Source organism: Pseudomonas sp. NCCP-436, from assembly GCF_019656335.1.
Classification (GTDB): domain Bacteria; phylum Pseudomonadota; class Gammaproteobacteria; order Pseudomonadales; family Pseudomonadaceae; genus Aquipseudomonas.
This window is the reverse complement of sequence record NZ_BPLZ01000009.1, coordinates 115,343-161,286: the sequence shown is the minus strand read 5'-3', so window position 1 is coordinate 161,286 and position 45,944 is coordinate 115,343. Positions and strand designations below refer to the sequence as shown.

The window sequence follows — 45,944 nt, the reverse complement described above, 5'->3', positions numbered from 1 at the left end:
GCGGCATCACCTGGATCGCAACCCTGACGCCGGACGCGGACGTCGATGACAGCAGCAACGTCATCACCCTGGACAACACCGGCTATACCGATGCTTTCGACAATGCCGGCTCCGGGACGACCGACTCCAACAGCTACGCCATCGATACCCAGCGTCCGACCGCTACCATCGTGGTCGCCGACACGGCACTGGCCATCGGCCAAGACACCACGGTGACCATCACCTTCAACGAAGCCGTTACCGGCCTGGATCTCTCCCACTTCACCGTGGCCAACGGTTCGCTCTCGAATCTCGTCACCACGGATGGCGGCATCACCTGGATCGCAACCCTGACGCCGGACGCGGACGTCGATGACAGCAGCAACGTCATCACCCTGGACAACACCGGCTATACCGATGCTTTCGACAATGCCGGCTCCGGGACGACCGACTCAAACGACTACAGCATCGACACCGTGCGCCCGAAAGTGATCGGCATCTCGGTAGCCGACACCTCGCTCAAGGCCGGCGACACCACCGCGGTGACCATCACCTTCAGCGAAGCCGTTACCGGCCTGGATCTCTCCGACTTCACCGTGGCCAACGGTTCGCTCTCGAATCTCGTCACCACGGATGGCGGCATCACCTGGATCGCAACCCTGACGCCGGACGCGGACGTCGATGACAGCAGCAACGTCATCACCCTGGACAACACCGGCTATACCGATGCCGCCGGCAATGCCGGCACCGGGACGACCGACTCCAACAGCTACGCCATCGATACCCAGGCACCGGGTGTTGCCGTTGTACTGGATCCGTCGTCAAGCAGTACCACTGGCCTGCATTACACCGTGACCTTCAGCGAAGACGTCAACGGTGTGGATCTGAGCGACTTCAGCCTGGTCAGTCGAGGTAACGCCAGCGGCACCATCTCCGGCCTAACGCAGATTGATGCACGCACCTACCAGGTTTCCATCACCGGTATCCGCGGCTACGGCAGCCTGGCACTGGCAATCAACGGCAGTACGGCCGGCATCAGCGACCCTGCAGGAAACACCTTCAACAACGAGGTAATTGGCCTACCCTATCTTCTCGACAATATTGAGGGGGACCCGGAGTTCCGCGCCTACCCACCGCACACACGGCCACTGTCGACGAACTCCGACTCCACCCCAGACCTCGGACTCCCGCCGATACCACCAGCACCGTCCCCTTCACCGCTGCTGCCTCCGTCCTTGTTCAATACAGAGACACTGGGCAGCGGCATCCCCCCTCTGGGCAGCATCTTCGTCCGCAATGACCCGCAGGCTCCCAGCTTTATTGCCCAGATTTTCCAGGGCGGAGGCAGTAGCTATGGGGACGGCAGCGGCAAGGGCTTCCTTGGCTTTGGCGGCGGCGACGCCAACGTATTCGGCAGAAGCAGCCTGTCCGCCCTATTTGACAGGAATGTGCCTGGCGAGCCCGATGAACTGGAAATTCACTGGGGTCACAAGGACGGCAATGGACAGGAAAGTGCCGGTATAGCCGGAGCACCGACTCTTGGCCAGCAACTGCAGCAGATCGGGGAAAGTGAACAGCGTCAGGTGAAAGACCTGGCCTGGGCACTGGGGCAGATAGCCCTGCAGGAACCACAAGCCTAATCGACAAAACAGACAAGAATCTGAACGTGCCGTGCTAGGGGGCGGCCCAAGGATGAGCAAAGCATCGAAGCTATTCAGTATCAGTATCCTGGCTATGACCATCGCTGGCTGTGCGGTGACCAGCCAGCCCATTGATCGCAATGCCAGTGAAGAACGAATCCGACAGGATCTGGCGAACATGTTCAAGGATCAGGAGCCGATCAGCGGCCCCCTGACCCTGCACGAAGCCATGGCCCGCGCCGTGAAATACAATCTTGAGGCCCGCCTGAAGGCCATGGAAGAAGCCCTTGCACAGCGTCAGATCGACATGGCGACCTTCGACATGCTGCCGCGCATGGCGCTTTCCGCCGGCTACTCCGGACGCAGCAACATCAGCGCCTCCAGCAGCCAGAGCATCCGCACTGGCACCGAGTCGCTGGAACCATCCACCTCGCAGGATCGTGACAGGGATGTGGCCGACCTCACCATGGTGTGGAACGTGCTGGACTTCGGGGTCAGCTACGTCAGCGCCAAGCAGCAGAGCGACCAGCGCCTGATCGTGCGCGAGCGCCAGCGCAAGGTTGTACACACCATTATCCAGGACGTGCGCTCCGCCTACTGGCGTGCCGTTGCCGCCGACCGACTGCTCACCCGAATCGACAGCCTGATGGCTCGTGTAGCCGAAGCCCGGGAAAGCAGCCAGCGCCTGAGCGAACAACGCATCGGCGATCCGGTTCAGGCACTCGGCTACCAGCGGGCACTGATCGAGGCCACCCGCCAATTGGAAGAACAACGTAGGGCCTTGTCGCTGGCGAAGACCGAACTCGCCACCCTGATCAACCTACCGCTGGGCACGCAGATCGAACTGGCACCGCCGGACGGCTACGAAGTACCTGAACTCAGGATCAATCTCGACGTGCTTGAGCAGGAAGCGCTGGTCAGCCGCCCCGAACTGCGCGAACAGGACTACCAGGCTCGTATCAGTGCGGCGGAAACCCGCAAGGCGATGCTGCGCCTACTGCCCGGTCTGGAGTTCTCTGCTGGCGGACACTATGACAGCAACTCCTTCCTGAAGAACCAAAGCTGGGCCGACTACGGCGTGAAGGTCACCTGGAACCTGTTCAACGTGCTCTCCGCCCCTGCGGCCATCGACGTGGCCAAGGCAGGTCAGGATGTGGCCGATGCGCGCCGGCAGGCAATGTCCATAGCCGTTCTCGCCCAGCTGCATGTGGCCAATGCCAACTTCCACGAAGCCCAACGTCAGTTCCAGACCAGCCAGCAATTGGCCGGTCTGGACGGGCAGATCCTCGAACAGCTGCGCAATCGTCGCCAGGTTCAGGGTATCGGCGAACTGGAGCTAATCCAGGGTGAGCTGAATACGCTGCAGACCCAGCTTCGTCGCGATCTGGCCTATGCCGAGCTGCGCAACAGCTATGGCCAGCTCTTCGCCACCGTGGGCCTCGACCCGCTGCCCGAGAGCATCGAGTCGGACAGCATCACAGATCTCGCCACTGCGCTCGCCACCCGAGAAGCACAATGGGAGGCCGGAGAGCTGTAATAGCGCCAACAGTTGCCAGGAGGGCGCATATGGCGCCTTTCCGACAACCGGCCTCAGACAGGATCAACCAGGCGCCCTGCCTGACCCTCCCAACTGGCTCAGGCCGGCGTTATAGGTCGCAAGCAGTCCCCGGCGCTCCCGCCACGAATCACCGTCGTCATGCTGCAGGCCAAACGGGACGCGGCTGATCGTTCCGTGTCCGTACCCAGCCACCTGAAAGAGGCTGACGACCGGCACCAGGCACACTTCAGCGGGGCGCCACCGGACGCGACTTCTTGCGCCCGCCTTGGCTCTTGCCGGCCTTCTTCTGCTCTTCCAGCCGGGCAAACGCCACAGCCTTGGCCTGTTCACGCTTGTCCCAGGGTTTGCCTCCGTCGCTGCCACGCGGCGGCAGGCCACTGTGCTGGGTCAGAATCTTGCCGACTTTCTTACTGCCGGCCGGCGTCGAGTTCTTGCGCCGGGCGGCCTGATACTCATCGGTCTTGGGCTGATAACTCGGGATCAGTTGGTGCTTACCGTTGCCAATCAAATCGGCACGCCCCATTGCAGTCAGCGCCTCGCGCAACAACGGCCAGTTCTTCGGATCGTGATAACGCAGAAAGGCCTTGTGCAGGCGGCGCTGCTGCTCACTCTTGACGATGGTCACGCCATCGCTCTTGTAGGTGACCTTGCGCAGCGGATTCTTGCCCGAGTGGTACATGGCGGTGGCGGTGGCCATCGGCGACGGGTAGAAGGCCTGCACCTGGTCGGCACGGAAGCCATTGCGCTTGAGCCACAGCGCCAAGTTCATCATATCCTCGTCCGTCGTTCCCGGATGCGCGGCAATGAAGTACGGGATCAGGTACTGCTCCTTACCCGCCTCCTTCGAATACTTCTCGAACATCTGCTTGAAGCGGTCATAACTGCCGATTCCCGGCTTCATCATCTTGTCCAAAGGGCCGCGCTCGGTATGCTCCGGAGCGATCTTCAGGTAGCCGCCAACGTGGTGGGTGACCAGCTCGCGCACATACTCCGGCGACTCCACCGCCAGGTCGTAGCGCAGGCCGGAGGCAATCAGAATCTTCTTCACCCCCGGCAGGGCCCGGGCCTTGCGATACAGCTCGATCAGCGAGCTGTGGTCAGTATTGAGATTTTCACAGATACCCGGGAACACGCAGGACGGCTTGCGACAGTGTTTCTCGATATCGCGGCTCTTGCAGGCAATGCGGTACATGTTGGCGGTCGGCCCGCCGAGATCCGACACCACGCCAGTGAATCCCGGCACCTTGTCGCGCATCTCCTCGATCTCGGCAAGGATCGACTCGTGGGAGCGGTTCTGGATGATCCGACCCTCGTGCTCGGTAATCGAGCAGAAGGTGCAGCCGCCAAAGCAGCCGCGCATGATATTCACCGAGAAACGGATCATCTCGTAGGCCGGAATCTTCTCCTTGCCATAGGCCGGGTGGGGCACACGAGCGAAAGGCATGCCGAACACGTAATCCATTTCTTCGGTAGACAGCGGGATGGGCGGCGGATTGAGCCAGATGTCCAGATTGTCATGTTTTTGAACCAGCGCGCGGGCATTACCCGGGTTGGTTTCCAGGTGCAACACGCGGTTGGCATGGGCATAAAGCACCGCATCATTGCGCACCTTCTCGAACGACGGCAGGCGGATCACGGTCTTTTCCCGCTCCAGACGCGGATGCTCGAGCAGATGGACGATCTGCGTGTCGTCACCGTCGGCGGACTCTCCCTTGCTCTGCTCGATGGCACAGGCAGCACTGTCCTGAGTGTTGACGTAAGGATTGATGATTTTGTCCACCTTTCCCGGTCGGTCAATGCGGGTCGAATCGATCTCGAACCAGCCCTCGGGTGTGTCGCGGCGGATGAAGGCAGTACCGCGCACGTCGGTGATGCTTTCGATCTGTTCACCGCTGGCCAGGCGATGAGCAACTTCGACTATGGCGCGCTCGGCGTTGCCGTACAGCAACAGGTCAGCGGTGGCGTCCATCAGGATCGAACGGCGCACCTTGTCCTGCCAGTAATCGTAGTGGGCAATGCGGCGCAGCGAGGCTTCAATGCCGCCGAGAATCACCGGCACGTGGCTGAAGGCTTCCTTGCAACGCTGGCTGTAGACCAGACTGGCGCGATCCGGGCGCTTGCCGGCGAGCCCTCCCGGAGTGTAGGCATCGTCGCTACGCATCCGCTTATCGGCGGTATAGCGGTTGATCATCGAGTCCATGTTGCCGGCAGCCACGCCGAAGAACAGGTTGGGCTCGCCGAGCCTCATGAAATCATCCTTGCTGCGCCAGTCCGGCTGACTGATGATGCCGACACGAAAGCCCTGGGCCTCAAGCAGACGACCGATGATGGCCATACCGAACGACGGATGATCCACATACGCATCACCGGTGACGATAATGATGTCGCAGCTGTCCCAGCCAAGCTGATCCATCTCCTCCCGGCTCATCGGCAGGAAGGGCGCAGGCCCGAAACACTCGGCCCAGTACTTGGGATAGTCGAACAGCGGCTTGGCGGCTTGCATGTTTTTTGATCAGTCAGTGCTCACAAGGGGCGCGGACTATAGCACAAATTTTGACCAGGCCGGACCTTCGCCACACATTCGCCGATACTACTGCCGCCCCGGTAGTTGCTTACTCAGCCAATGTAGCGACGCGGTACCCGCACACTCAGCCGGCTCAGCAACTCATACGCAAGAGTGCCGCAGGCAGCCGCCACTTCATCCACCGGCAGACTGGCTCCCCACAGCTCCACCGGCGAATCCACACCAGCCTCCGGCACATCGCTGATGTCCACCGACAGCATATCCATCGACACCCGGCCAACCAGCACGGTTCGTCGCCCCTCCACCAGCACCGGGGTACCGCTCGGTGCATGTCGCGGGTAACCATCGGCGTAGCCACAGCACACTGTAGCGATCCGTGTCGGACGCTCAGCCACCCAGCTCGCGCCGTAACCGACACTTTCGCCAGCGGCAACCTCACGCACCGCGATAACCCGCGCAGCCAGGGTCAGTGCCGGCTTCAGATCCAGCTCGCGAACCCCGAGGTCGGCCAGCGGAGTGGCACCGTAGAGCATGAGCCCCGGACGTATCCAATCCATATGGGCGGCAGGCAGCGTCAGTACGGCTGCCGAGTTGGCCAGAGATCGCTGGCTGAACGGCAGATCCGCCAGTTCGAGAAAACGCTCGATTTGCTGCTCGTTGAGCGGATGCCCGCGTTCGTCGGCACAGGCCAGATGACTGATCAGATTGATCTCGCCTACCTGCGGTGCGACACTCAGCTGCGCATGCCACTGCGTCAAGGTATCTGCCGCGAATCCCAGACGGTGCATGCCGGTATCAAGCTTGAGCCAGACATTCAGTGGTCGCGACAACTCCGCAGCGGCCAGAGCCCGCACTTGGGCGTCGCTCTGCAGCACTACATCCAGCTCCAGCTGGGCGGCAATAGCGAACTCGTCAGGCTCAAAGCAGCCCGCCAACAGCAGGATTCGCGCCTCACCGTGCATGGCCCGTACTTCCGCAGCCTCCTCCAGACTGGCCACGGCAAAGCCGTCGGCAATATCGTGCAGAACCGTGACCACCTCACGCACGCCGTGCCCGTATGCATTGGCCTTGACCACGGCAAACGCCTGACGCCCTGGGGCGCAGCGCTTGGCAACCTGATAGTTGTGGACGATGGCAGACAGATCGACGATGGCGGCAAGCGGACGCATGAGCATGGGCCTGAACAAGAAACGGGCCCCCATCTTAACCGCTGAGTGCCCGTTTTCATTGAGCCGGATCAGTGCCAGCATGCCCTCTGCCAGCCGCCTTACTCATCCTCGAACTGATAGCTTCCGGGTGCCAGATTCTCGAACCGCGAGTACTTGCCCAGGAAGGCTAAGCGCACCGTACCAATCGGACCGTTACGCTGCTTGCCGATAATGATTTCAGCCACACCCTTGTACTCGGTCTCCGGGTGATACACCTCATCGCGGTAGACGAACATGATGATGTCGGCGTCCTGCTCGATCGCCCCGGATTCGCGCAAATCCGAGTTGACCGGGCGCTTGTTGGGGCGCTGCTCCAGCGAGCGGTTGAGCTGTGACAGAGCGATGACCGGACAGTTGAATTCCTTGGCCAGCGCCTTGAGCGAGCGCGAGATCTCGGAAATCTCGTTGACGCGGCTGTCTCCGCTGGAGCCCGGAATCTGCATCAACTGCAGGTAGTCGACCATGATCAGGCCGATCTCGCCATGCTCGCGCGCCAGGCGACGGGTACGCGCACGCATTTCCGAGGGGGAAATCCCCGCGGTGTCATCGATAAACAGCTTGCGGTCATTGAGCAGATTCACCGCACTGGTCAGTCGCGGCCAGTCGTCATCATCCAGTTGGCCGGCGCGCACCTTGGTCTGATCGATGCGCCCGAGCGAAGCCAGCATACGGATGACGATGGACTCGGAAGGCATCTCCAGCGAATAGACGAGAATCGCCTTGTCGCTGCGCATCAGGGCGTTTTCCACCAGATTCATGGCGAAGGTGGTCTTACCCATGGAGGGACGGCCCGCAACGATGATCAGATCCGCTGGCTGCAAACCGCTGGTCTTCTCGTCAAGGTCATCAAAACCGGTGGACAGGCCGGTTATCGCATCGCCGGCATTGAACAACTGGTCAATGCGGTCAATGGCCTTGACCAGAATGTCGTTGATCGCCACCGGGCCACCTGTCTTCGGTCTGGCCTCGGCGATCTCGAAGATCTTGCGCTCGGCCTCGTCGAGGATTTCCTCACCGGTACGGCCTTCCGGCGAATAGGCGCTGTCAGCGATCTCATTACTGATGCCGATCAACTGACGCAGAGTTGCGCGCTCGCGAATGATCTGGGCATAGGCCTTGATGTTGGCCACCGAAGGAGTGTTCTTCGCCAGCTCAGCCAGATAGGCCAGGCCTCCGACCTGCGCCAACTGCCCCTCCTTGTCCAGTTGCTCGGACAGGGTCACCACATCAAACGGATGATTGCGTTCGGCCAGCTTGTAGATAGCACGGAAGATCAAACGGTGGTCGTGGCGATAGAAATCGCCATCGGATACAGCATCGAGCACCCGCTCCCAGGCGTTGTTGTCGAGCATCAGGCCACCCAGCACCGCCTGCTCAGCCTCGATGGAGTGCGGAGGCACTTTCAGGGCAGCCGTCTGCAGGTCGTATTGCTCGGGAATGGTGATGTCGTTCATAGGCTCGGGAAAACTACGGCATTAAAAAACAACGGGCACGTCACCACTTACGTGATGACGTGCCCGATTGTGGCAGACCCGCACCTGAGCGCAAGTCTGCCCGCCTACTGCTATCAGGCAGCGACGACGATCACCTTGACGGTGGCTTCGACGTCGGTGTGCAGGTGCAGAGCAACGTCGTACTCGCCGACCTGACGGATGGTACCGTTGGGCAGGCGAACCTCGGCCTTGGCCACGGTCACACCGGAAGCGGTCAGCGCGTCGGCGATGTCGTGGGTACCGATGGAACCGAACAGCTTGCCTTCATCACCGGCAACAGCAGTAATGGTGACTTCCAGCTCGTTCAGTTGAGCAGCGCGGGCTTCAGCAGCGGCCTTCTTCTCGGCAGCAGCCTTTTCCAGCTCGGCGCGACGAGCTTCGAACGCAGCCACATTCTCAGCAGTAGCAGCGGTGGCCTTGCCCTGCGGCAGCAGGTAGTTGCGACCGTAACCGGCCCGGACATTCACTTTGTCGCCCAGGTTGCCCAGGTTGGCGATCTTTTCCAGCAGGATGACTTCCATTTGAGTCTTACCTCTTAACTTTTAACCTTCACCGTTCGTGGAACCTGCGCCGTTCTTGCGCGCCAGACGACCACGAAAATCAAACAGACTGTCGACGATGGCCAGCACCACCAGCAAGGGATAGATCAGGTGCATAACCAGCACCAGCGTCACATACAGGCCGACCAGCCAGAAGCGGCCAAACCCGCCCTTCTCCACCATGCCATGCACCAGAGCTACTCCGGCGAACAGCAACGGCACACTGCACAACGGCGTCAGCATGCCCATCTCCGGCCCCAGACTCGGGCCGATCAGCATGCCTGCCAGCAGCATCAGCGCCTGCGGCAGAGGGAGTCGCAAAGCGCGAAACTCGCGCCCGAAGCCTCCCGGGTTGTACAACGCTGCCTGCCAGTAACGCCCAAGGATCAGGCTGAGCAGGCTGAGAATCTGCAGCAAAGCGGCCAGCAGTCCGGTCAGCACCGGTGCAATCAGACTTTCCAGGCGCATCCGCTCGTCCACCGACAATTGCTGGTGAACGCCATCGAGCATACCCGGCAGCAGCTTCTGCAACTCGCCGGCCATGGCCTCGATCGGCTCACGGAACACCGCTCCGAGGATCAGCCCATACATCAGGCCGAATACCACACTGCACAGCAGCACACGGTTCCAGGCCCACCCGGCGCGCAGAAACAGCGCCAAGCCGAGCGCACCGCCCAGCACCAGCAGAGTGCGCGGTTCGCCGAAATACCACCAGACCAGGGCTGGCAGCAGAGCCCACGCCATGATGCCCAGAGCATCATTGGCACCGCGCCGCAACAACACCAGGCTGCCCGCGGCGGCACTCAACCAGAACAGCAGCGGCATTGCCGCCGACCCGACCACCACGAGGGTGGCCTGCATACGGCCGCGCATGATGTATTCAGCCAGGGCGCGCATGCGATCTATTCCTTAACTCGTTGTCGACCGCCCGGTCTCAGCGGCCGTGGCTGTCGGTGTAGGGCAGCAGGGCCAGGAAGCGGGCGCGCTTGATAGCGGTAGCCAGCTGACGCTGATAACGGGCCTTGGTACCGGTGATACGGCTGGGAACGATCTTGCCGGTTTCCGAGATGTAGGCCTTCAGGGTGTTGAGATCCTTGAAATCGATCTCTTTCACGCCTTCAGCGGTGAAGCGGCAGAATTTACGACGACGGAAGAAACGTGCCATGAGATTGGCTCCTCAATAGATCCGTGGATTACTCGCCAGCGTTTTCGCTGTCGTTGTTGTCGCTGTCATCGCTGTCGTTGGACTCAGCGTTTTCAGGACGTTCACGACGCTCACGGCGCTCGCTGCGGTTTTCTTCGGCCTTGAGCATCTCGGACTGGCCGGTAATGGCTTCGTCGCGGCGGATGATCAGGTTACGGATCACGGCGTCGTTGTAGCGGAAGTTGTCTTCCAGCTCGGCCAGGGCCTTGCCGGTGCACTCTACGTTCATCAGAACGTAGTGAGCCTTGTGGACGTTGTTGATGGCGTAAGCCAGCTGACGACGGCCCCAGTCTTCCAGGCGGTGGATCTTGCCACCATCTTCCTCGATCAGCTTGGTGTAACGCTCGACCATGCCGCCGACTTGCTCGCTCTGGTCCGGATGAACCAGGAAGATGATTTCGTAATGACGCATAAATGCTCCTTACGGGTTGTAGCCTGCCAACACTGTGGTCAGGCAAGGAGTGGATTTCTCGTGATGAGCTTGCCGGGCGAAAGGCGCAAAAGAGCCTGCCGTCACGGCAAGGGGCGACATTCTAGAGAAGCCCCCCGCCGCACGCAAGGCGATCTGGCGAATATTTGATCAGCGACAGGGCGCTCAGTTCTGCCGTGCCGCCTGACGCTGGCGTACCGCCTCGAACAGGCAGACTCCGGTAGCGACCGAAACGTTGAGACTGCTGACACTGCCGGCCATCGGCAGCCTGACCAGATAATCGCAATGCTCGCGTGTCAGCCGACGCATGCCCTTGCCCTCGGCCCCCATGACCAGCACGATCGGGCCGGTCAGATCCTGCTGATAAAGCTCCTGCTCCGCCTCGCCAGCGGTTCCGACCACCCACAGCCCACGCTGCTGAAGCTTCTCCAGGGTCCGGGCCAGGTTGGTCACCGCCACCAGCGGAATGACCTCCGCCGCACCGCAAGCCACCTTGCGCACCGTAGCGTTGAGCGTTGCCGACTTATCCTTGGGAATGATCACCGCGAGCACCCCGGCAGCGTCTGCAGTACGCAGACAGGCTCCCAGATTGTGCGGATCCGTAACTCCGTCGAGCACCAGCAGCAGCGGCGCACCAGCGGCACGATCAAGCAGTTCTTCAAGCATCGGCTCGCCCCAGACCTGACTGGGACTTACCTCGGCCACAACGCCCTGGTGCACACCCTCGACCCAGGCATCCATTTCGCGCCGCTCACACTGCCCGATGGAGACCCGCGCCTGCTCGGCCAGCGCCACCAGCGCCTGCACACGCGGCTCGCTACGCCCTTCGGCCAGCCAGACCTTCTTGACTCGTTTCGGATGATGGCGCAGCAGTGCTTCAACGGCATGCACGCCGTAAATCTTTTCCAGCTGACTCATGACTTGACCTTACGCTTGCGCGGCTTCGCCGAACCCGCCGGAGCACTTCCGGCACCACCCTTGCCGCGACCACCTGCCGCCTTGCTCGCGCCCTTGCCCGATTTTTCGCCCTTACCGGCCTTGGCTCCGGCGAGCAGCGCCTTCTTCACCTCGCGACTTTTCTCGATATCGGTGTTGCCCATACCCGCTTTACCAGTGCGGGCGCGACCAGCAGTCGCCCACTGGACGTCCAAGGAAAGCTCGAAATCGATCTTGCGCTCGTCAAGATCGACCCGCATGACCTTGACCTCGACACTGTCGCCCAGGCGGAAACTGCGCCCAGTGCGCTCACCCGACAGACGATGATGCACCGGATCGAAGTGGTAGTAATCGGCCGGCAAGGCGGTTACATGCACCAGCCCCTCGACATAGATGTCGCGCAATTCGACAAAGATGCCGAAGCCGGTGACCGCGGTAATTACCCCCGAAAAGGTTTCGCCAACGCGATCCTGCATGAACTCGCACTTGAGCCAGTTGACCACATCACGGGTTGCCTCGTCGGCACGTCGCTCGGTCATTGAGCACTGCTCGCCCAGCTTCTCCAGGGCCGCTTCGTCATAGGGATAGATGCGTGCGCGCGGCATGCTCGTTGCCCCGGCGCGGCGCACGTGCGGGGTTTCCCGGCGCGAGCGGATCACGCTGCGGATAGCACGGTGCACCAGAAGATCCGGATAGCGACGGATCGGCGAGGTGAAATGCGTGTAGGCCTCATAGTTCAGACCGAAGTGCCCGTGATTGTCGACGCTGTAAACCGCCTGACTGAGGGAGCGCAGCATCACTGTCTGGATCAGTTGATGGTCCGGACGCTCGCGAATGGCCTCCAGCAACCGCTGATAATCCTTCGGCGAGGGGCCATCCTTAAGCTTGCCACGCTGCAGAGAAAGCCCTAGCTCACCGAGAAATGCCCGAAGCTTCTCCAGCCGCTCGGCCGGCGGCCCGTCGTGAACGCGATACAGCGACGGGATTTCGTGATCCTGCATGAAGCGTGCGGTGGCCACGTTGGCTGCGAGCATGCATTCTTCGATCAGCTTGTGGGCATCATTGCGCTGGGTCGGGCGAATCTCGTCGATCTTGCGATCCTCACCGAAAACGATGCGGGTTTCCTGCGTCTCGAAATCGATGGCACCACGCTCGTGACGGGCGGCCAACAGCGCCTGGTACAAGGCGTGCAGCTGCTTGAGGTGCGGCACAATGTCCTTGTACTCATTACGCAGAGCCTTGCCTTCGCTGCTTTTCGGATCTTCCAGCATGGTACTGACCTTGTTGTAGGTCAGCCGCGCATGGGAATGAATCACCGCCTCGTAGAACTGGTAGTCGAGCAACTGGCCATTTTTGGAGATGCTCATCTCGCAGACCATCGCCAGACGATCGACATGCGGATTCAGCGAGCACAGGCCATTGGACAGCTCCTCCGGCAACATCGGCACCACTCGCTCGGGGAAGTACACCGAGTTGCCCCGCTCAGCCGCCTCGTTATCCAGCGCCGAGCCAACCTTGACGTAGTGCGACACGTCGGCAATGGCCACGTACAGCCGCCAGCCGCCTGAGAAGAGCTTCCAGCGGCTCTTGTTCTTCTCGCAGTAAACAGCATCATCGAAGTCGCGGGCATCTTCGCCATCAATGGTGACGAACGGCAGATGGCGCAAATCGATGCGTTTCTCCTTGTCCTTTTCCTCGACTTCAGACTTGAACCTGCGCGCTTCTTTAATCACTGCCTCGGGCCAGACATGAGGAATGTCGTAGCTGCGCAGCGCCACGTCGATCTCCATGCCTGGCGCCATGTAGTTGCCGATCACCTCGACGATGTCGCCCTGTGGCTGGAAGCGCGAAGTCGGCCAGTGGGTGATTTTGATCTCGACGAACTGGCCGATGCGGGCACCGGCGGTACGCCCCGGGGTGACCAGCACTTCCTGCTGGATCTTCGGGTTGTCGGCCACCACAAAACCGACGCCGCTCTCCTCGTAGTAGCGGCCGACGATGGTTTCGTGGGCACGCTCGATCACCTCGACAATTCCGCCTTCGCGACGACCACGACGGTCGTAGCCTGCCACACGCACCAGCGCGCGATCACCATCGAACACCAGGCGCATCTGCGCCGGACTGAGAAACAGGTCATCACTGCCGTCATCCGGCACAAGAAAACCGAAGCCATCGCGGTGGCCACTGATGCGCCCCGCGATCAGATCAAGCTTGTCTACCGGTGCATAGGTGCCACGGCGGGTATAAATCAACTGGCCATCGCGCTCCATGGCGCGCAGACGGCGGCGCAGCGCTTCAAGCTGCTCTTCGCCGTCAAGACCGAATTCTTCAACCAGTTGTTCACGGCTGGCGGGCGAACCACGCTCAGCCAGATGCGCGAGAATCAGCTCGCGACTGGGGATGGGGTTTTCGTATTTTTCCGCCTCGCGGGCGGCCTCGGGATCGAGGGATTGCCAATCGGCCATGTAAAAAGAGTTACCTGTGCGTATGTATTGAGTTGTGTGCCATCTGTCTATTGAAGCGCGAAATGGGCATTCGGGGCAGCTTTTCTGGCGACAATAATTTTTTGGCCTTCAGGGGTTTACAAGACAAAGGGCCGCCCGTATAGTTCGCGCCCACAGCGTCACTAGACGTTGTAACACGAAGCGGATGCTCAAGCATCGGTTTCAGTGCCCAGGTGGCGGAATTGGTAGACGCGCTGGTTTCAGGTATCAGTGGTGGCAACACCGTGGAAGTTCGAGTCTTCTCCTGGGCACCAAATTTCGTGAAGCAGAGCAAATTGCTTCGTAAATAACGGACGCAATGATCCGTGTTGGAAACGACGAACATTGTAGCAGTGCCCAGGTGGCGGAATTGGTAGACGCGCTGGTTTCAGGTATCAGTGGTGGCAACACCGTGGAAGTTCGAGTCTTCTCCTGGGCACCAAATTTCAAAAAACCGAGCCGATGGCTCGGTTTTTTATTGCTCGCAGAAAGCCACTGCCGGCAAAACCCAATAGCCTGGGTCAGACCTTGAACTGACCCAGGCTGGCCTTCAACTGCGCTGCCAGCTCATCCAGCGCCCGCGCATTGCCGGCAATTGCCGTCACAGCCTCCGCTGCACGCTGCGCCTCGGCATGGATAACCTCGACCCGTCCGCGCACCGCACCAGCACCCTCCGCCTGATGCGCAGCTGCCTGGGTAGCAGCATTGATGGCCCCATGCACATCCTCCACCGACTGCTGCACCGACTGCTGCAGACGCGCACTATCACGCAATACCTCCAACCCCTCGCCCCCCTGCTCTCCTGCCTGAGCAATAGCCGCAACCGCCTCCTGGGCGCCGCGTTGCAGAGCAGCGATATGCGCCTGAATATCGCCGGTCGACTGCTGAGTCTTGCTCGCCAAAGCCCGCACCTCATCAGCCACAACGGCAAAGCCACGGCCGCTTTCGCCAGCTCGGGCCGCCTCGATTGCAGCGTTCAGTGCCAGCAAGTTGGTCTGCTCAGCGATGGACTGGATTACCGTCAGCACCACCTCAATCTGCTCGCTCTGCTTGGCCAGGCGTTCGATAACTGCCGAACCATCAGCCACACGCTCGACCAGCCCCTCGATGAGCGTCGAGAGGCGCTGGGCAATGTCCGCATTTTCGTGGGCAGCCTGGCGAATGCTGTCGACCCGTTGCAGCGCCTCCTGCATCGCACTGCTTTCTGCCTGCGCCTCGTCGGCCATGCGCTCAAGCGCCTGCAAGCTGCCAGCCACCTCGTCACGCTGGCGACCGGCCGCTGTCTCGGCCGCTTCGCCACGCTGTGTCAGACTGCGAATCTGCTCACCGGTACGCAGGGCAATTTCACCGGCCTCGCGCACGATGGGCTGCAACTTGGCCATGAACCGGTTGACTGCATCGGCCATCTCGCCAACTTCGTCGCGACTGTCGATACTTACCCGCCGGGTCAGATCACCCTCGCCTGCAGCCAGATCGTTCAACGCTGCACTGAGCAGACGCAACCGACTGAGTACACGCCAGCCCAACACCAATGCCACAGCCAGCATTGCCAGCGCACCAACGATCAACAACCCCAAAGCAATATTGGTACGCAGAGACTCTGCCGCCACACGCACCGACTCACCGCCATTGCGCGCCATCTCCTGGGTGTAGCGCTCGGCCGATTGCAAACGCTCACGCAGTGAACGCGTCGCCTCCTCTGCGGCACCGACCAGACTACTGTCGACCAGCTCACCCGCCCCGCCGACCAACGCCGCAAAGCGTCCGTCCAGCGCGACCAGCTCCTGCTCGACCAGATCCATCGAAAGCCCCATCTGCACCTTGCCGATAAGGGCACCCATAGGGTTGATCTCGGCCTCGACCACATACACTCGCGGATCGCGTAAAGCCGCATCCACCAGCTTGTCGATCGGAGTTTCACCCTGCCCGGACTGCACCAGCTCTCGCACCCGGACATTGCTACGATTGAAATTTCGAGTCAGCCGGTTACCTTCGGCATCATAGATAATCGCAAACAGCACAGCCGGATTATGCTGGGCAATGCGAGTCAGGGAGGTGAGCGCCGGGATATCCAGATCCCAGATTGACTTCGGTGCCACTCCGGCAAGCAGTTGCGCCAGCGCCTGCCCGGACTGCTTGAGGTTGCTCTCAAGTACAGCTCGCAACTGGACCTGCTCATCCTTCAACTGAGAGGTCAACCCCTCACCAAGGCGCTCGCGGGTGCTCGTCGATAGCGCTGCCAGTCCTGCACTCATCTCGCTTTCTGCCAGGTTCAACTCCTGACCAAGACTCCGGCTTTCCTCACCCAGACGTTGCGCCAGATCCTCGACCATATCATCCACCGAGGCACGCATCAGCCAAACCGCCAGACCAACCTGTACCAGCATGGCCAAACCGAGTGCAACAAACACTGGACGCAGCAGGCGGCTGCGCAACATGGAGACGATGGCAAACACGGGGGAATACTCCTCAACGACCGTATCCGCTATAGCGGCAGCTTTCCGAATTTATTGAGCCTCTACCTCACACAATGGCAAAAGGCCTTGATTCGGGCACAGTATGAACACAAATGAGTTCGCCCGCACCCCAGGCCCCTACAACCCAAAACGAAAAAACCGATGTCCACAAACGGACATCGGTTTTTCGCCCCCCCTGCGCTAGCCGGGAATCAGGCAGAGCAGGCACACGAATGAATCAGGCGAACGGATGACGCAGAATGATAGTCTCGTTGCGATCCGGACCGGTGGAGATGATGTCGATCGGCGCTCCAACCAGCTCCTCAACCCGCTTGATGTAGGCACGGGCATTGGCCGGCAGCTCTTCGAGACTCTTAGCGCCCAGGGTCGACTCGCTCCAACCCGGCATTTCCTCGTACACCGGCTGCAGGCCGATATAGCTGTCGGCATCAGTCGGTGCGTCGACCAGCAATTGACCGGAAGAATCCTTGTAGCCAGTGCAGATACGGATGGTTTCCAAGCCATCAAGCACGTCCAGCTTGGTCAGACACAGGCCGGAGATGCTGTTGATCTCGATGGCGCGACGCAGGATCACCGCATCGAACCAGCCGCAACGACGGGCACGGCCGGTGGTGGCACCGAACTCGTGACCACGCTTGGCCAGAAACGCACCAATGTCGTCGAACAGCTCGGTCGGGAACGGGCCGGAACCGACACGGGTGGTGTAGGCCTTGGTGATGCCGAGGATGTAGTCCAGGTACAGCGGGCCGAAACCGGAGCCGGTTGCGATACCACCAGCGGTGGTGTTGGAGCTGGTGACGTAGGGGTAGGTGCCGTGGTCGATATCCAGCAGCGAACCCTGGGCACCTTCGAACATGATGTCCTTGCCACTCTTGCGCAGGTCATGCAACACAGCAGTGACATCAGCCATCATCGGCCTGAGCTGCTCGGCAAACTCCATGCACTCATCCAGAGTCTTCTGGAAGTCGATGGCCGGCTCCTTGTAGAAGTTCACCAGCTGGAAGTTATGGTAGTCCAGCAGTTCGCCCAGCTTGGCAGCGAAGCGCTCGCGGTGGAACAGGTCGCCAACACGCAGGCCGCGACGGGCCACCTTGTCTTCATAAGCCGGGCCGATACCGCGGCCGGTGGTGCCAATCTTGGCATCGCCACGGGCCTTCTCGCGCGCCTGATCCAGTGCCACGTGGTAGGACAGAATCAGCGGACAGGCCGGGCTGATGCGCAGACGCTCGCGCACCGGAACGCCCTTCTCCTCGAGCTTGCCGATCTCGCGCAGCAGCGCATCGGGAGCAACCACCACACCGTTGCCGATCAGGCATTGCACACCTTCGCGCAGGATGCCGGACGGGATCAGGTGCAGGACAGTCTTCTCTCCGTCGATTACCAGGGTGTGGCCAGCGTTGTGGCCACCCTGATAACGCACGACTGCAGCCGCCTGCTCGGTGAGCAGGTCGACGATCTTGCCCTTGCCCTCATCACCCCACTGGGTGCCCAGGACGACGACATTCTTACCCATAAACTTGTCCTCTTCGCGCAAGCATCGATGCCGGCCGCCGGCCGGCGCAAAAATAGTTTCAGGACGCCAGGGGCGCCACCTGCCAACGTCCATCACGCAACGTCAGCAGGCGGTCACAGCCTGCTTCGCGCGCATCCGCCTCGCTCTGCCCGGGCAGCGCCTGTACCACACGCTCACCCTCACTACGCAGACGACGAACGGCCTGCCACAGATAGAGATCATGATTATCCGGAGCCCATACACCACCGAGGGCTTCATCCAGACGCATGTCACCCAGGGTCACCAGGGTTTTCAGGTCAGTGGAGAATCCGGTAGCCGGGCGTGCCCGACCGAACACCGCACCGGTATCGTCGTAACGACCGCCCTGAGCAATGGCACCGCCCTCGCCAGGGACGAAGGCCGCAAACACCACGCCAGTGTGATAGTTGTAGCCGCGCAATTCGCCGAGGTCGAAATACAGCGGCAATTCGGGATAACGCAGTTCCAGCGCATCGGCGATGGCAACCAGCTCATCCAGCGCCGCATGCACCGCATCCGGCGCCTCGACCAGTACCGCCTGGGCCAGGTCCAGCACCTCGCGTCCACCACACAGTTCGGCCAGCGAACGCAGCATGTTGCCCAGGCCTGCTGGCAACGCCGCGGTCAGGGTTTCGATTTCGTCCATGGCCTTGCGCTGCAGCGCGTCGAACAGCTGCTGCTCGGCCGCACCGGACAGCCCAGCGGCGCGGGCCAGGCCGCGGTAGATGCCTACATGGCCAAGGTCCATGTGCACGTCCGGCACTACAGCCAGCTCAAGGGTCTCGACCAGCAGGCTGATCACCTCGATATCGCTAGCCGGGCTGGCGTCGCCATAGAGCTCTGCGCCGAGCTGGATCGGGCTGCGCGAAGTGGTCAGCGCACGCGGCTTGGCGTGCAGCACACTGCCGGCATAGCACAGACGGCTCGGCCCCTCGCGACGCAGGGTATGCGCATCGATGCGAGCCACCTGAGGGGTAATGTCGGCCCGGAAACCCATCTGCCGCCCAGAGAGCGGATCAGTGACCTTGAATGTACGCAGATCAAGATCCTGACCGGCGCCGGTCAGCAGGGATTCCAGATACTCGATATGCGGGGTGACGACGAACTCGTAGCCCCAGCGTTGAAACAGATCCAGCACCTGGCGGCGGGCCGCCTCGATGCGCGCCGCTTCCGGCGGCAGTACTTCTTCGATGCCATCTGGCAGCAGCCAGCGGTCTACCGTTGCCATTTCGCCATTCCCCTCTCGATCCGGGCGGCACAAGCCTTCAGTGAAGCAGATATAGAAGGGCCGTACCCAGCAGCATGCTGGCCAGCCCCATCAGGCGCAGTCGACGGTCGGGCAGACTGGCTGCCAGCATGACCGCCCCGCGCCAGTGACGCGGACAGAGGAAGGGCAGGATGCCTTCCAGCACCAGTACCAGACACAGTGCAATACCGAGTTCCTGCCACATGATTCCCACAGACGCAAAAAAGCCGGGATTTTCCCGGCTGCCGCATCATACCACGTTTTCCCTTGCGGTCACCCCGGCGACGTACTACGCCGCCGGGACTCACGATCAAGGGTCGACCTTTTCCAGATAGCGGAAGAAGTCGCTGCCTGGATCAAGCACCAGCACGTCACGCTTGTCGGAGAAGCTCTCGCGATAGGCCTGCAAGCTGCGGTAGAAGGCGTAGAACTCCTGATCCTGACCGTAGGCCTCGGCATAGATAGCCGCAGCCTTGGCATCGCCGTCACCGCGTAGTTCCTCGGCCTCGCGATAGGCCTCGGCGAGGATTACCCGGCGCTGACGGTCAGCATCGGCCCGAATACCCTCAGCCAGCTCCCGGCCTTTGGCTCGGTGCTCACGCGCCTCACGCTCACGCTCGGTACTCATCCGCTCGAACACGCTGCGGTTCACCTCGCGCGGCAGGTCGATGGCCTTGACCCGTACATCGACCACTTCAATACCCAACTCACGCTGCGCTGCCCGGTTCAGCGTCGAGGTCACCTCGGCCATCAGCGCGTCACGCTTGCCCGACACCGACTCATGCAGCGTCTGCTTACCGAACTGGTCACGCAGCGAGGCCTCCAGACGACGCGCCAAACGGTCGTCTGCAACATCCTTGCGACCAGAAGTGGCCTGATAGAAGCGCTCGGCATCCTTGACCCGCCACTTGGCGTAGGCATCGACCATCAGCGCCTTCTTCTCCAGAGTGAGGAAGCGCGATGAGGTGGAATCGAGCGTCAACAGACGACCATCGAAGATGCGCACCTGGTTAACGTAAGGAATCTTCACGTGCAGGCCTGGCTGCACGTCCGGATTGACCACCCGACCGAACTGCAGCAACACCGCCCGTTCAGTCTGCGCCACGATATAAAAGCTGTTCCACGCCACCAGGGCCAGAACCACGGCCACTATCAGGCCGATCAGGGACTTATTGCTCATCAACGGCTCTCCCGGATACGCAGGTTACGCTGCGACAGTTCACTGCCTGCCGGTACGGCCGAATCACTCACCGTACTGCCGGAGGAAACGGACGCGGACGAACCGGAGACACCGCCACGGCCGTCAATCATCTTGTCCAGCGGCAGATAGAGCAGGTTGTTCTGCCCCTTGTCACCCGTTACCAACACCTTGCTGGTATTGCTCATCAATTCCTGCATGGTTTCCAGGTACAGACGCTCTCTCATCACCTCCGGTGCCTTGCGGTACTCGGCCACCAGTTTATTGAAGCGATCCGCCTCACCCTGGGCCCGAGCAATGACTTCCTCGCGGTAGCCGTTAGCCTCTTCCAGCAGACGCTGGGCCTGGCCGCGCGCTTCGGGGATCACGCCATTGGCGTAGGACTCGGCCTGGTTTTTCTCGCGCTGTTCGTCCTCGCGAGCCCGAATCACATCATCGAAGGCTTCCTGCACTTCACGCGGCGCTGCCGCGCTCTGGATGTTCACCTGGGTGATGGTAATACCGGTTTGATAGTTATCGAGGAAGCGCTGCAGGCGTTCGTGTACCTCGCTGGCCATTACCTCACGACCTTCGGTCAGCACCTGGTCCATTTCGGTGGAACCCACCACATGGCGCACGGCGCTATCGGTCGCGTGCTGGAGACTGACTTCCGGCTGATCCACATTGAGCACGAAGTCCTGCAGATTACTGATGCGGTACTGCACAGTCAGCGGCACTTCGATGATGTTTTCGTCCTCGGTCAGCATCTGTCCCTGCTTGCTGTAGGTCCGCTCGCGAGTGACGTTTTCCTGGAACTTGCGGTCGATCGGCGGGAAGTAGATATTCAGGCCCGGGCCAACAGTCTCATGGTACTTGCCGAAACGCAGCACCACAGCCTGCTCCTGCTCATCAACGACATAGATCGCGCTGTAAAGCCAGACCACGGCCAGCAGACCAAGCCCAACCAGCAGTAGGCCGAAACCGCCACCACCGCCTTGACTATTTCTGTCGTCACCACGTTTCTTGCCGCCACCGAACACCCCGCTCAGGCTTTCTTGCAGCTTGCGGAACGCTTCGTCGAGATCCGGCGGGCCCTGCCGGCCACCGCCTTTGCGGCCGCCCCAAGGGTCTTGATTGTTCGAGTTGCCACCCGGCTCATTCCAAGCCATAGCGTTCTCCGTACTGATAAAGCGAAGGCGCGCCCACGGCGCGCCGGCCAATGCTACCCAAAGCCCCACAACGACGGCAAAGCCGTCGACCAGGGCTTTATTGCAAAGTATGTTGCTCGATGAACGTCTGCGGCTCCAAACCCTCGCGAGATACCAGACGATTGAGCTCGATCCGTGGCAGGCGCAGCGTCAGCAGGCTTTGCCCTTCTTCATCGTGCTCTTCCTTCTGCACCGCTCCCTGAGCAAAGAACTGCGCCCGCAAACGACCCAGCCGCTGTGGCAAACGCAGCACACCCGCGAACAGATCGTCACCCAGCAGCTCGGCAATAGCCTGGCGCAGCAGCTCCAATCCTCGCCCATCGCGTGCCGACAGCCACACACGCAGTGGCTTGCCATCGGCATCACGCTGGATCTGCGGTTCGACACCTTCCAACAAATCCAGCTTGTTGTACACCTCGAGCATCGGCAACTCGTCCGCCCCAATTTCCTTGAGCACCGCCTGAACCTGCTCAATCTGCAGCATACGCTCGGGCTCGTGTGCGTCTATCACGTGCAGCAGCAGATCCGAGTTGCTCGACTCTTCCAGCGTAGCGCGGAAGGCCTCGACCAGCTTGTGCGGCAGGTGACGAATGAAGCCAACCGTATCAGCCAGAACAATAGGCCCCAGGTCATCCAACTCCAGCCGGCGCAAAGTCGGATCGAGCGTTGCGAACAACTGGTCGGCCGCGTAGACCTCAGAAGTGGTCAGAGCATTGAAAAGGGTGGATTTGCCGGCATTGGTGTAGCCGACCAGCGAGACCGAGGGAATATCGGCGCGCTTGCGCCCACGCCGAGCCTGCTCACGCTGACTGCGCACCTTCTCGAGCTTCTGCTTGATCTGGCGAATACGCACACGCAACAGACGGCGGTCCGTTTCCAGCTGGGTTTCCCCCGGGCCACGCAGACCGATACCGCCCTTCTGCCGCTCCAGGTGAGTCCAGCCGCGCACCAGGCGGGTACTCATGTGGTCGAGCTGCGCCAGCTCCACCTGCAGCTTACCTTCGTGAGTACGCGCACGCTGGGCAAAGATATCGAGAATCAGGCCGGTACGGTCAAGCACTCGACACTCGAAAGCGCGCTCAAGATTGCGCTCCTGGCTCGGCGTCAGGGAGTGGTTGAAGATAACCAGATCTACCCCTTCAGCCTTGACATGATCGCGCAGTTCCTCGACCTTGCCACTGCCTATCAGGTATTTGGCGGTCAGCCGGCTACTGGGCACACTGAAGAAGGCGGCCATGTCGGCACCTGCCGACATGGCCAGCTCCCTGAATTCCTGGGGATCTTCGCTCGCCTCGGCATCCTGACCCTCCAGATGAACCAGAATGGCCCGCTCACCGCCCTCATGACGCTCGAAGAACAATTAAACCCCCAGACTCAGGCGTTGCCGGACTCAGCGTCGCCCTGCTCGGAATCACCAGCACTCGGCAGGCGCACCGGACGGCTGGGCACGACAGTTGAAATGGCATGTTTGTAGACCATCTGGCTGACGGTGTTCTTCAGCAGGATCACAAACTGATCAAAGGACTCGATCTGGCCCTGCAGCTTGATGCCGTTGACCAGATAGATGGAGACAGGGACGCGTTCCTTACGCAGGGTATTCAGGTAAGGGTCTTGTAGCGAATGCCCTTTTGACATGTGCCGCACTCCTTTCGAGGATCAATTTCAAAAATTTTCAGTAAGTAAACAATGGCTTAAGCACGCCCACCCCAAGGAAAGACGGCCAGCGGCAAGGTCTCAATGCAATATGGAGACGCTTTCCAGGTATTTCAAGACGCAGGACAGATTGTCGCAGGCCAGACTGTCCAGCCACTGCAAGTCGCTCCAGCTGCGCAACCAGGTAAACTGACGCTTGGCCAATTGCCGAGTGGCAATGATGCCACGCTCGATCATCTCGTCCCGGGACAGTTCGCCATCCAGGTAAGCCCAGGCCTGACGATACCCCACCGCTCTTATAGACGGCAGCCCTGCGTGCAGCTCACTCCGACTGCGCAGAGCTTCGACCTCTTCGATGAAGCCCTGTTCCAGCATTGCCTGAAATCGCCGTGCAATGCGCTCATGCAAAATCTGGCGCTGCGCCGGTGCAATGGCAAGCTGGACGACAGTATAGGGTAATTGGCTGCCGGTCGATGTGCCCGTGTCGGGATTTTCCTGCATCTGCCGGCGCCTGTGCTCGGTCATGGTCTGGCCACTGACACGGTAGACCTCCAGCGCCCGGGTCAGGCGCTGCGGGTCATTGGGGTGTATGCGCGCAGCCGATTCAGGATCAACTGCCGCCAGTTCTCGGTGCAGTGCCTCCCAGCCTTCGGCGGCCGCCCGTGCCTCCAGTTCCGCGCGCACAAGGGGATCCGCGCTTGGCATGTCGGCCAGGCCCTCAAGTAATGCCTTGTAATACAACATGGTGCCGCCAACCAGCAGCGGAATGCGCCCCTGCTCCACGCTCTGCGCCATCAGTGCCCGGGCATCGGCACAAAACTCCGCCGCCGAATAGCTTTCGGCCGGGTCACGAATATCGATCAGCCCGTGCGGGAACACCTCAAGCACGGCTCGCTCAGGTTTTGCGGTGCCAATGTCCATACCGCGATAGACCATCGCCGAGTCGACGCTGATCAGGTCGCATGGCAGCAGGCGGGCCAACTCCAGCGCCAGATCCGTCTTGCCGGCAGCAGTGGGCCCCATCAGGAAGATGACAGGAGGCAGCGCCATCAACGCCCCCTCAAAAACAGCTTGTCGAGGTCATCCATGCTCAATTGCGTCCAGGTTGGACGCCCGTGATTGCACTGACCACTGCGCTCGGTCTGCTCCATATCACGCAGTAGAGCATTCATTTCGGGAATGGTCAGACGCCGGTTGGCCCGCACCGCACCGTGACAGGCCATGGTCGCCAGCAATTCGTTGAGATGCGCCTCGATGCGGTCGCTGGTGCCGTATTCGAGCAGATCTGCCAGAACATCACGCACCAACTGAGCTGCCTGCGCCTGCTTGAGCAGGGCCGGAATCTGGCGAATGGCCAGACTTTCCTCACCCAGACGCTGCAACTCGAAGCCCAGACGCCGGAACCAATGCTCATGCTCTTCCGCACAGTCCGCTTCGCGCTGGCTAAGAGCAAGCGTCTCCGGCACCAACAGTGGCTGGCCCCGCAATCCCTCACTGGCCATGGCCTGCTTCAGACGCTCGTAGGTGATTCGTTCATGGGCCGCATGCATATCCACCACCACCATACCCAGGGCATTCTCGGCGAGGATGTAGACGCCCTTGAGCTGGGCCACGGCATAGCCAAGCGGAGGAATATCCCCCTGCTCCGGCGGCAGCCCCGCTACCGGTGCCGGAGATGTTGACAGCGGAGCAAAATAGTCACGGTAAGCAGCCTGCGCCTCGGCTGTCGGCAAAGGCGCGACGGGGTTTGCCGGTACATAACCGGCGGAGCTGCCGCGCCAAGCGGTTGAGGGCGCAGCCACTGGAGCCTCCAGTACGGTAGCAGCCAGCCCCATCTCGCCCTGCGGGCCGAACTCTCCGGCAGCAGCGCCGCTAGCCCGAACCACCGGCGCAAGAACCGCTGGTGCCGCCAGCTGATCCTCAGGACGCACATCAGCCAGCGCCCGATGCAAGGTGCCGTAGAGGAAGTCGTGCACCATCCGGCTATCGCGAAAGCGCACCTCATGCTTGGTCGGATGCACGTTAACGTCCACCGTCGCCGGATCGATCTCGAGGAACAACACGAAGGTCGGATGGCGACCATTGAACAGTACGTCGCGATAGGCCTGACGCACCGCATGGGCGACCAGCTTGTCGCGCACCATGCGGCCATTGACGTAAAAGTACTGCAAATCCGCCTGACTGCGGGAGAAGGTGGGCAGGCCGACCCAGCCCCACAATCGCAGACCACCGCGCTCGATCTCAATCGGCAATGCCTGCTCGAGGAAAGCCGGGCCACAGACCGTCGCGACCCGACGGGCACGGCCAGCCTCATCATCGGCGGCGTGCAGACCGAAAACGCTCTTGCCGTTATGGCGCAGATGAAAAGCGACATCGAAACGCGCCAGCGCCAATCGTCGGATCACTTCCTGAAGATGATCGAACTCGGTCTTCTCCGAACGCAGGAACTTGCGGCGCGCCGGAGTATTGAAGAACAGGTCGCGCACTTCCACCGAGGTGCCGACCGGATGCGCCGCCGGTTGTACACGGGGCTGCATGTCTCGACCCTCAGTCTCCACCTGCCAGGCTTGCTCGGCATCGACCGTGCGCGAGGTCAGGGTCAGCCGCGATACCGAACTGATCGAAGCCAGCGCCTCGCCACGGAAGCCCATGCTGACCACTGCTTCCAGGTCCTCCAGTTCGCGGATCTTGCTGGTGGCATGACGCGCCAGCGCCAGCGGCAAATCCTCAGCGGCGATACCGCTGCCATCATCGCGCACCTTGAGCAGCTTGACCCCGCCCTGCTCGACCTCGATATCAATGCGCCGGGCTCCGGAATCAAGACTGTTTTCCAGCAATTCCTTGGCCACCGAGGCCGGACGCTCGACCACCTCCCCGGCAGCGATCTGGTTGGCAAGCCGGGGGGAAAGAAGATGAATGCGGGACATGCTGCTCACTGTTGGGAGGCCAGTGCCGTGGCGGGGATCTGCAGTTTCTGCCCGACCTTGATCACGTCGCTCTTGAGATTGTTGGCGCTACGCAGGCTCGCCAGGCTGATCTGGTAGCGCTGGGCGATCAACGCCAGACTCTCGCCACTCGATACCACGTGCTCGCGCGGCCCCAGCGCGATTTTGCCTTCGTCACGCAACCAGGCCACATAGGTGCCAGGCGGCGGGTTCTCGTGAAAGAACTGCTTCACGCCGGTGGTAATGGAGCGCGCCAACGCCTGCTGATGACTGGCGGTATGCAGCTTCCTCGCCTCGTTGGGGTTGGAGATGAAGCCGGTTTCCACCAGGATCGAGGGAATATCCGGGGACTTCAGCACCATAAAACCGGCCTGCTCGACTCGCCGCTTATGCAATGGGGTAATGCTCCCCATGTTCGACAGAACCTTCTGCCCGACATTGAGACTCGAAGCCAACGAAGCAGTCATCGACAGATCCAGCAGCACGCCGGCCAGCATCTTGTCCTTGTCGTCCAAACTGACATTGCCGGCACCGCCGATCAGGTCCGACTGATTCTCCGCATCGGCCAGCCAACGTGCGGTTTCCGAGGTAGCCCCACGCTCGGACAGGGCATACACCGAAGCACCGAATGCCGAGGATCGCGGTGCGGCATCGGCATGAATGGAAACGAACAGATCCGCGCCTTTCTTACGAGCAATTTCGGTACGCTTGCGCAGCGGAATAAAGTAGTCGCCGGTACGCACCAGCTCGCCACGGAAGCCCTTCTCGGCGTTGATCTGCCGCTGCAGTTCCTTGGCGATGGCCAAAGTCACGTGCTTCTCGTACTGGCCCTTGACCGGTGAGAGCGCGCCCGGGTCCTCGCCACCATGGCCAGCATCGATGGCTATCACAATATCTCGCTTACCGCTGGGTACTGGCGTCACCTTGGGTGGTGGCTGGGTCGGCGTAACCGGAATCGGCGGACTACTGGCAGTCACTCCCGGGGCCGCCGCCGGAGGTGCACTGCCCTGGTCGAACAGATCGACCACCAGGCGGTGACCGTACTGTTGGTTTGGCGCCAGGGAAAAGCTCTTCGGCATGACCGGAGCCGACAGATCGATGACCACACGCAGCTCATTCGCGCTGCGCTGGGCCGAACGGATCCCGGTGATCGGAGTATTGGTCAGCGACAGTTGCTCGAAACCGGTCGCCAGACGAGCGTCACTGACATCGATAACAATGCGATCGGGCGCTACAAGGGTGAATACATTGTGCTGCACCGGTCCCGACAGATCGAAAACCAGCCGTGTGTTGTCCGGGGCGCGCCACAGGCGCACGCCGCGCACGTCCGAAGCAGCCAGCACCTCGGCGACCAGGGCCACCCACAACAGTGCCACTGCGGTAACCAGCGCGCCTATGCGCATACCCAACCCCATCGATAGCAGTCTATTTCTTGCCACTCAGGGCTCTGCACCAGGACTCGCCACGAGTCCCATGCCCCTGCAGCAACAGCGAACGGCCGCCCGCTTGCGGGCTAATGGTAATGTCCAGGTCCGGCTTTGGCAAAACGCCGACTCCTCGCTGCGGCCACTCTACCAGGCAGAGCGCAGCCTCTTCGAAGTAGTCGCGAATGCCGAGGAACTCCAGCTCCTCCGGATCTACCAGGCGGTACAGATCGAAGTGAAAGGCTCGCACCTCACCGATTTCGTAAGGCTCGACCAGGGTAAAGGTAGGACTCTTGACCGCACCTGTATGCCCCAGCCCACGCAGGATGCCGCGTGAAAGCGTGGTCTTGCCCGCCCCAAGATCACCATGTAGATAAATCACACCAACGCCGCCACTGATCTCGGCGATGCGCTTGCCTAGCGCCAGCATCGCTGCCTCATCGGCCGCATCCAGCTTCAATTCACACAAGGACACAATTCCTCCAGTAACTGACGAATGGCGTAGGGCAAATCGCCTGCGGCCAGTCCACGGCCCTGCCGGCCCAACCTCTCGCCGGCGCAAGCATGCAGCCAGACGCCCAGGCAGGCAGCCTCAAAAGGCGCCATACCCTGAGCCAGCAACGCCCCGAGCAACCCGGCCAGCACATCACCCAGGCCAGCACCAGCCATGGCCGGATGCCCCCGATTGCACACGGCCAGACGACCGTCCGGCGCCGCCACCAGACTGCCGGCGCCCTTGAGCACCACCACCAGACCGTAGCGCTGCGCCAGTGCCAGGGCCGCAGCCGGCCGGTCAGCCTGAATACTGGTCGTATTCTGTCCGAGCAGGCGCGCGGCCTCGCCCGGATGCGGGGTAAGCACGCCCATTCGCGGCGCCCCAACCAGCCCCGTCGCCAGTAGATTCAGGGCATCTGCATCCCAAACCTGGGGCTGCTCCAGGCCTTCGACTGCCGAGAGCAGGCTACGTGCCCAACTGCCCTGACCAAGGCCGGGACCGACAACACAGACATCGGCCCGCGGCAGCAGCGTCTGTAGCTGATTGGCGGACGCGACCGCCGTACACATGATTTCCGGACGACGCACCAGCGCGGCCGTAACGTGTTCGGCCCGCGTAGCCAGCGACACCAACCCCGCTCCGGCGCGCAGACCGCTGTCGGCACAAAGCAGCGCCGCGCCGCCCATGCCCTGTTCACCACCGATGACCAACAGGTGACCGAACTGCCCCTTGTGCGCCAGCACCTGACGCGCAGGCAGCCGCGGCAGACCGGCCGGGTCTAGCCGAGTAGCCAGGGAGGGAGCCTCTGCCAGCAGTCTGGGATCAGCATCAAGGTCGTCGAACTGCAGCTCTCCGCACAGCACAGGCCCCTCACCGGTAAACAGCCCCAGTTTGAGAGCGATAAAGGTCACGGTCAGATCAGCCTGTACCGCCACTCCAAGGCAGCCCCCACTGTCGGCATGCAGCCCAGAGGGAATATCCACGGCCAGCACCGGCAGGCCACTGTGATTGATCCGCTCGATGGCCCGGGCATAGGGCTCACGAACCGGGCCGCAAAGACCGGTGCCCAACAGCGCATCGACCAGCACGCCGGACAGCGGCGTCGCCTCGTGCCAGGGCAAAACCGGTACGCCGGCGGCCTCGGCTTCAGCACGGGCTCTGGCAGCATCACCGTGCAACGTCGCCGGATCACCCAACGCCAGCACCTGCGCCCGCCAGCCGGCACGCTGCGCTAGAGCGGCAATCAGATAGCCATCGCCGGCATTGTTTCCACGCCCGGCCAATACGGTAAGCTTCCCGACCTGCGACCAGCGCCTGCTCAGCGCACGCCAGGCGGCATGGGCGGCACGCTGCATCAACTCGAAGCCGGGCGTGCCGGCTGCGATCAGCTGCGCATCCAGTTCGCGCACCTGCTCGGCGCTGTGCAGCTTCAGGGGCAGGAAGTCAGGGGATGGATACATGGCTCGCTCGCAGCAGATGTCTGGCAGAATTATACGCACCTACATCGCCTGCGCCCGCCCCATGTCCGATCCTGATCTCGACCTTTCCGCCCTGGCCCTCCGTATCAAGCAATGGGGCCGCGAACTGGGTTTTCAGCAGGTGGGCATCACTGGCATAGAACTGGGCGAGCATGAGGAACACCTGCAGCGCTGGCTGGCCGCCGGCTACCAGGGCGAAATGGACTACATGGACGCCCATGGCAGTAAGCGCTCGCGCCCGGCCGAGCTGGTGCCAGGTACCCTGCGCGTGGTGTCGCTGCGCATGGACTATCTGCCAGGCGATACGCAGATGGCGCAGCGCCTGGGCGAGCCGGTGCAGGCCTACGTGTCGCGCTACGCCCTGGGCCGCGACTACCACAAGCTGATCCGCAAACGCCTGCAACAGCTGGCCGAGCGCATCCAGAACGAGATCGGACCATTCGGCTACCGCGCCTTTGTCGACAGCGCTCCGGTGTTGGAAAAAGCCGTGGCGGAAAAAGCCGGGCTCGGCTGGATCGGCAAAAACACTCTGGTACTTAACCGCAAGGCCGGCAGCTGGTTCTTTCTCGGCGAACTGTTCGTCGACCTGCCGCTGCCGCCGGACGCTCCCCACGGCAGCGAACACTGCGGGCGCTGCAGCGCCTGCCTGGACACCTGCCCGACCGCCGCTTTCGTCGCCCCTTACGTGCTGGATGCGCGGCGCTGCATTTCCTACCTGACCATCGAGCTGAAAGGATCGATCCCGGAGGAGCTGCGCGGCGCCATCGGCAACCGCGTATTCGGCTGCGACGACTGCCAGATCGTCTGTCCCTGGAACCGCTTCGCCCGCCCCACGAGCCAAGGCGACTTTATGCCGCGCCACGGCCTGGACAACAGCAGCCTGGCCGAGCTGTTCATGTGGAGTGAGGAAACCTTCCTCAGCCGTACCGAGGGCTCGCCGCTACGCCGTGCCGGCTATGAGCGCTGGCTACGCAATCTGGCAGTGGGCCTGGGCAACGCGCCTTCCACCATCCCCGTGCTCGAGGCGCTGCGTGCTCGCCGCCAGCACCCCTCAGCGCTGGTACGCGAACACGTGGAGTGGGCGCTGCGGCGCCATGGCGAGTCCTAGCCAGACATGGTACAGCGAGCGGATCAGACCTTGAGGAAGTGCTCGCGATAGTGACGCAGCTCGGCGATGGATTCACGGATATCGTCCAGCGCCTGGTGGGTGGCGGTTTTCTGGAAGCTTTCCTTGACGTGCGGCGCCCACATGCCGGCGAGAATCTTCAGGGTGGAGACATCCAGATAACGGTAGTGGAAGTAGGCCTCCAGAGCCGGCATGTACTTGTAGAGGAAGCGACGATCCTGGCCGATACTGTTGCCACAGATCGGTGACTTGCCTCGCGGCACCCATTGTTCAAGGAAGGCAATGGTCTGCGCCTCAGCCCTGGCAGTGTCGATGGTGCTTTCCCGCACGCGCTGGGTCAGACCGCTCTGACCATGAGTCCGGGTGTTCCATTCGTCCATCCCGGCGAGAATCTCGTCGCTCTGGTGGATGGCGATCACCGGACCTTCAGCTAGCACGTTAAGCTCGCTGTCGGTGACGATGGTAGCCATCTCGATGATCACGTCTCGCTCGGGATCCAGCCCGGTCATTTCCAGGTCGATCCAGATCAGGTTGTCGGGGTTTTGCATAGCAAAGGCTCCTTGGCTCAGGCGCGAAGTCTAACAGGACGATACCCGACACGGGCGAACGACCGCCCCAGCGCCTTCGCTGGATACGCTCAGTTGCACAGCGCCGAGCCCGCCGGTAGCCGTGCTAAACTCGCCGCGTTCAACTCTCCATCACCCTGGACGCTCCATGGCCAAACGCCAACTGAACCGCCGCCAGAGCTGGCGTATCGAAAAAATCCAAAGCGAACGCGCCTCCCGCGCCGCCCGGCGCGAATCCAGGGCCGTCGAGGCACTGGAGGGCGGTGATCTGGGCCCGGAGCAGACTGGCCTGGTCATTGCCCACTTCGGTGTTCAGGTAGAAGTCGAGGCCCTGGAGGGCGAAACCGCAGGACAGGTCTTTCGTTGCCACCTGCGCGCCAACCTGCCCGCCCTGGTAACTGGCGACCAGGTAGTCTGGCGTCCAGGCAACCAGGGCGACGGGGTGATCGTTGCGCAGTTGCCGCGCAGCAGCGAGCTGTGCCGCCCAGACATGCGCGGCCAGCTCAAACCGGTGGCTGCCAACGTCGACCAGATCGTCATCGTCTTCGCCCCGCTGCCCGAACCGCACGCCAACCTTATCGACCGCTATCTGGTGGCAGCCGAACACGCCGGCATCCGCCCCCTTCTGCTGCTCAACAAGGCCGATCTGATCGACGCGCAGAACCGCGAATCGCTCCAGGCGCTGCTGGGGGTCTACCGCAAACTGGGCTATCCGCTCCTGGAGGTTTCGGCTCACCAAGGTGACGGATTGGAACGCCTGAAGCAGGCGCTGGATGACCACGTCAGCGTATTCGTCGGTCAGTCCGGGGTAGGCAAATCCTCACTGGTCAACGGCCTGTTGCCCGGTGTCGACACCCGCGTCGGCGCCCTCTCGGAGCTGACCGGCAAGGGCACCCACACCACCACCACTGCGCGGCTGTTCCACTTCCCGGGCGGCGGCCAGCTGATCGACTCGCCCGGCATCCGTGAATTCGGCCTGGGCCACGTCAGTCGTGCGGATATCGAGGCCGGGTTCATCGAATTCGGCGAATTGCTCGGACACTGCCGCTTCCGCGACTGCAAGCATGACCGTGAGCCCGGCTGCGCCCTGCTCCAGGCTCTGGAGGACGGCCGCGTGCAACCTCAGCGCATGGCCAGCTACCGACACATAGTCGCCAGCCTGCCGGAAGACGACTACTGAGACTCCAACTGCTTGAAGTGCAGCGCACCGTCCTCAAAGATGTTCAGTTGCTGGCGAACCTGCCCAGCCGGCAGCGGTGACTTGGTCGCCTCCTTCGGCTGCGACTCGGCCGCCGGCGCCTGCTCCTCGTCCTGCCCCCGCTCGCCCTCGATGGCCCGCTGCGCACGTTTGGTCAGCACCACGATATCGATACGACGGTTGACCGGATTGAATGGGTCATCCCGGTCGAACAGGGCCGAAGAAGCATAACCGACCACACGTGCGACCTGCTCGTCGGAATAGCCTCCGGCGACCAAAGTACGGCGAGCGGCATTGGCGCGGTTGGCTGACAGTTCCCAGTTGCCGAAATCACCACTACCGCTGAACGGTTTGGCATCGGTGTGGCCGCTGATGCTGATCTTGTTCGGCACCGCGCGAATGGTGTCAGCCATGGCCAGCAGGATGTCCTCGAAGTAAGGCTGCAGTTCAGCGCTGCCAAGGGCGAACATGGGCCGGTTCTCGGCATCCGTGATCTGGATGCGCAAGCCATCCTGGGTAATCTCGAACAGAATCTGATCCTTGAAGCGCTGCAACTGCGGGTTTTCCTCAACCTTGTTCTGCAGCTCCTGCAGCAGCAGCTCCAACCGCTCGCGCTCCACCTGATCGGCCAAAGTCTCAACCAGATCCGTACTGATTTCCACCTGATCCGGCTGGTTTTCCGGAGCGTCGGAAATATCCGGATTAAGCGTGCGATCCGGCGAAGGCGTCGGCGTACCACCGAGATCGATGGCATAGGGACTGGCGCTCTCGGTAAAACCGATAGGATCCTGAAAATAGCCGGAAATGGCCCGCTTCTGCTCTGGGGTGGCCGAGGACATCAGCCACATCACCAGAAAGAACGCCATCATGGCGGTAGCGAAGTCGGCGAAGGCGATCTTCCAGGCGCCGCCATGACCGCCACCGGCTGCCTTGCGCCCCCTCCTGATAATGATGGGTTGGTTGTTTTCCATGCTGGGGATCTGATCCGCTTAACTTCGTCGCCACACCGGCATCAGCTGCCGCGCATTGCCTGTTCAAGCTCGATGAAGCTCGGCCGGTGCGCCGGGAACAGCACCTTGCGACCGAACTCCACCGCCAGGCTCGGCGGCATGCCGGATGCCGAAGCCACCAGTGTCGCCTTGATCGCTTCGTACAGATTCAGCTCCTCACGCGCGTCATGCTCCAGAGCCGCCGACAGCGGCCCGAAGAAACCATAGGAAGCAAGAATCCCGAGAAAGGTACCCACCAGGGCGGTGCCGACCTTCTCGCCGATCTGCGTGTTGTCGGCATCAGCCAGAATAGACATGGTCAACACGATACCCAGAACAGCGGCGACGATCCCCATCGCCGGCAAACCGTCGGCCACCTTGCCAACTGCATGCGACGGCCTCTCCAGATCCTCCTTGAGACTCGCCAGCTCCATGTCGAACAGCCCCTCAAGCTCGTGCGGAGCCATGTTGCCGGACGACATGATGCGCAGGTAGTCACAGATGAATGCTGTCATCCGCTCATCCTTGAGCACGCCCGGGTACTTGCTGAAGATCGGACTGGCGCCAGGCTCCTCGACATCCGCCTCGATCGCCATCATGCCTTCGCGACGACTCTTGTTGAGGATCTCGTAGAGCAGCTTCAGCACCTCCAGATAATAGGTGTGGGTAAAGCGCGAACCGAACAGACTCAGTGACTTGCGGAACACCGTCATGAACATGCTGCCCGGATTGGCCTGCAGAAATGCTCCCAGGGCCGCACCGCCGATGATCAGCACCTCGTAGGGGTGCAGGAGCGCCATGAGCTTGCCGCCAGACAGCATGAAGCCACCGAAGACGCCACCAAGAACCACTATGATGCCAATGATTTTTGCCATAGAAAGAGTGCTTGCAGAGACAGGAAACAGGGCTATTGAAAACAACCCTTCTAATTATCGGAAGTTATACGCCAGACTATAGCCCCTTATGATCAAAAGCCAGTTCGACACGAGCCGATATGTCACCCGCAAAGCCTCTGCCACGTACCCTGGGAGCCTGGCTGGAACAGCTGGCACGGCTGCCGCTGCCCATCGAGCAGGAACAGCACCTGCAGCTGCGCCGGGCACTGAGTGACAGCAGCCGGAGTTGGCGGGAAATCGCCGAGGTGGTCGAGCAGGCGCCAGCCTTCGCCTTGCAGGTGCTGCGCGAAGCCAATCGCCTGAGCCAGCGCCTGAGTGAGCCGGCAGAAAGCATCGAGGTAGCGCTGGCTCGTTTGGGCCTTAGCCGCTGCGAGGCTTTGTTGACCCACGCCCCGGCACTACCGGAGCGTTCCATCGCGCAGGCGTTCCGGCAGATCCTGCTGATCAGTCAGCACGCCAGCCAGCAGGCTCGCGGGTTATTCGGTGCCCGCCTGGCGCGGTTATGGAACGAGCTGCACGGCTGCAGCCTATTGTTTCTGGCCCCGGTCTGGCCACTTGTGCATGCCTATCCGCAGCTGTTTGAGACCTGGGAGCAGCGCGTGCTGCTTAAGGGCGAGCCTCCGGCTCGTGTTGAGCAGGAGCTGCTCGGCGTTTCGTTGGTACAGCTCTGCCTCCGGCTGGCCGAACACTGGCGATTGCCAGAATGGATCATCCGCTGCTACCGCCTGCTCGAAGATGACCGCCGGCACTTGGCGCAGGCTCTGCGCATTGCCCGCCATGATGAAAATCCACTGCAACAGCAACAGCTACTTGATGACACCCCCCTCCTGCGTCACTGGCTCACCCACCCGGGCAACTGCGTGTTACTGGCCAATGCCCTGGCACTGTCGGCCCACCAGGCCTGGAACACGGATAACTGCCTGCGCTGGCAACGGCTGACCGGACTGTACCTGCAACAGTCGCTGAGCGAGCTGCAACAAGCTGTTCACCAGCAGGCGGTCAACAGCGCTCGCCTGATTCAGGCAGACAACCTATGGCACCCTGCCGAGTCATTGATCTGGCCATGGGACACTCATCGCCTGAGTGCGCCGGTTAGGCCGGCCCCGCCACCAAACCGCGAAGCCCTGAGCGCCTGGCGCCAGCAGTGTACTCGCCTGCTCGCCGAACCCAGCGAGTTCCTCAACCTGCCACAGCTGACCAGCTGTGCACGCGATGCCCTGCAGGCCTGCGGTTTCAGCCGCGCACTGATTTTGCTGGTCGACCGCCAGCACAACCGCCTGTTGCCGCAACAGCAGGCAGGCCTCGGCCAGCACGCTCTGAGCCTGAGCTTCGACCCGAACCAGAGCCAACTGCTACGCCGTCTGATCAGCGAGCCGGGCCAGTTGCACCTGACCCCGGCCAATATAGCGCGCTTCTCTGCTCTGCTGCCGGGCAACCTCAAGGCCTTGTTTGCCGGCGAGCATCTTGTTTTGCGCTCGCTGGCCAGTCACGGCCAGGTTGCCCTGCTGCTGGTGGCGGATCAGCAGGGTCAGCCGCTGAACGACATCTGCCTGCAGGCATTTGGCAAAACCGCACAGTGCATCGAACGCGCCCTGAACGGCTTTTCCCGGCGGACTCGCTGACTCCGCCGCGCTTGTGCTCTTTCCGCTACAATCGAACTCTTTTCGCCTAGGGAGGCTGTCATGTCCGCCTTCGCCAACCTGCCACTCGTTATCGAACCTGCCGAACTGGCCGAACGCCTGGACGCCCCCGATCTCGTCCTGCTGGATCTTAGCAGTGCCGCGCGCTACGCCGCCGGGCATATCCCCGGCGCGCACTGGCTCGATACCCGGCGAACCCAGTACGGCCAACCTCCTGCTCCGGGCCTGTTGCCCGAGCGAGAACGACTGGAAAGCCTGTTCTCGGATCTAGGCCATCATCCGGACATTACCTACGTACTCTACGACGATGAGGGTGGCCCCTGGGCCGGTCGTTTTATCTGGCTGCTCGATGTCATCGGCCATCGGCGTCACCACTTTCTCAACGGTGGCCTGCATGCCTGGATAGGCGACGGGCTGCCACTTAGCCTGGATACGCCGGCCCCGCGCCAGCCAAATCAGGTTCGACTGACACTGGACGACACACCTACCGCCAGCCTGGACTACCTGCTGAATCGCCTGAACACTGCCGACCTGGCCATCTGGGACGCTCGCAGCACCGCTGAATACCACGGAGACAAGCTCAACTCGGCACGCGGCGGCCATATCCCGGGCGCCATAAATCTTGAGTGGACGGCCGCTATGGATCCGACACGCAACCTGCGCATCCGTAATGACATCGCCGAATGCCTGCTGCAGCTGGGACTGACTCCGGACAAGGAAATCGTCACCCACTGCCAGACCCACCGGCGCTCGGGTTTCACCTATGTCGTAGCTCGCTCGCTGGGCTATCCGCGCGTCCGCGCCTATGCCGGCTCCTGGGCCGAGTGGGGCAATCTGCCCGACACCCCCATCGACCGCTGAATCGCGCCAGCCGCCATCAACCGCCTCGGCCATCCGACGCTACTGTCGCATCACAAGGAATCACGATGAAACAACGCCTCTTTATCCTTAGCCAGTACCTTCTCCCCCACCACTTGCTTTCGCGCCTGATCGGTTGCGTCGCCGAGTGCCGCATCGGCTGGCTGAAAAATCGTCTGATTTCCTGGTTTGTGCGCCAGTACCAGGTCGACATGAGCCAAGCTCAGATCGAAGATCCTCGCGCCTACGAACATTTCAATGCTTTCTTCACCCGCGCACTGAAAGACGGTGCCCGCCCACTGGATCAGACGCCCGGAGCAGTACTCTGCCCGGCCGACGGCGCCATCAGCCAACTCGGCAGCATCGAGCATGGCCGGATCTTCCAGGCCAAGGGCCACAGCTTCAGCGCCACCGAACTGCTGGGAGGTGACGCCGAACGCGCCGCGCCCTTCATGGGCGGCCAGTTCGCTACGGTGTACCTGTCTCCTCGGGACTACCATCGCGTACACATGCCACTGACCGGTACCCTGAAGGAGATGATCTACGTTCCGGGCCGGCTGTTCTCGGTAAATCAGACCACAGCAGAAAACGTCCCGGAGCTTTTCGCCCGCAACGAGCGCGTGGTCTGCCTGTTCGATACCGAGCGCGGCCCCATGGCAGTGGTGCTGGTCGGCGCGATGATCGTAGCCAGCGTGGAAACCGTCTGGGCCGGTCTGGTCACGCCACCCCGGCGCGCACTCCGCAGTACCCGCTACGACGCCGAGGCCCGCGCGCCCATCGAACTGGCCAAAGGCGCGGAGCTGGGTCGCTTCAAGCTGGGCTCTACCGCCATCGTGCTGTTCGGCCCGAACCAGGTACGCTGGGCCGAGGAACTCGGCTCCGGCAGTGCCGTACGTATGGGCCAGTTGCTGGGTCACGGGCAGGAGTGATCGAATCTGCTTACGGGACTAGCTGCCAGTCTGGCATACCGCTCGTCGCAACCACGCCGGTTAAGCCGGCTCTGGGATCGAGCTGTCAGCGAGGCAAGATGCTGCTAGAGTTTTGATGACCAGTACCCAGGGCCGCTTGTCCCGAGCGACCGGAGTATCCGAGTTTGATGGATAAACAGAGCCTTCATCTTCAATTGCTGCGTCTCCCAACACCAGACAAACAGAGTCTCGGCTTCTGCGACGGTACGCCGCGCGGTCTCAAGCGCTGGATCGACGGTCTGCCCAAGGCCAACATTGGGGAGACGGCGCGCCAGCTGTACCAGGCACTGGTGGACATCAATCTGTTCCAGACATCATCGGACAACCGCCTGAAACTGCTTGAGCTGTTGCGCCCGGAAGTCGGTTTCGTCTGCCAGCACCTGGAACGTCACTTCCTCAACCAGGCCATCGTTCTCGATGAGCGCCCACGCAAGATCGCCAACCTGTGCCAGGCCCTGCAAAACCACTTGGCAGTGGGTTACAAACTGATCGTCGCCCGTACCCTGGCACACAGCAGCAAGGAGCGCACCCAGCTACTTGCAGTGGCGCTTCAGCGCGCCTGCCACAGCTTGTACGGGCCGCTGGTGCGCGCCTGCCAATTGTATTGTCCGGTTCCGGAAGGCCTCTGGCTGGAATTGCATCAGCTTTATCAGATAGGCTGCCTGCAGCGCCTGCAGCGCCTGGCCATCCGTGACCCACTGGCCCGTCATACCCGGGGCCTGAGCCTGGAGCAGACCTACATCAGCGCACTGCTGCTCGGCTGCGCCCGCACCAACCAGATGCGCCAGGGCAACATCGCCCGTCTGGCAGAGGCCCTGGAAGCCTGGAGCCCCCTGGTGCTCCTACAGAAAGGCGATCGTCCCAGCAGCCTGTTCGCCGTGGCTCCACAGGTCGATGGCCCGCCGCGCTACCGTTCACTGCACCCGAGCAGCACGTTGTCACACCTGCTGGGCATCGATACCCAGCCCCTGGTCGAGGCTCTCAGGGACTATCTGGCAATGCCGGAAAACGAACGCCAACGTTCGCGTCTGCTGGTTCCCGAAGGAATCGGCAGCGATCTTCTGCAACACGTTACAGCAGCCTGGGGCGACATCGCCGAACGCACCTTCCAGCGCACCACCGGTCAGGGCGAGCTGACGCTATGCATCGGAATGAGTGCCCTGCACTACTTCCTCGCTGGAGAGCGCTCCTTCGCCGAAGTACTCAAACGCCCGGTCAAACTCGGCGCCGCCGTGTTCAAGCCTTCCAGCGGCCAGCCGGACATCTGGTCGAATGCCTTTGACGCACAGCGTCCGACGACCGAGGAGATCCACCTGGAGGAAATCCAGTACACCAGCGTGGCGCCTGGAGAGTCTGCCGAACCTGCGCTCAACCGGGAAAACCATCCCACCCACCTACTGGGCATCGTCAACCACAGCCCAGGTGGCTACTGCCTGTCCTGGCCCAAGGGGGTGCCCAACCAACTGCAGGCTGGCGAGTTACTCGGTGTGCAGGCTGACTCGGAACGAGGCTGGAGCGTGGCGATCGTGCGCTGGATTCGTCAGGTGCGTGGCGGCGGCACACAGATGGGCATCGAACTAATCGCCCCGCACGCCCGGCCCTGCGGTCTGCTCCTGTTACGTCGCGGCGAGCAGAGCAGCCAGTACCTACGCGCACTGCTACTGCCGGAAATCAGTGCCATCTCCCAACCTGCCAGCCTGATTACCCCGCGCCTGCCATTCCAGGAGGGCAGCAAAGTGCTGATCAACGACCACGGCGAGGAGCACAACGCCCAGTTGACTCGCCGACTTACCAGCACCGGCAGTTTCAGCCAGTTCGAATACCGCCGCATTGGCCAGGAAGAAGGCGCTGCCGGGAAGTCGGTCACAGCCTCGCAACACCACAAGCCGGCCGGGGAGGAAGATTTTGACTCGCTCTGGAAGTCTCTGTAGGCTCGGATCGCCCCATCACTTGTCGTTTTCCGCGCCCGTTCGGCGCAGTATTGACCCAACCTATGGCCATTGAAAGAAAAACCATCCGACTGCTGATCCTTGAGGATTCGCAGAACGAAGCCGAGCGTCTGGTCAGTCTTTTCCGCAATGCGGGACATGCGACCCGGGTACACCGCCTTACCTCTAGCGACGATCTGACCCTGGCACTGCAGCAGACCTGGGATCTCCTGATCTGCGCCCCCAGCAGCGAGTGTCTGGACCCCGCAGAGGCAATCACCGCCATCAGCCGTCATGCCAAAGATATTCCGGTCATCCAGCTGGTAGAGGGTAACGAGCCGGATGCCATCACCGAGGCTCTGCTGTTCGGAGCCCAGGATGCACTTCCGCAGGGCGAGGACGAACGCCTGGTGCTGATAGCCAAGCGTGAACTGGCCAACCTCGAGGAGCGTCGCGCCCGGCGCGCCGCCGAAGTGGCCCTGCGCGAAGCGGAGAAACGCTGCCAGCTACTGCTGGAAAGCTCGGTGGACGCCATTACCTACGTTCACGACGGCATGCACATTTACGCCAACCGCGCCTATCTGGAGATGTTCCACTACGAGGATGTAGAGGAACTGGAAGGCATGCCGATGATCGACCTGATTGCCAGCGCCGATCAGGGCGCGTTCAAGGACTTCCTGAAGAACTACCAGAGCGCCGAAGGCCATGCCGAGCTCAGTTGCCAGGGCGTACGCGCCGATGGCAGCACCTTCGCTGCACAGATGAGTTTTTCTCCGGCTACATACGACGGCGAGCCCTGCATCCAGGTGGTAATCCGCGCCGAGACCTCCAACGCCGAGCTGGAAGAGAAACTGCGCGAAATCAGCTGCCAGGATCTGGTCACCGGGCTGTTCAACCGCACCCACTTCCTCGAACTGATGGATGCCGCAGCCGAGCGCGCGGTGGGCAGCGGTCAGCCATCGACCCTGGCCTACATCCGAGTCGACCGTTATGCCAGCCTGCAGGGCGAGGTCGGCCTGGCAGGTGTTGATCTGCTGCTAACGGATCTGGCCGACATGCTGCGCGAACATTTCCCCGCGCAAACCCAGTTGGCGCGCTTCGGCGACGACGTGTTCACCGCCCTGCTGCCCGGGCAAACGCCTGAGCAGAGCCAGGCTCACCTGAGCGCCCTGCTCAAGCAGGTGGAAGGTCATCTGTTCGACGTCAGCGGCCGCACCGCGCAGACCACGCTGTCGATCGGCGTGGCCGGCCTCAGTGAAAAGACCGCCAAGGCCCAGGAAGTCATTGAACGCGCCCACCGGTGTGCCGACGAGCTGGGCGACGGCAATGCCCTGAAACTCTACGATCCGGCCGAGGAACTAGCCGCCGCAGCCAGCCGCGGCAACCTGCTGGCCATGGTGCAGCAGGCTCTGGAAAACAACAGCTTCCGGCTGCTTTTCCAACCCATCATCAGTCTGCGCGGCGACGCCCATGAACACTACGAAGTATTGCTGCGCCTGCTCAACCCGCAGGGAGAGGAGGTTCCACCGAAGGAGTTCCTCCACGCAGCCACCGAGGCCGGGCTCGGCGAGAAGATCGACCGCTGGGTGATCCTCAACTCGATCAAGCTACTTGCCGACCACCGCGCCAAGGGGCACAACACCCGCCTGTTCATCCACCTGTCCAGCGCCAGCCTGCAGGATCAGACCCTGCTGCCCTGGCTGAGCGTGGCACTGAAGGCTGCACGACTGCCATCGGACTCGCTGGTCTTCCAGTTCAGCGAACCAGATGCGGTGACCTACCTGAAGCAGGCCAGAGCCCTTACCCAAGGGCTGGCACAACTGCATTGCAAAGTGGCCCTGTGTCAGTTCGGCTGTGCATTGAACCCCTTCAACACGCTCAAGCACCTGCATGTGGACTTCGTCAAGGTAGACGGTTCCTTCTCTCAGGATCTGGGCAATCCGGATAGTCAGGAAGCCCTGAAGACACTGCTCAGCAGCCTGCACGCCCAGGCCAAGCTGACCATCGTGCCCTTTGTCGAGAGCGCCAGTGTGCTGGCCACGCTGTGGCAGGCCGGGGTCAACTTCATCCAGGGCTACTACCTGCAAGGCCCGAGCCAGTTCATGGATTACGACTTTTCCGCCGGCGACGAATAAGAGCCGGCCGCGCAGTCAGCAGCCGACAGACAGCGGGGCGGCGGCTAACGCAGCCCCTCGCGATCGCGATAGCCGAGCAGGTAGAGGATGCCATCGAGACCCAGTGTGGAAATCGCCTGCTTGGCCGACTGCTTGACCAGCGGCTTGGCACGGAAGGCCACGCCGAGGCCGGCCAAACCAAGCATCGGCAGATCGTTGGCACCATCACCGACAGCAATGGTCTGCTCCAGTTGCAACCCTTCCTTTTGCGCCAGTTCACGCAGCAGATCAGCCTTGCGCTGGGCGTCGACGATGGGCTCGACCGCCACCCCGGTAACCTTGCCGTCGACGATCTCCAGTTCGTTGGCAAACACGTAGTCGATACCCAACTGCTGCTGCAGCTTGCGGGCGAAGTAGGTGAAGCCGCCAGAGAGAATCGCCGTCTTGTAGCCAAGGCGTTTCAGCTCGGCGAACAGCGCCTCGGCTCCCTCGGTCAGGCGCAGGGAGGCAGCAATGTCCTCCAGTACATCCTCGGACAGCCCCTTGAGCAGACTCAGGCGCTCCTTGAAGCTGGCGCGAAAGTCCAGCTCACCGCGCATGGCCCGCTCGGTGATTTCAGCCACCTGCTCGCCGACCCCGGCAGCCTTGGCCAGTTCGTCGATTACTTCAGCCTCGATCAGCGTCGAATCCATGTCGAACACCGCCAACCGGCGGTTACGGCGGAATACCGTGTCGCGCTGAAAGGCGATGTCGACACTGAGTTCCTGCGCAACACTGAGGAATTCGGCACGCAGGGCCGCCGGATCGGCCGGCTCGCCGCGCACGGAGAACTCAATGCAGCCCTTGCCCTGCTCTGCCGGCATATCCAGCGGCATGCGCCCGGACAGGCGGTCGATATGATCGATGTTCAGGCCGTAGCGAGCGGTAATGGCGCTTACCCGCTGCAATTGTTCGGCTGTGACCTTGCGTGTCAGCAGGGTAACAATGTGGCGGGCCTTGCCCTGACCGCCGACCCACTGCCGGTAGTCCTCCTCGGAGACCGGGGTAAAACGCACCTGCTGGTCGAGCTCATAGGCGGTAAACAGCAGATCCTTGAGCACCGCCTGGGAGCGGCCGTTGTCCGGGATCTCGATGAGGATGCCGAACGACAGAGTGTCGTGAATCACTGCCTGGCCGATATCGAGAATATTCACCCCACCCTGAGCCAGCACCCCGGTAATGGCGGCGGTCAGTCCGGGGCAATCCTCACCTGTGATATTGATCAGGACGATTTCACGCAAGACACACCCCCCAAGGTAAAGGATTGAACGGGCAATGCAGCCAACTAACCATCACCCGACGAAAAGTCGTCCATTCTACCCAGTTTCCGACACCTACGCGCAGCCGCGCGCTTTGCCGCCCCCAGTGCGCTCGCTATACTGCGCGGCATCATCAGTCGACAAGAGCCGAGCTCTGTGAACCGGCCCTCGCCCGTCAAACCCGACAACGTCTTCATTCTCATCTTCAACGCACTGCGCAGTCGGCGCGTGCCGCTGGTATTGCGCATCGCCAGCCACAGCCTGTTGCTCGTGGCACTGGCGATGGTGATCTATGCCTGGGTCATGGGCATGCAGTTCAAGCAGGCCATGCAGCAGCAAGCCGATGCCCTGGGCCAGGCCCTGATCACCCAGACGGCTGCTTCGGCCACCGAGCTGCTGGTGTCCAATGACATCCTCAGCCTCAACGTGCTGCTCGGCAACCTGGCGAAGAACCCGCTGGTGGCGCACGCTGCCATCTACAGCGTGGATAACCGCATTCTTGCCGAAGCGGGCACACGCCCTACGCGCAGCATGCTGGGCGAGACCGAAGGACTGTATTCCACACCCATCACCTTCCAGGAAGTGATCGCCGGGCAGTTGCGCATCAGCCTGGACATGGGTCAGTTCCAGCAACCGATGACCATCAGTCTGCAGAGCATGGCGATCCTCAGCCTGATCCTGCTGGCTCTGTCACTGTCGCTGAGCATGCGCTTGGGCCGACATATTTCCACGCCGCTGCTGCAGTTGCGCCTGTGGCTACGTGATCCGGACGATCCCGCCCCGGGCGCCGGACGCAACGACGAGATCGGTGACCTGGCCCGCCAACTGCAGGCCCGACTGGTACCGGAGCACGCTCCGGCCCAAGCGCCAGCATCCGATGATCCGCGCGTCGAGGATGAGGACCTGGTCACCCTGACTCCGCAACGCGACGACGTATCTGCAGCAATGAACGAGGACGAGCCGCTCCAGCCCTGGCCTGAAGCCATTGAACCAGAAGATCCGTTCGCCGAGCTGCGCGAGGAGGTCGAGACCGAAACGCAGCCAAGCGGAGCCATTGAGCTGGCCAGCGCCGTTCTGGCCATCCAGCTCGGTGCTCAGGAGCAGTTGCGCCGCCTGCCACGCACGCGTCTTCTGGACTTGCTGGAGCGCTACCGAGCTTGTCTGGAACAGGCTGCCGCTCTCTACCAGGGCCGACTACACACGCTCAAGGACGGCAGCAGCCTGATGCTGTTCCATGAGCGGGAATGCGGCGAGGACTACCTGACCCATGCCATCTGCTGCGGCGAACTGATGCGCGCTCTTGGTCACGCCCTGCAGATCGAGGTAGCTGACAGCGGCATCACCCTGCAGCTGCAGCTAGGCCTGGCACTGGGCAGCGGCCTTGAGACGCTGGGCCAGGCCGAGTTGCTGCTTAGCGACAGCGCCCTCGATGCTCTGGCCCTGTCACAGCACAGCCGCAACCTGCTGCTGGTGGATCAGCGCGTTGCTCAGGATGATCTGGCACGTCAGCGGGCCCGCATCCGGCCGATTGCCAGCCCCGAGGGAGCCAGCTGCGTCGAACGCCTGCTCGACCCCTATCCGGCTCTGCTAGAACGACAACTGGCGCGCATGCACGACAACCGGGCCTAGGCCCGGAGTGTCGGGCACTGCCCTGCGCGGCAATCCGCCAGCCAGTCCTTCCAGCGAATCCGCTCGTCACGCACCAGCCAGCCGTCCTGCTCGGCGAAGCTCTCCGACAACCACAGGCCGCGAGTCGCGGCCGGCAGCAACACGCCCTTGCGCAAGGTGAACAACTCGCCACTGGGCACGCCACGCTGCAGTGCCAGCAGGTAGATATCCGGTCGCCGACGTTCCAGACGGGCCACCAGTTGGCCGTCCTCCAGGCACTCGTCAACATGGAACAGGCTGAGCTGGCGGGCTTCGCGTGGCAGCTCGAGGCTGAAATCGTAGATCAGCTGCAGGGACGAAGTGGGCAGATGGACATAGGCGCGCGGGCGCTCCTGCAGAATCAGGCTGCCACACTGCACCGGGCGCGCCGCACCGGACAAGGGCAGCAGGCGGAAGTGACACGACTCGCGATAACGCAGCCTGTCATGGTAGGGAGTCGGCAGCCAGGTATCGACAAAACGCCCCGCCAGCCAACCTTCGCTGCTTTCCAGCAGACACTCCTCTGCCACCTCCTGGATAGCGGTGAGCAGCGGCAGGTTCAGCTCGTGTGCCGGCACGTAGCCGGAAATCAGCTTGAGCACCGTATCACCGCGATCCGACCGATGCTGACGCACCAGCAGCCAGTAGTCGCGCCCGTGCAGGCGCAGACTCAGGCGCACCGAGACACCAAGATTGGCCAGTTCCACGGTGAACTGCGAGGCGTCCTCGAGCACCAGGGGCCGGCGCCTCGCTAGCATCTGGGCGAAGCTCAGCGGCTGCCCCAGGCTTTGGTAGCGCAACCCATCAGGAGCAGCCTCGACCAGCAGCGGCAGGGTCTTGAAGTTGCTCGGATCCTTGCGGGTCAACGTACGCGACATCGGTGCTCCTTCGCTTGGTAGGCCGCCAGCAGGCAGCGCGGGCGGACGGCAGTTGGCCTTGCACGAAAAGCACCTGCGCTCGGTGAGCCTTCCTCCAGATCCCAGGGCAAAGCGCTCCGACCCCAGCTTTCTGCGACCGATACGGCTCGGCTCAGCCAGAGCCCCCCAGGACAGCCGCCACGGTCGCCACATTGGCTGCCAGGTGCGCC

38 protein-coding genes, 2 tRNA genes and 1 pseudogene (1 of these 41 cut by a window edge) are annotated in these 45,944 nt (G+C 61.9%); 12 read left to right on the top strand and 29 right to left on the bottom strand.

Annotation, left to right across the window (positions count from 1 at the left end; genetic code table 11):
- The coding region (locus NCCP436_RS11660; protein WP_259651486.1) for an Ig-like domain-containing protein at positions 1–1,619 on the top strand (1,619 nt) is incomplete at its 5' end.
- 52 nt (positions 1,620–1,671) lie between these two features.
- Entirely contained in the window at positions 1,672–3,156 is a 1,485-nt protein-coding gene (locus tag NCCP436_RS11655) for a TolC family protein (RefSeq protein WP_220804169.1), read from the top strand.
- 247 nt (positions 3,157–3,403) lie between these two features.
- Here NCCP436_RS11655 and NCCP436_RS11650 read toward each other — a convergent pair whose 3' ends face one another.
- The 9 genes from NCCP436_RS11650 to rnr form a co-directional block, all read right to left on the bottom strand.
- On the bottom strand, positions 3,404–5,680 hold the full coding sequence (locus NCCP436_RS11650) for a YgiQ family radical SAM protein (RefSeq protein ID WP_220804168.1): 2,277 nt from the start codon (positions 5,678–5,680) through the stop codon (positions 3,404–3,406).
- Positions 5,681–5,793: 113 nt separating this feature from the next.
- Entirely contained in the window at positions 5,794–6,870 is a 1,077-nt protein-coding gene (gene alr, locus NCCP436_RS11645; RefSeq protein WP_220804167.1) for an alanine racemase, read from the bottom strand.
- Positions 6,871–6,968: 98 nt separating this feature from the next.
- A complete protein-coding gene (gene dnaB / locus NCCP436_RS11640; protein WP_220804166.1) occupies positions 6,969–8,363 on the bottom strand; it encodes a replicative DNA helicase in 1,395 nt (464 codons plus the stop codon).
- A gap of 113 nt (positions 8,364–8,476) precedes the next feature.
- The gene (gene rplI, locus NCCP436_RS11635; protein WP_220804165.1) at positions 8,477–8,923 is read right to left on the bottom strand and encodes a 50S ribosomal protein L9; all 447 of its coding nucleotides are present in this window, start codon (positions 8,921–8,923) and stop codon (positions 8,477–8,479) included.
- A gap of 21 nt (positions 8,924–8,944) precedes the next feature.
- Positions 8,945–9,838: a hypothetical protein gene (locus NCCP436_RS11630; RefSeq protein WP_220804164.1), complete on the bottom strand. Its 894-nt coding sequence runs from the start codon at positions 9,836–9,838 to the stop codon at positions 8,945–8,947.
- A 37-nt stretch (positions 9,839–9,875) separates the two neighbouring features.
- Entirely contained in the window at positions 9,876–10,106 is a 231-nt protein-coding gene (gene rpsR / locus NCCP436_RS11625) for a 30S ribosomal protein S18 (RefSeq protein ID WP_013793173.1), read from the bottom strand.
- Between the two features lie 28 nt (positions 10,107–10,134).
- Positions 10,135–10,557 carry a 30S ribosomal protein S6 gene (gene rpsF / locus NCCP436_RS11620; RefSeq protein ID WP_220804163.1) on the bottom strand — a complete coding sequence of 141 codons (423 nt, stop codon included), beginning with the start codon at positions 10,555–10,557 and terminating at the stop codon, positions 10,135–10,137.
- Positions 10,558–10,740: 183 nt separating this feature from the next.
- Positions 10,741–11,493, bottom strand: coding sequence for a 23S rRNA (guanosine(2251)-2'-O)-methyltransferase RlmB (gene rlmB / locus NCCP436_RS11615; protein WP_220804162.1), 753 nt, complete (start codon positions 11,491–11,493; stop codon positions 10,741–10,743).
- Positions 11,490–13,976: a ribonuclease R gene (gene rnr / locus NCCP436_RS11610; protein ID WP_220804161.1), complete on the bottom strand. Its 2,487-nt coding sequence runs from the start codon at positions 13,974–13,976 to the stop codon at positions 11,490–11,492. Before rnr ends, rlmB begins: the two co-directional genes overlap by 4 nt.
- Positions 13,977–14,182: 206 nt before the next feature.
- Here rnr and NCCP436_RS11605 point away from each other — a divergent pair.
- Together NCCP436_RS11605 and NCCP436_RS11600 are read left to right on the top strand one after the other, a co-directional pair.
- A tRNA-Leu gene (locus tag NCCP436_RS11605) sits at positions 14,183–14,269 on the top strand.
- Positions 14,270–14,349: 80 nt separating this feature from the next.
- Positions 14,350–14,436 (top strand) — tRNA-Leu (locus tag NCCP436_RS11600).
- Between the two features lie 79 nt (positions 14,437–14,515).
- Here the strand turns inward: NCCP436_RS11600 and NCCP436_RS17845 are convergent.
- The 14 genes and pseudogenes from NCCP436_RS17845 to NCCP436_RS11535 form a co-directional block, all read right to left on the bottom strand.
- On the bottom strand, positions 14,516–15,376 hold the full coding sequence (locus tag NCCP436_RS17845) for a methyl-accepting chemotaxis protein (protein ID WP_375709489.1): 861 nt from the start codon (positions 15,374–15,376) through the stop codon (positions 14,516–14,518).
- A pseudogene (locus tag NCCP436_RS17840) lies at positions 15,374–15,541 on the bottom strand (HAMP domain-containing protein); the annotation flags it as partial. The pseudogene NCCP436_RS17840 and the gene NCCP436_RS17845, both read right to left, overlap by 3 nt.
- Before the next feature lie 1,147 nt (positions 15,542–16,688).
- Positions 16,689–17,984, bottom strand: coding sequence for an adenylosuccinate synthase (locus NCCP436_RS11590; protein ID WP_220804159.1), 1,296 nt, complete (start codon positions 17,982–17,984; stop codon positions 16,689–16,691).
- Between the two features lie 58 nt (positions 17,985–18,042).
- Positions 18,043–19,230, bottom strand: coding sequence for an ATP phosphoribosyltransferase regulatory subunit (locus NCCP436_RS11585; protein WP_220804158.1), 1,188 nt, complete (start codon positions 19,228–19,230; stop codon positions 18,043–18,045).
- Positions 19,231–19,267: 37 nt separating this feature from the next.
- Positions 19,268–19,453, bottom strand: a complete 186-nt coding sequence (locus NCCP436_RS11580) for a DUF2065 family protein (RefSeq protein ID WP_220804157.1) — start codon at positions 19,451–19,453, stop codon at positions 19,268–19,270.
- Between the two features lie 105 nt (positions 19,454–19,558).
- Positions 19,559–20,428, bottom strand: a complete 870-nt coding sequence (hflC, locus tag NCCP436_RS11575) for a protease modulator HflC (protein ID WP_220804156.1) — start codon at positions 20,426–20,428, stop codon at positions 19,559–19,561.
- Complete coding sequence (hflK, locus tag NCCP436_RS11570; protein WP_220804155.1) at positions 20,428–21,594, bottom strand: FtsH protease activity modulator HflK; 1,167 nt, start codon at positions 21,592–21,594, stop codon at positions 20,428–20,430. Before hflK ends, hflC begins: the two co-directional genes overlap by 1 nt.
- A gap of 97 nt (positions 21,595–21,691) precedes the next feature.
- Positions 21,692–22,993: a ribosome rescue GTPase HflX gene (gene hflX / locus NCCP436_RS11565; RefSeq protein ID WP_220804154.1), complete on the bottom strand. Its 1,302-nt coding sequence runs from the start codon at positions 22,991–22,993 to the stop codon at positions 21,692–21,694.
- A gap of 14 nt (positions 22,994–23,007) precedes the next feature.
- On the bottom strand, positions 23,008–23,268 hold the full coding sequence (hfq, locus tag NCCP436_RS11560) for an RNA chaperone Hfq (protein ID WP_220804153.1): 261 nt from the start codon (positions 23,266–23,268) through the stop codon (positions 23,008–23,010).
- A gap of 99 nt (positions 23,269–23,367) precedes the next feature.
- Positions 23,368–24,339 (bottom strand): tRNA (adenosine(37)-N6)-dimethylallyltransferase MiaA, encoded by a 972-nt coding sequence (gene miaA / locus NCCP436_RS11555; RefSeq protein WP_220804152.1) that lies wholly within the window; start codon positions 24,337–24,339, stop codon positions 23,368–23,370.
- Complete coding sequence (gene mutL, locus NCCP436_RS11550; RefSeq protein WP_220804151.1) at positions 24,336–26,222, bottom strand: DNA mismatch repair endonuclease MutL; 1,887 nt, start codon at positions 26,220–26,222, stop codon at positions 24,336–24,338. Before mutL ends, miaA begins: the two co-directional genes overlap by 4 nt.
- On the bottom strand, positions 26,219–27,634 hold the full coding sequence (locus tag NCCP436_RS11545) for an N-acetylmuramoyl-L-alanine amidase (protein ID WP_309295061.1): 1,416 nt from the start codon (positions 27,632–27,634) through the stop codon (positions 26,219–26,221). Before NCCP436_RS11545 ends, mutL begins: the two co-directional genes overlap by 4 nt.
- Before the next feature lie 22 nt (positions 27,635–27,656).
- A complete protein-coding gene (tsaE, locus tag NCCP436_RS11540) occupies positions 27,657–28,124 on the bottom strand; it encodes a tRNA (adenosine(37)-N6)-threonylcarbamoyltransferase complex ATPase subunit type 1 TsaE (RefSeq protein ID WP_220804150.1) in 468 nt (155 codons plus the stop codon).
- Positions 28,112–29,611, bottom strand: a complete 1,500-nt coding sequence (locus tag NCCP436_RS11535) for an NAD(P)H-hydrate dehydratase (protein ID WP_220804149.1) — start codon at positions 29,609–29,611, stop codon at positions 28,112–28,114. The genes tsaE and NCCP436_RS11535 overlap by 13 nt, the downstream gene beginning before the upstream one ends.
- 61 nt (positions 29,612–29,672) lie before the next feature.
- On the opposite strand from NCCP436_RS11535, the gene queG reads away from it, so the two are divergent.
- Positions 29,673–30,737, top strand: coding sequence for a tRNA epoxyqueuosine(34) reductase QueG (queG, locus tag NCCP436_RS11530; protein WP_375709488.1), 1,065 nt, complete (start codon positions 29,673–29,675; stop codon positions 30,735–30,737).
- A 23-nt stretch (positions 30,738–30,760) separates the two neighbouring features.
- On the opposite strand, the gene orn is transcribed toward queG, so the two are convergent.
- Positions 30,761–31,303, bottom strand: a complete 543-nt coding sequence (gene orn, locus NCCP436_RS11525; RefSeq protein ID WP_220804148.1) for an oligoribonuclease — start codon at positions 31,301–31,303, stop codon at positions 30,761–30,763.
- A 166-nt stretch (positions 31,304–31,469) separates the two neighbouring features.
- On the opposite strand from orn, the gene rsgA reads away from it, so the two are divergent.
- A complete protein-coding gene (gene rsgA, locus NCCP436_RS11520) occupies positions 31,470–32,501 on the top strand; it encodes a small ribosomal subunit biogenesis GTPase RsgA (RefSeq protein WP_220804147.1) in 1,032 nt (343 codons plus the stop codon).
- Here the strand turns inward: rsgA and motB are convergent.
- On the bottom strand, positions 32,495–33,490 hold the full coding sequence (motB, locus tag NCCP436_RS11515) for a flagellar motor protein MotB (protein ID WP_220804146.1): 996 nt from the start codon (positions 33,488–33,490) through the stop codon (positions 32,495–32,497). The two genes, rsgA and motB, sit on opposite strands and share 7 nt — an antisense overlap.
- A gap of 41 nt (positions 33,491–33,531) precedes the next feature.
- The gene (motA, locus tag NCCP436_RS11510) at positions 33,532–34,383 is read right to left on the bottom strand and encodes a flagellar motor stator protein MotA (protein WP_220804145.1); all 852 of its coding nucleotides are present in this window, start codon (positions 34,381–34,383) and stop codon (positions 33,532–33,534) included.
- 119 nt (positions 34,384–34,502) lie between these two features.
- Here motA and NCCP436_RS11505 point away from each other — a divergent pair, with 119 nt between their 5' ends.
- From NCCP436_RS11505 to NCCP436_RS11485, 5 genes are all read left to right on the top strand, one after another.
- Complete coding sequence (locus NCCP436_RS11505) at positions 34,503–36,026, top strand: HDOD domain-containing protein (protein WP_220804144.1); 1,524 nt, start codon at positions 34,503–34,505, stop codon at positions 36,024–36,026.
- A gap of 60 nt (positions 36,027–36,086) precedes the next feature.
- Positions 36,087–36,905 carry a rhodanese-like domain-containing protein gene (locus NCCP436_RS11500; RefSeq protein ID WP_220804143.1) on the top strand — a complete coding sequence of 273 codons (819 nt, stop codon included), beginning with the start codon at positions 36,087–36,089 and terminating at the stop codon, positions 36,903–36,905.
- A 59-nt stretch (positions 36,906–36,964) separates the two neighbouring features.
- Positions 36,965–37,831: an archaetidylserine decarboxylase gene (gene asd, locus NCCP436_RS11495; RefSeq protein ID WP_220804172.1), complete on the top strand. Its 867-nt coding sequence runs from the start codon at positions 36,965–36,967 to the stop codon at positions 37,829–37,831.
- Between the two features lie 167 nt (positions 37,832–37,998).
- Complete coding sequence (locus tag NCCP436_RS11490) at positions 37,999–39,801, top strand: molecular chaperone (RefSeq protein WP_220804142.1); 1,803 nt, start codon at positions 37,999–38,001, stop codon at positions 39,799–39,801.
- A 62-nt stretch (positions 39,802–39,863) separates the two neighbouring features.
- Positions 39,864–41,933 (top strand): EAL domain-containing protein, encoded by a 2,070-nt coding sequence (locus NCCP436_RS11485; protein WP_220804141.1) that lies wholly within the window; start codon positions 39,864–39,866, stop codon positions 41,931–41,933.
- A gap of 44 nt (positions 41,934–41,977) precedes the next feature.
- Here the strand turns inward: NCCP436_RS11485 and serB are convergent, their stop codons facing one another.
- Positions 41,978–43,192, bottom strand: a complete 1,215-nt coding sequence (gene serB / locus NCCP436_RS11480; protein WP_220804140.1) for a phosphoserine phosphatase SerB — start codon at positions 43,190–43,192, stop codon at positions 41,978–41,980.
- 174 nt (positions 43,193–43,366) lie between these two features.
- Here serB and NCCP436_RS11475 point away from each other — a divergent pair, with 174 nt between their 5' ends.
- Positions 43,367–44,839, top strand: a complete 1,473-nt coding sequence (locus NCCP436_RS11475) for an AhpA/YtjB family protein (protein ID WP_220804139.1) — start codon at positions 43,367–43,369, stop codon at positions 44,837–44,839.
- Here the strand turns inward: NCCP436_RS11475 and NCCP436_RS11470 are convergent.
- A complete protein-coding gene (locus NCCP436_RS11470) occupies positions 44,836–45,735 on the bottom strand; it encodes a metal ABC transporter ATPase (protein ID WP_220804138.1) in 900 nt (299 codons plus the stop codon). The two genes, NCCP436_RS11475 and NCCP436_RS11470, sit on opposite strands and share 4 nt — an antisense overlap.
- A 151-nt stretch (positions 45,736–45,886) precedes the next feature.
- Positions 45,887–45,944, bottom strand: the 3' portion of a protein-coding gene (locus tag NCCP436_RS11465) for an aldo/keto reductase (protein ID WP_220804171.1). The gene runs 773 nt beyond the window's last position; 58 of the gene's 831 nt are visible here — the last part of the coding sequence; the start codon falls outside the window, past its right edge — the gene reads right to left on this strand; the stop codon is at positions 45,887–45,889.

Coding starts and splice junctions, on each gene's coding strand:
- NCCP436_RS11505 (WP_220804144.1), top strand. CDS start 34,503: ATGTCACCCGCAAAGCCTCTGCCACGTACCCTGGGAGCCTGGCTGGAA.
- NCCP436_RS11580 (WP_220804157.1), bottom strand. CDS start 19,453: ATGTGGCAGGAACTCGGTATTGCACTGTGTCTGGTACTGGTGCTGGAA.
- alr (WP_220804167.1), bottom strand. CDS start 6,870: ATGCGTCCGCTTGCCGCCATCGTCGATCTGTCTGCCATCGTCCACAAC.
- hfq (WP_220804153.1), bottom strand. CDS start 23,268: ATGTCAAAAGGGCATTCGCTACAAGACCCTTACCTGAATACCCTGCGT.
- NCCP436_RS11485 (WP_220804141.1), top strand. CDS start 39,864: ATGGCCATTGAAAGAAAAACCATCCGACTGCTGATCCTTGAGGATTCG.
- NCCP436_RS11650 (WP_220804168.1), bottom strand. CDS start 5,680: ATGCAAGCCGCCAAGCCGCTGTTCGACTATCCCAAGTACTGGGCCGAG.
- NCCP436_RS11490 (WP_220804142.1), top strand. CDS start 37,999: ATGGATAAACAGAGCCTTCATCTTCAATTGCTGCGTCTCCCAACACCA.
- NCCP436_RS17845 (WP_375709489.1), bottom strand. CDS start 15,376: ATGGCCAAGTTGCAGCCCATCGTGCGCGAGGCCGGTGAAATTGCCCTG.
- dnaB (WP_220804166.1), bottom strand. CDS start 8,363: ATGAACGACATCACCATTCCCGAGCAATACGACCTGCAGACGGCTGCC.
- NCCP436_RS11655 (WP_220804169.1), top strand. CDS start 1,672: ATGAGCAAAGCATCGAAGCTATTCAGTATCAGTATCCTGGCTATGACC.
- rpsR (WP_013793173.1), bottom strand. CDS start 10,106: ATGGCACGTTTCTTCCGTCGTCGTAAATTCTGCCGCTTCACCGCTGAA.
- rsgA (WP_220804147.1), top strand. CDS start 31,470: ATGGCCAAACGCCAACTGAACCGCCGCCAGAGCTGGCGTATCGAAAAA.
- NCCP436_RS11545 (WP_309295061.1), bottom strand. CDS start 27,634: ATGCGCATAGGCGCGCTGGTTACCGCAGTGGCACTGTTGTGGGTGGCC.
- NCCP436_RS11585 (WP_220804158.1), bottom strand. CDS start 19,230: ATGGCAACGGTAGACCGCTGGCTGCTGCCAGATGGCATCGAAGAAGTA.
- rpsF (WP_220804163.1), bottom strand. CDS start 10,557: ATGCGTCATTACGAAATCATCTTCCTGGTTCATCCGGACCAGAGCGAG.
- NCCP436_RS11630 (WP_220804164.1), bottom strand. CDS start 9,838: ATGCGCGCCCTGGCTGAATACATCATGCGCGGCCGTATGCAGGCCACC.
- NCCP436_RS11590 (WP_220804159.1), bottom strand. CDS start 17,984: ATGGGTAAGAATGTCGTCGTCCTGGGCACCCAGTGGGGTGATGAGGGC.
- rnr (WP_220804161.1), bottom strand. CDS start 13,976: ATGGCCGATTGGCAATCCCTCGATCCCGAGGCCGCCCGCGAGGCGGAA.
- hflK (WP_220804155.1), bottom strand. CDS start 21,594: ATGGCTTGGAATGAGCCGGGTGGCAACTCGAACAATCAAGACCCTTGG.
- NCCP436_RS11470 (WP_220804138.1), bottom strand. CDS start 45,735: ATGTCGCGTACGTTGACCCGCAAGGATCCGAGCAACTTCAAGACCCTG.
- motA (WP_220804145.1), bottom strand. CDS start 34,383: ATGGCAAAAATCATTGGCATCATAGTGGTTCTTGGTGGCGTCTTCGGT.
- rplI (WP_220804165.1), bottom strand. CDS start 8,923: ATGGAAGTCATCCTGCTGGAAAAGATCGCCAACCTGGGCAACCTGGGC.
- queG (WP_375709488.1), top strand. CDS start 29,673: ATGTCCGATCCTGATCTCGACCTTTCCGCCCTGGCCCTCCGTATCAAG.
- NCCP436_RS11500 (WP_220804143.1), top strand. CDS start 36,087: ATGTCCGCCTTCGCCAACCTGCCACTCGTTATCGAACCTGCCGAACTG.
- NCCP436_RS11535 (WP_220804149.1), bottom strand. CDS start 29,611: ATGTATCCATCCCCTGACTTCCTGCCCCTGAAGCTGCACAGCGCCGAG.
- motB (WP_220804146.1), bottom strand. CDS start 33,490: ATGGAAAACAACCAACCCATCATTATCAGGAGGGGGCGCAAGGCAGCC.
- orn (WP_220804148.1), bottom strand. CDS start 31,303: ATGCAAAACCCCGACAACCTGATCTGGATCGACCTGGAAATGACCGGG.
- hflC (WP_220804156.1), bottom strand. CDS start 20,428: ATGAGCAATAAGTCCCTGATCGGCCTGATAGTGGCCGTGGTTCTGGCC.
- rlmB (WP_220804162.1), bottom strand. CDS start 11,493: ATGAGTCAGCTGGAAAAGATTTACGGCGTGCATGCCGTTGAAGCACTG.